Annotated in this window: 48 protein-coding genes, 3 tRNA genes and 1 pseudogene (2 of these 52 running past the window's edge); 23 read left to right on the plus strand and 29 right to left on the minus strand. The window is 59.2% G+C overall.

Annotation, left to right across the window (positions count from 1 at the left end; genetic code table 11):
• The 7 genes from HQ912_RS15745 to HQ912_RS15775 all read left to right on the plus strand — a co-directional run.
• A protein-coding gene (locus HQ912_RS15745) for a malto-oligosyltrehalose synthase (protein WP_173407004.1) crosses the window boundary here: on the plus strand, positions 1-2439 show its 3' portion. Its footprint begins 348 nt before the window's first position; the window shows 2439 of its 2787 coding nt (coding positions 349-2787); its start codon lies beyond the left edge, outside the window; it ends in the stop codon at positions 2437-2439.
• Positions 2440-2459: 20 nt separating this feature from the next.
• Entirely contained in the window at positions 2460-2786 is a 327-nt protein-coding gene (locus tag HQ912_RS15750) for a DUF2934 domain-containing protein (RefSeq protein WP_107322529.1), read from the plus strand.
• A 209-nt stretch (positions 2787-2995) separates the two neighbouring features.
• Positions 2996-5155: a glycogen debranching protein GlgX gene (glgX, locus tag HQ912_RS15755; RefSeq protein ID WP_047226577.1), complete on the plus strand. Its 2160-nt coding sequence runs from the start codon at positions 2996-2998 to the stop codon at positions 5153-5155.
• Between the two features lie 249 nt (positions 5156-5404).
• Positions 5405-6169 (plus strand): PIG-L deacetylase family protein, encoded by a 765-nt coding sequence (locus tag HQ912_RS15760; RefSeq protein ID WP_047226578.1) that lies wholly within the window; start codon positions 5405-5407, stop codon positions 6167-6169.
• A 182-nt stretch (positions 6170-6351) separates the two neighbouring features.
• On the plus strand, positions 6352-7152 hold the full coding sequence (locus tag HQ912_RS15765) for an endonuclease/exonuclease/phosphatase family protein (RefSeq protein ID WP_047226579.1): 801 nt from the start codon (positions 6352-6354) through the stop codon (positions 7150-7152).
• A gap of 347 nt (positions 7153-7499) precedes the next feature.
• Positions 7500-8414 (plus strand): autotransporter outer membrane beta-barrel domain-containing protein, encoded by a 915-nt coding sequence (locus HQ912_RS15770; protein ID WP_160892616.1) that lies wholly within the window; start codon positions 7500-7502, stop codon positions 8412-8414.
• A gap of 221 nt (positions 8415-8635) precedes the next feature.
• Positions 8636-10261, plus strand: a complete 1626-nt coding sequence (locus HQ912_RS15775) for an NADP-dependent glyceraldehyde-3-phosphate dehydrogenase (RefSeq protein WP_047226581.1) — start codon at positions 8636-8638, stop codon at positions 10259-10261.
• Between the two features lie 18 nt (positions 10262-10279).
• Here the strand turns inward: HQ912_RS15775 and HQ912_RS15780 are convergent, their stop codons facing one another.
• Positions 10280-11173 carry a DMT family transporter gene (locus tag HQ912_RS15780; RefSeq protein ID WP_173407005.1) on the minus strand — a complete coding sequence of 298 codons (894 nt, stop codon included), beginning with the start codon at positions 11171-11173 and terminating at the stop codon, positions 10280-10282.
• Positions 11174-11307: 134 nt separating this feature from the next.
• Between HQ912_RS15780 and HQ912_RS15785 the strand changes: the two genes are divergently transcribed.
• Entirely contained in the window at positions 11308-11745 is a 438-nt protein-coding gene (locus tag HQ912_RS15785) for an Lrp/AsnC family transcriptional regulator (protein ID WP_076385016.1), read from the plus strand.
• Positions 11746-11786: 41 nt separating this feature from the next.
• Here HQ912_RS15785 and HQ912_RS15790 read toward each other — a convergent pair whose 3' ends face one another.
• A complete protein-coding gene (locus HQ912_RS15790) occupies positions 11787-13130 on the minus strand; it encodes a hypothetical protein (protein ID WP_173407006.1) in 1344 nt (447 codons plus the stop codon).
• Positions 13131-13533: 403 nt separating this feature from the next.
• Positions 13534-14205 carry a Bax inhibitor-1/YccA family protein gene (locus HQ912_RS15795; protein WP_039588756.1) on the minus strand — a complete coding sequence of 224 codons (672 nt, stop codon included), beginning with the start codon at positions 14203-14205 and terminating at the stop codon, positions 13534-13536.
• Between the two features lie 124 nt (positions 14206-14329).
• On the opposite strand from HQ912_RS15795, the gene HQ912_RS15800 reads away from it, so the two are divergent.
• The 3 genes from HQ912_RS15800 (at position 14330) to HQ912_RS15810 (ending at position 16009) form a co-directional block, all read left to right on the plus strand.
• Positions 14330-14417, plus strand: a tRNA-Ser gene (locus HQ912_RS15800).
• A 266-nt stretch (positions 14418-14683) separates the two neighbouring features.
• The gene (locus HQ912_RS27835) at positions 14684-14788 is read left to right on the plus strand and encodes a hypothetical protein (RefSeq protein WP_260990092.1); all 105 of its coding nucleotides are present in this window, start codon (positions 14684-14686) and stop codon (positions 14786-14788) included.
• A 237-nt stretch (positions 14789-15025) separates the two neighbouring features.
• Complete coding sequence (locus tag HQ912_RS15810) at positions 15026-16009, plus strand: LLM class oxidoreductase (protein WP_173407007.1); 984 nt, start codon at positions 15026-15028, stop codon at positions 16007-16009.
• A 55-nt stretch (positions 16010-16064) separates the two neighbouring features.
• Here HQ912_RS15810 and HQ912_RS15815 read toward each other — a convergent pair whose 3' ends face one another.
• Positions 16065-16373, minus strand: coding sequence for a putative quinol monooxygenase (locus tag HQ912_RS15815; protein WP_076385024.1), 309 nt, complete (start codon positions 16371-16373; stop codon positions 16065-16067).
• Positions 16374-16458: 85 nt separating this feature from the next.
• Positions 16459-17466: a zinc-binding alcohol dehydrogenase family protein gene (locus HQ912_RS15820; RefSeq protein ID WP_076385026.1), complete on the minus strand. Its 1008-nt coding sequence runs from the start codon at positions 17464-17466 to the stop codon at positions 16459-16461.
• 110 nt (positions 17467-17576) lie between these two features.
• Between HQ912_RS15820 and HQ912_RS15825 the strand changes: the two genes are divergently transcribed.
• Positions 17577-18476 carry a LysR family transcriptional regulator gene (locus HQ912_RS15825; protein WP_173407008.1) on the plus strand — a complete coding sequence of 300 codons (900 nt, stop codon included), beginning with the start codon at positions 17577-17579 and terminating at the stop codon, positions 18474-18476.
• A 6-nt stretch (positions 18477-18482) separates the two neighbouring features.
• Here HQ912_RS15825 and HQ912_RS15830 read toward each other — a convergent pair whose 3' ends face one another.
• Positions 18483-20261 carry a monovalent cation:proton antiporter-2 (CPA2) family protein gene (locus HQ912_RS15830; RefSeq protein WP_083714434.1) on the minus strand — a complete coding sequence of 593 codons (1779 nt, stop codon included), beginning with the start codon at positions 20259-20261 and terminating at the stop codon, positions 18483-18485.
• 613 nt (positions 20262-20874) lie between these two features.
• Here HQ912_RS15830 and HQ912_RS15835 point away from each other — a divergent pair.
• Entirely contained in the window at positions 20875-21591 is a 717-nt protein-coding gene (locus tag HQ912_RS15835; protein WP_231990585.1) for an SPOR domain-containing protein, read from the plus strand.
• Positions 21592-21661: 70 nt separating this feature from the next.
• Complete coding sequence (locus tag HQ912_RS15840; protein WP_076385030.1) at positions 21662-21952, plus strand: DUF6388 family protein; 291 nt, start codon at positions 21662-21664, stop codon at positions 21950-21952.
• Positions 21953-22050: 98 nt separating this feature from the next.
• On the opposite strand, the gene HQ912_RS15845 is transcribed toward HQ912_RS15840, so the two are convergent.
• Positions 22051-22905: a helix-turn-helix transcriptional regulator gene (locus HQ912_RS15845; RefSeq protein WP_076385032.1), complete on the minus strand. Its 855-nt coding sequence runs from the start codon at positions 22903-22905 to the stop codon at positions 22051-22053.
• 188 nt (positions 22906-23093) lie between these two features.
• A complete protein-coding gene (locus tag HQ912_RS15850; RefSeq protein WP_173407009.1) occupies positions 23094-24065 on the minus strand; it encodes an XdhC family protein in 972 nt (323 codons plus the stop codon).
• Between the two features lie 23 nt (positions 24066-24088).
• Between HQ912_RS15850 and HQ912_RS15855 the strand changes: the two are divergent.
• Positions 24089-24294, plus strand: a pseudogene (locus tag HQ912_RS15855) (alpha/beta fold hydrolase); the annotation flags it as partial.
• Here the strand turns inward: HQ912_RS15855 and HQ912_RS15860 are convergent.
• From HQ912_RS15860 to HQ912_RS15890, 7 genes are all read right to left on the minus strand, one after another.
• Positions 24287-25639 (minus strand): MFS transporter, encoded by a 1353-nt coding sequence (locus tag HQ912_RS15860; RefSeq protein ID WP_173407010.1) that lies wholly within the window; start codon positions 25637-25639, stop codon positions 24287-24289. The pseudogene HQ912_RS15855 and the gene HQ912_RS15860 sit on opposite strands and share 8 nt — an antisense overlap.
• 183 nt (positions 25640-25822) lie before the next feature.
• Positions 25823-26626, minus strand: coding sequence for an enoyl-CoA hydratase/isomerase family protein (locus tag HQ912_RS15865; RefSeq protein WP_076385038.1), 804 nt, complete (start codon positions 26624-26626; stop codon positions 25823-25825).
• Positions 26627-26645: 19 nt separating this feature from the next.
• Positions 26646-28184 carry an AMP-binding protein gene (locus HQ912_RS15870; RefSeq protein WP_076385040.1) on the minus strand — a complete coding sequence of 513 codons (1539 nt, stop codon included), beginning with the start codon at positions 28182-28184 and terminating at the stop codon, positions 26646-26648.
• Positions 28185-28189: 5 nt separating this feature from the next.
• Complete coding sequence (locus HQ912_RS15875) at positions 28190-28690, minus strand: (2Fe-2S)-binding protein (RefSeq protein ID WP_173407011.1); 501 nt, start codon at positions 28688-28690, stop codon at positions 28190-28192.
• Between the two features lie 2 nt (positions 28691-28692).
• Complete coding sequence (locus HQ912_RS15880) at positions 28693-29499, minus strand: FAD binding domain-containing protein (protein ID WP_076385044.1); 807 nt, start codon at positions 29497-29499, stop codon at positions 28693-28695.
• Complete coding sequence (locus HQ912_RS15885; RefSeq protein ID WP_173407012.1) at positions 29496-32495, minus strand: xanthine dehydrogenase family protein molybdopterin-binding subunit; 3000 nt, start codon at positions 32493-32495, stop codon at positions 29496-29498. Before HQ912_RS15885 ends, HQ912_RS15880 begins: the two co-directional genes overlap by 4 nt.
• 162 nt (positions 32496-32657) lie before the next feature.
• On the minus strand, positions 32658-34868 hold the full coding sequence (locus HQ912_RS15890; RefSeq protein ID WP_076385048.1) for a putative bifunctional diguanylate cyclase/phosphodiesterase: 2211 nt from the start codon (positions 34866-34868) through the stop codon (positions 32658-32660).
• Positions 34869-35386: 518 nt separating this feature from the next.
• Between HQ912_RS15890 and HQ912_RS15895 the strand changes: the two genes are divergently transcribed.
• On the plus strand, positions 35387-37183 hold the full coding sequence (locus tag HQ912_RS15895; RefSeq protein ID WP_173407013.1) for a DAHL domain-containing protein: 1797 nt from the start codon (positions 35387-35389) through the stop codon (positions 37181-37183).
• Between the two features lie 388 nt (positions 37184-37571).
• On the opposite strand, the gene HQ912_RS15900 is transcribed toward HQ912_RS15895, so the two are convergent.
• Positions 37572-38471 carry a polysaccharide deacetylase family protein gene (locus HQ912_RS15900; RefSeq protein ID WP_173407014.1) on the minus strand — a complete coding sequence of 300 codons (900 nt, stop codon included), beginning with the start codon at positions 38469-38471 and terminating at the stop codon, positions 37572-37574.
• 200 nt (positions 38472-38671) lie between these two features.
• On the opposite strand from HQ912_RS15900, the gene HQ912_RS15905 reads away from it, so the two are divergent.
• The 3 genes from HQ912_RS15905 to HQ912_RS15915 all read left to right on the plus strand — a co-directional run bounded on the left by HQ912_RS15905 (position 38672) and on the right by HQ912_RS15915 (position 39852).
• Positions 38672-38926, plus strand: a complete 255-nt coding sequence (locus HQ912_RS15905; protein ID WP_047226592.1) for a DUF6555 family protein — start codon at positions 38672-38674, stop codon at positions 38924-38926.
• A gap of 148 nt (positions 38927-39074) precedes the next feature.
• The gene (locus tag HQ912_RS15910) at positions 39075-39305 is read left to right on the plus strand and encodes a hypothetical protein (RefSeq protein WP_047226593.1); all 231 of its coding nucleotides are present in this window, start codon (positions 39075-39077) and stop codon (positions 39303-39305) included.
• A 121-nt stretch (positions 39306-39426) separates the two neighbouring features.
• Positions 39427-39852 carry a hypothetical protein gene (locus tag HQ912_RS15915; protein ID WP_047226594.1) on the plus strand — a complete coding sequence of 142 codons (426 nt, stop codon included), beginning with the start codon at positions 39427-39429 and terminating at the stop codon, positions 39850-39852.
• A gap of 7 nt (positions 39853-39859) precedes the next feature.
• Here the strand turns inward: HQ912_RS15915 and HQ912_RS15920 are convergent, their stop codons facing one another.
• Positions 39860-40087: a PLD nuclease N-terminal domain-containing protein gene (locus HQ912_RS15920; protein ID WP_047226595.1), complete on the minus strand. Its 228-nt coding sequence runs from the start codon at positions 40085-40087 to the stop codon at positions 39860-39862.
• Between the two features lie 92 nt (positions 40088-40179).
• A complete protein-coding gene (locus tag HQ912_RS15925; RefSeq protein WP_047226596.1) occupies positions 40180-40365 on the minus strand; it encodes a hypothetical protein in 186 nt (61 codons plus the stop codon).
• Positions 40366-40635: 270 nt separating this feature from the next.
• Between HQ912_RS15925 and HQ912_RS15930 the strand changes: the two genes are divergently transcribed.
• On the plus strand, positions 40636-40998 hold the full coding sequence (locus HQ912_RS15930; RefSeq protein WP_047226597.1) for an NUDIX hydrolase: 363 nt from the start codon (positions 40636-40638) through the stop codon (positions 40996-40998).
• An 84-nt stretch (positions 40999-41082) separates the two neighbouring features.
• Here HQ912_RS15930 and HQ912_RS15935 read toward each other — a convergent pair.
• Both HQ912_RS15935 and HQ912_RS15940 read right to left on the minus strand, forming a co-directional pair.
• Positions 41083-41169, minus strand: a tRNA-Leu gene (locus HQ912_RS15935).
• 194 nt (positions 41170-41363) lie between these two features.
• A tRNA-Cys gene (locus tag HQ912_RS15940) sits at positions 41364-41437 on the minus strand.
• 379 nt (positions 41438-41816) lie between these two features.
• Here HQ912_RS15940 and HQ912_RS15945 point away from each other — a divergent pair.
• Positions 41817-42596: a TSUP family transporter gene (locus tag HQ912_RS15945; protein ID WP_173407015.1), complete on the plus strand. Its 780-nt coding sequence runs from the start codon at positions 41817-41819 to the stop codon at positions 42594-42596.
• Here HQ912_RS15945 and nudC read toward each other — a convergent pair.
• The 9 genes from nudC to HQ912_RS15990 form a co-directional block, all read right to left on the minus strand.
• Positions 42564-43394, minus strand: a complete 831-nt coding sequence (gene nudC / locus HQ912_RS15950) for an NAD(+) diphosphatase (RefSeq protein WP_160892594.1) — start codon at positions 43392-43394, stop codon at positions 42564-42566. The genes HQ912_RS15945 and nudC overlap by 33 nt on opposite strands.
• A 6-nt stretch (positions 43395-43400) precedes the next feature.
• On the minus strand, positions 43401-44213 hold the full coding sequence (locus HQ912_RS15955) for a crotonase/enoyl-CoA hydratase family protein (RefSeq protein WP_047226600.1): 813 nt from the start codon (positions 44211-44213) through the stop codon (positions 43401-43403).
• A 248-nt stretch (positions 44214-44461) separates the two neighbouring features.
• Positions 44462-45937, minus strand: a complete 1476-nt coding sequence (locus HQ912_RS15960) for an efflux transporter outer membrane subunit (protein WP_107322608.1) — start codon at positions 45935-45937, stop codon at positions 44462-44464.
• Positions 45934-49038 carry an efflux RND transporter permease subunit gene (locus HQ912_RS15965; protein WP_047226602.1) on the minus strand — a complete coding sequence of 1035 codons (3105 nt, stop codon included), beginning with the start codon at positions 49036-49038 and terminating at the stop codon, positions 45934-45936. Before HQ912_RS15965 ends, HQ912_RS15960 begins: the two co-directional genes overlap by 4 nt.
• A 226-nt stretch (positions 49039-49264) precedes the next feature.
• Positions 49265-52360 (minus strand): MdtB/MuxB family multidrug efflux RND transporter permease subunit, encoded by a 3096-nt coding sequence (locus HQ912_RS15970; RefSeq protein WP_173407016.1) that lies wholly within the window; start codon positions 52358-52360, stop codon positions 49265-49267.
• On the minus strand, positions 52357-53673 hold the full coding sequence (locus tag HQ912_RS15975) for an MdtA/MuxA family multidrug efflux RND transporter periplasmic adaptor subunit (protein ID WP_047226604.1): 1317 nt from the start codon (positions 53671-53673) through the stop codon (positions 52357-52359). The genes HQ912_RS15970 and HQ912_RS15975 overlap by 4 nt, the downstream gene beginning before the upstream one ends.
• A 177-nt stretch (positions 53674-53850) precedes the next feature.
• Positions 53851-54351, minus strand: coding sequence for a thiol peroxidase (tpx, locus tag HQ912_RS15980; protein WP_047226605.1), 501 nt, complete (start codon positions 54349-54351; stop codon positions 53851-53853).
• A gap of 205 nt (positions 54352-54556) precedes the next feature.
• Positions 54557-55228, minus strand: coding sequence for a DUF3313 domain-containing protein (locus HQ912_RS15985; RefSeq protein ID WP_047226606.1), 672 nt, complete (start codon positions 55226-55228; stop codon positions 54557-54559).
• 121 nt (positions 55229-55349) lie between these two features.
• Positions 55350-55844: a hypothetical protein gene (locus tag HQ912_RS15990; protein ID WP_047226607.1), complete on the minus strand. Its 495-nt coding sequence runs from the start codon at positions 55842-55844 to the stop codon at positions 55350-55352.
• A gap of 293 nt (positions 55845-56137) precedes the next feature.
• Here HQ912_RS15990 and HQ912_RS15995 point away from each other — a divergent pair, with 293 nt between their 5' ends.
• Positions 56138-57523, plus strand: a complete 1386-nt coding sequence (locus HQ912_RS15995) for a hypothetical protein (protein WP_047226608.1) — start codon at positions 56138-56140, stop codon at positions 57521-57523.
• 60 nt (positions 57524-57583) lie between these two features.
• A protein-coding gene (locus HQ912_RS16000; protein WP_052915293.1) for a hypothetical protein crosses the window boundary here: on the plus strand, positions 57584-57671 show its beginning. The gene runs 836 nt beyond the window's last position; the window shows 88 of its 924 coding nt (coding positions 1-88); its start codon is at positions 57584-57586; the stop codon falls past the right edge of the window.

Below are 57671 nucleotides of genomic sequence, written 5' to 3' on the forward strand. Positions count from 1 at the left end.
TTGAGCCCCTTCGGCGAGTTTTTCGATATCCAGTGGCATTCTCCCGACCCCTTGATGGAGGGCCAACTGTTGCTGCCGTTTTTAGGCAGCGACTACGGAGTGGCCTTGCAGGAAGGCACCCTGAAGTTACGCTTCGATGCCACACAAGGCAGCTTCCTGGCCGAGCATTACGAGCATCACTTCCCTATCTGCCCCATGCAGTACGGCGAATTACTCAAACCTGCCGAAACGCTGCCATCCGAACAGGCCGAATCCCTCAAGGCGTTGGCCGAGCGTTTTACCACGCTGAACTACCAGACCGACGCCCATACCCTGGCCCGACCGCTGCAGCAGCAATTGCAAGAGCTGGCCAGCCAGCCAGGTATCCAGGCCACCATCGAAGAGAACTTGCGCGCCTACGACTCCCGGCAACCCGAGGGGTTCGAGCGTCTGCATCAATTGCTGGAGCGCCAGAGCTACCGGCTCGCCAGTTGGCGCACGGCGGCGGACGACATCAACTGGCGGCGCTTTTTCGACGTCAATGAGCTGGGTGGCCTGCGGGTCGAGCGCCCCGCGGTGTTCGAAGCCACCCACGCCAAAATTTTCGAATTGATATCCGAAGGATTGGTGGACGGCTTGCGGATCGACCACATCGACGGTCTTGCCGATCCTCGCGGCTACTGCCGCAAATTGCGCAGGCGTCTTGATTCGCTCTCGCCCTCGCGGCACCTGCCCATTTTCATTGAGAAAATCCTCGGCGATGGCGAGAGCCTGCGTCGGGACTGGAACATCGACGGCAGTACCGGTTACGAGTTCATGAACCAGATCTCGTTGCTGCAGCATGACCCGGCCGGTGCCGAACCCCTTGCCGAGTTCTGGAGTCGCCACAGCGAGCGACCGGCGCACTTCATCGAAGAAGCGCGTCTGGCCCGTCAACAGATTCTCAATGGTTCCCTGGCCGGAGACTTCGAAAGCGTCGCCCAGGCCCTGTTGCAAGTCGCGCGGGACGACGTGATGACCCGTGACCTGACCCTCGGCGCCATTCGCCGCGCGTTGCAGGAACTGATCGTGCACTTCCCGGTGTACCGCACCTACATCAACCCGCTCGGCCGCTCCAACGAAGACGATGTGTTTTTTCGTCAGGCCCTGGAAGACGCCCGACAGACCCTCAGCGAAGCCGACTGGCCGGTGCTCGACTACCTGGCCGACTGGCTCGGCGGGATGCCCTGGCGGGATCGCCCACGGGGTGGTCAGCGCAAACGGCTGCGCCATGCTTGCGTGCGCTTCCAGCAACTGACCTCGCCAGCCGCCGCCAAGGCCGTGGAAGACACGGCGCTTTATCGTTCGGCAGTACTGCTGTCGCGCAATGACGTGGGCTACAACACCGAACGGTTCAGCGCCCCGCCGCAAGCGTTTCATGACGCCTGCCTCGAACGGCTGGAGCATTTCCCTGACAACCTGATGACCACCGCCACCCATGACCATAAGCGCGGCGAAGACACCAGGGCGCGGCTGGCGGTCATCAGCGAACGAGCTGATTGGTACATGGCGTGCGTGGACCAGTGGCGCATTCTTGCGCCATCGCTGCACAGCGACCCCGCCGCTCCTTCAGCCGGTGATGAACTAATTCTGTACCAGGCGCTACTGGGAAGTTGGCCGCTAGACCTGGATGTGCACGACCACACGGCACTGGCCGACTACAACGAGCGCATGTGGCAATGGCAACGCAAGGCTTTGCGCGAAGCCAAGTTGCAAAGCAGTTGGTCGGCCGTCAACGACGCTTATGAGCAGGCGACCCAACTGTTCCTGGAGCGGCTGTTGCTCGGTGATGAGGGGCTGCCTCTGCGCAACGCCCTCGCCGAAGCGGTCCAGGTCATCGCCCCGGCGGGCGCCCTCAACAGTTTGGCGCAAACCTTGCTGCGCATGACTGTGCCTGGTGTACCGGACCTGTACCAGGGTAATGAGTTCTGGGATTTCAGCCTGGTGGATCCGGACAACCGCCGCCCGGTGGATTTCCTGGCGCGCCGCGAGGCAATGCAAACACCAGGCACCCCAGCGCAACTGGTAAGCACTTGGCGCGATGGCAGGGTCAAGCAAGCGTTGATCGCCAGGACACTGGCCGTACGCACCGAACACTTGCAGCTGTTCCAGCAAGGCCGCTATCAGCCATTGCAAGTGGTTGGCGCGCAGGCCGAACGGGTCCTGGCCTTTATGCGTGAGCATGAGCAACAACGGGCAATCATAGTGGTACCGATCCATGCAGCTCGCCTGCTGGAAAACGGTGCCGTGCCGCTGGTGGCTGCATCGGACTGGGGCGACACCCGCGTATCACTACCGTTTGCCCGTGGGGATGAAAAACTGAAGGGACTTTTTTCCAGCGCGGCAGTCACACCCCAAAGGGAGCTGATGGTCAGCGACGCGCTGGGGGATTTCCCGGTCAATGTCTTTATCCAATCTTGAGTTCAGTCAGGAGCACTGCGATGAGTACCGACGATAAACGCATTCGTGAATTCGCCTATCAGATCTGGGAATCCGAGGGTAAGCCTGCCGGGCAGGAAAAACGCCACTGGGAGATGGCTCGCAAACTTGCCGAGGCCGAAGCCCTGGCACCGAGCAAACCCGCCAAGGCCGCCGGTAAACCAGCGGCGAGCAAGCCTGCCGCGACCAAGAGCACCGCAGCCAAGCCTGCCACGAAAAGCACTACGCCCAAGGCCAAGCCTGCAGCCAAACCTGCCGCTGTCAGCACCGCGGCGGAAAAACCTGTGGAGAAAAAGCCACGAGCGCCGCGCAAGCCGCCGGCTAACTGATCCATACCTGACATCCGCCTCAAGGGCATGCGCCCCCGTGCTGACAAGGGCGCGTGCTGACGCCACACCAGGCCGACGCCTGGATGCGCGGTGTCCATCAATGGTGCCGCTAGGCGGCACAGCGGGAGCAAGCTGCCTCGCCACAGTGAAAAGAATAGATTTTAAGTGAACAGCATTGCCGTATCTGTCTGTCTTTTGCAGGAGCAACTATGACCCATCCAAAAAACACTACGCCGCCGCCCGTTATCGAGGCTTCGCGGATTCGTGAAGGGCTGCCTTTCCCGCTGGGTGCGACGTGGGATGGCCTGGGGGTCAATTTCGCGCTGTTCTCAGCGAACGCCACCAAGGTTGAACTGTGCATTTTCGATGATACCGGCGAAGTCGAGCTCGAGCGTATCGAGCTGCCGGAGTACACCGACGAGATTTACCACGGCTATCTGCCTGACGCCCATCCGGGGATGATCTATGGCTACCGGGTCTATGGCGCTTACGACCCGGAGAATGGCCACCGCTTCAACCCCAACAAACTGCTGATCGACCCCTACGCCAAGCAATTGGTCGGCGAGCTGAAGTGGTCCGAGGCACTGTTTGGCTACACCATCGGCCACCCGGACGGCGACCTGAGTTTCGATGAACGCGACAGCGCGCCCTTCGTACCCAAATGCAAAGTCATCGACCCGGCCCACACCTGGGGCAACGACCAGCGTGTCAGTGTGCCGTGGGACAAGACCATCCTGTATGAAACCCATGTTCGCGGTATCAGCATGCGTCACCCCTCGGTACCGGAAAACCTGCGAGGCACCTTCGCCGGATTGATGGTGGACGATGTGCTCGAGCACATCCGCAAGCTGGGTGTTTCATCGGTGGAGCTGCTGCCCGTCCACGCGTTCGTCAATGACCAGCACCTGCTGCACAAGGGCATGACCAACTACTGGGGCTACAACAGCATTGCCTTCTTCGCCCCGGACCCGCGTTACCTGGCCAGCGGCAAAATCGCCGAATTCAAGGAGATGGTTGCGCACCTGCACGAGGCCAACCTGGAAGTCATCCTCGACGTGGTCTACAACCACACCGCTGAAGGCAACGAGCAAGGCCCTACCCTGTCCATGCGCGGCATCGACAATGCCTCGTACTACCGGCTGATGCCGGATGACAAACGCTACTACATCAACGATTCCGGCACCGGCAACACCCTGGACCTGAGTCACCCGTGCGTGCTGCAGATGGTCACCGACTCCCTGCGCTACTGGGCCACGGAAATGCACGTCGACGGCTTCCGTTTCGACCTGGCGACTATTCTGGGTCGATACCACGATGGCTTCGACGAGCGCCACAGTTTCCTCGTCGCCTGTCGCCAGGACCCAGTGTTGCGCCAGGTGAAAATGATCGCCGAGCCGTGGGATTGCGGCCCTGGTGGTTATCAGGTGGGTGGGTTCCCGCCAGGCTGGGTGGAGTGGAACGACAAATTCCGCGACACGGTGCGCGCATTCTGGAAAGGCGACGACGGCCAACTCGCCGACTTTGCCAGCCGCATGACGGCCTCCGGCGAGATGTTCAACCAGCGCGGTCGTCGTCCATACGCCTCGGTGAACTTCGTAACCGCCCATGACGGTTTTACCCTGCACGACCTAGTGTCGTACAACGACAAACACAATGAAGCCAACGACGAAAACAATCAGGACGGCAGCAACAACAACCTGTCCTGGAACCATGGCGTCGAAGGCCCGACAGACGATCCTGAGATCAATGAACTGCGTCAGCGGCAGATGCGCAACTTCTTTGCGACCTTGCTGCTGGCCCAGGGCACGCCGATGATCGTCGCTGGCGATGAGTTCGCTCGGACCCAGCACGGCAACAACAATGCCTATTGCCAGGACAGCGAAATCGGCTGGGTCAATTGGGACCTCAGTGAGGATGGCGAGGCGCTGCTCAAGTTCGTCAAGCGCCTGATCAAACTGCGCCTGACCTACCCGATCCTGCGGCGCGGGCGGTTCCTGGTGGGCAATTACAACGAAGACCTGGGCGTCAAGGATGTCACCTGGCTGGCCCCCGATGGCAGCGAGATGACCACCGAGCAATGGCACGACGGCCACGGTCGGTGCCTGGGCATGCTGATGGACGGGCGCGCCCAGGAAACCGGTATTCGTCGCAAGGGTGGCAACGCGACCCTGCTTCTGGTGGTCAATGCCCATCACGACATCGTCAACTTCCGCCTGCCGGAAGTGCCCGAAGGCAGTTTCTGGACATGCATGGTCGACACTAACCAGCCGAAGGTGCGTGGCCAGGAGCGTTTCGATTTTGACTACGAATACTCCGTCACCGGCCGCTCGCTGTTGTTGTTCGAGTTGCAACGTGAGGAGGAGGAATAAACCTTCGATAAACGGGTGAAAAAACACAACCGCAGGGACGCGGTTTGTTCACCCGCTCAAGTCCCCGCGCAGAAAAACAGCATTCGCAACAACATGGGGCGCGACGAATCGCCCAACATGATCAATACTTGGCGAGCGGTAGATTCCAGGATCGGAACATCGCCGCTCGCAGTCAGGCCCTGGTGGGCACCACCGGGCAATCGGTCCGGTGCATGGCTGAAAGATTGAATACAAACAGGGACGTCTCTCATGAAACTCGCTTCTCGCTTGCCAGGTCGACAGCATCCGCAAATATGGAACAGCGCCCCCCAGCTGGCCGACATTCCCATCATCAGTACCCAGACCCTCATTCCCGCTGGCGCACGCGCCGTCATCCTTGCTCCGCATCCGGGTGATGAGGTCGGTGCCTGTGGCGGTCTGCTCCAGTTGCTGAGCAATCTGGGTCATCCCATCTTGCTGATCTCGGTCACCGACGGCAGCATCAGCCATCCCGGCTCACCACTGTGGACCGATGAGCGCCAGCATGCCTACCGCCCCCATCCCCAGGAAAGCGTGGACGCCCTGCATCGCCTGGGGGTACCGGCCCGTGGCATGCAGTGGGTGCGCGGTGGTTTCCCGGAAAAAACCCTCGCCGACCATGAGGCTCAACTGAGCGCTTTCATCGCTCGGTACTTGAAGCCGGGCGACGTTGTGTTCAGTACCTGGCGCAAGGATGGTGACAGCGACCATGATGCCGTTGGCCGCGCCGGGGCCCTGGCCGCCGAAAGCATCGAGGCAGTGTTCATTGAGCTGCCGGTGTGGGCCTGGCACTGGCCGGTCCGTGAGCAAAACAAGATCCCTTGGCACCGGGCCCGCAAGCTGCGCCTGGATATCTGGACCACCGCCCGCAAACGGCACGCCATGCATGCCTACGCCAGCCAGCTCAACGGCGAGCCCGCCAGCGGCATCGCACCGTTGGTGCCACGGGTCATTCTTGATCGCATGGGGTTGCCCTATGAAATTGTGTTCATCTGACCACCGCCAATCCAGTGTGAGGGATGTCACAAAAGCGATGCCCCCTACCCTGTGGGAGCGAGCCTGCTCACGATAACGGTGGCTCAGCGGGTGACGTGATTGACCTGGCAACGGGGAAAAATCCGGAACTGCGGCAGCCACCATAAGTCGCATGAACAGGTACGTCTGATTCAGGAGTGAACGTGACTGGCGATCCCAACCGGCAAGCCGCCGAATCAACGCCTTTGGACACGCCCGCAGCGGTCCATCGGCTACGGGTTCTGACGGTCAATACCCACAAGGGTTTTACCGCCCTCAACCGTCGTTTCATCCTGCCCGAGCTGCGTGAAGCGGTACGCAGCACCGGTGCCGACCTGGTGTTCCTGCAGGAAGTGCTGGGGGAACACGACCGCCACGCTTCGCGCTACGAGAACTGGCCGCCAATGTCCCAGTACGAGTTCCTCGCCGACAGCATGTGGAGCGATTTTGCCTACGGTCGTAACGCGGTGTATCCCGATGGCCATCATGGCAATGCCTTGCTGTCCAAATACCCGATCCGCGAGTTTCGTAACCTCGACGTTTCCATCACCGGTCCCGAGCGGCGCGGACTGCTGCATTGCGTGCTGGACGTACCCGGTCATGCCGAGGTCCACGGAATCTGCGTGCACCTGAGCCTTCTGGAAAGCCATCGCCAGTTGCAGCTCAAATTGCTCTGCCAATTGCTGGATTCGTTGCCCGAAGACGCCCCGGTGATCATCGCCGGTGATTTCAACGATTGGCAGTTGCGCGGCAATACCGCCCTCGCTCGTCGCCAATACCTGCACGAAGCCTTCGAGCACCACCACGGTCGTCCGGCGAGGACCTACCCGGCGCGTTTCCCCCTGCTGCGTCTGGACCGCATTTACCTGCGCAACGCCACCAGCCATGCCCCGCAAATCCTGGGCAGCAAACCCTGGACACACCTGAGCGATCACCTGCCGCTTTGCGTGGAAGTGCATTTGTGAGGCCAAACACTGCGCGACACCCGGCGTACGAATCAAATGGTGAGTCGATGAACCAGAGGGGTTGAAACGGTTGATTGACGTCAATTCACCGATCTAGATAACCGAAAAAAATCAGTTATTTATTGGCGCTGATTTCAGTTTGCCATTCATCGTTCATTTTCTTGACGCGACGGCACCGGTCTTCTTGACTACAACGTACTACCCCCGGAAATACAGTCAGGGGCAAGCCTCGGAACCCCGCTACAGCGGACGGCCCGAGGTTTGCCTCAATCCATTCGGTCGCCCCTCGTTCGGGGTAGGAGAGACGCCATAAGCGAGAAACGCATGCGATTGCAAGGCAGGCCCCCATGAAAACTTCCCTCCGTCCACAAGAGATCACTACCACTTTCTACACAATCTCGACTTCGTTGTTACTGTGTTCGTCCATGGAGGTATGGGCCTGGCCCGCCGAGCAGACGTCGCAACCCTGGTATGACCGAACACAGTCCGACAGCCAGGGCGCCGCCTCCACTGACACTGACCCCACCTCCAGCAAGAGTCCCGCCCTCTTCACCTTGCGAAACGACAGCGGCCATACCCAACGCGTGGGCCTGATCAGTGGACAGAACCAGGTCATCACCCGCGTCAATGGCACGCTGGTGACTCCGGCCATGGCCGAGCCCGGCAAAGAAGCACTGAACCTGCAAGGCACCCATCTGGGCGCGTACTGGAGCCTGACCGGTCCGGCAGGCTGGCATGTGGATCTGAGTGCCAGCGGCGGGCGCGTCAACGGTTACAGCCGCACCGAGCAAGGCCAGCGTCAGGCCGCTGAAGGCAATGCCGTCACGTTGTCGGTCGAAGGCGGTTTTCCCATCGGTATCAGCGACCATTGGGTGGTTGAACCCCAGGCGCAACTGATCAACCAGCGCATCACCCTTGACAACCCCAATGCCGAGAACGGCTCCGGCAACGAACTGAGCACCTGGAGCGGGCGCGTCGGGGCACGCCTCAAAGGGACGTATCAGGTCAACGGCCTGGGCGTGGAACCCTACGTGCGCACCAACCTTTGGCACACGGTCCAGAGTGCCGACACCTTGACCCTGGACAAAGTCGACAAGATCAGCAGCAGCCGCAAATCTTCCACCGTCGAGGTAGGGCTGGGGTTGGTGGCGCGGGTTACACCGGTGGTGAGCCTCTACATCAGCGCTGACTACAGCAGCGACGTCGACGACAACGACCTCAACGGGCTGATCGGCAGCCTGGGGGTACGGATGCGTTGGTAAACCAGCGCTTCAGGGCGGGTCGCAGCCATGTGTTGGCGACTCGCCATGCCAACCGACAATGAGTCCAGCCTGCCCGCCTCCACACCTGCCTGACGCCGATAAAATCCTGTCCCTCGCCCCCCGGCACTTAAAACGCACCGCCATTTGGGCGTATAACCCTAAAAGCGATTTACGCCTGAAAGCCGTCAGCCCATGGCTCATTTCATTGATGGAGTAACGACATGACCCAAGCCAACCTCTTCGCCAACCTGTTTCCCAGCGCTGCCGATATTCCGCAGGCCTACCGCCTCGAGGGACAGATCGAGCAGCGCGAATACCTGATCGATGGCGTGCTGCAAACCTGGCAAGGGCCGCTGGCAGTTGTTCGCAGCCCGGTGTACCTGGCAGGCCCGCAGGGGGACGAACAAGTGATACTGGGCAGCACGCCGCTGCTGGATGCACAGACCGCGCTCACCGCCCTGGACGCGGCCGTCCGCGCGTATGACCGCGGCCAGGGCCAGTGGCCAACGATGCGCGTTGCAGAACGCATCCGCCATGTGGAGGCGTTCCTGGCGCGCATGCGCGAACAACGCGAGGCGGTGGTCAAGTTGCTGATGTGGGAAATCGGCAAGAACCTCAAGGACTCCCAAAAAGAATTCGACCGCACCTGCGATTACATCGTTGACACCATCAACGCCCTCAAGGAACTGGACCGCCGCTCCAGCCGTTTCGAGCTGGAACAGGATACGCTCGGGCAGATCCGCCGCGTGCCGCTGGGCGTGGCCTTGTGCATGGGCCCCTACAACTATCCGCTGAACGAAACCTTCACCACGTTGATTCCGGCATTGATCATGGGCAATACCGTGGTGTTCAAGCCGGCCAAGCTCGGCGTACTGCTGGTGCGGCCGCTGCTGGAAGCATTTCGCGACAGCTTCCCGGCCGGTGTGATCAATGTGATCTACGGCAGTGGCCGGGAAACCGTCAGCGCGCTGATGGCCAGCGGCAAGATCGACATCTTTGCCTTCATCGGCACCAACAAGGCTGCAAGCGATCTGAAAAAACTCCATCCGCGCCCGCACCGTTTGCGTGCCGCCCTGGGCCTGGACGCAAAGAACCCGGGCCTGGTGCTGCCGGATGTGGATCTGGACAACGCCGTCAGCGAGGCGCTGACCGGCTCGCTGTCTTTCAATGGCCAGCGCTGCACCGCATTGAAGATCCTGTTTGTCCACGAAGACCTGGCACCGGCATTCATCGAGAAGTTCAACGCCGGGCTGGCTGCCCTGAAACCTGGCATGCCGTGGGAAGATGGCGTGGCACTGACACCGCTGCCCGAAGCGGGCAAGGTCGATTATCTGCAGGCGCTGGTGGCCGATGCCGCCGCCAAAGGTGCGCAGGTGACGAATGAACACGGTGGCGAATCCCGCGGTTCGTTCTTCTATCCGGCCGTGCTCTATCCGGTGAACACTGCAATGCGGGTCTACCACGAAGAACAGTTCGGCCCGGTCGTCCCCATCGTGCCGTACCGCGACCTCAATACCGTGGTCGATTACGTGCTCGAGTCCGATTTCGGCCAACAGTTGAGCATCTTCGGCAACAACCCGGCCGAAGTCGGCAAACTGGTGGACATCTTCGCCAACCAGGTCGGACGCATCAACATCAACGCCCAATGTCAGCGTGGCCCGGACACGTTCCCATTCAACGGCCGGAAAAACTCGGCCGAGGGCACGTTGTCGGTCCACGATGCGCTGCGCACCTTTTCGATCCGCACGTTGGTGGCGACCAAGTTCCAGGACAGCAACAAGGCGCTGATCAGCGACATCATCCGCGGGCGGGACTCTAACTTCCTAACCACCGACTACATCTTCTGACCCGCGCCGAACGATGGGTTATGGCAGGGCTGGACGGCGCACCTTGATGCCCCAGCCCTGCTGCATGCCGGCTGCCGCCAGCAGGATCGCTACCACACCCAGCCACTGCAGCAACTCGAGGCGATGACCGAAGGCGAACCAGTCGACGAAAATCGCCGCGATCGGATAGATGAACGACAACGCGCCGGTCACTGCGGTGGGTAGCCGTTGAATCGCGCTGTATAACAACACGTACATCACGCCGGTATGAACCATGCCCAGGGTTACCAGGCTAGCCCAGGCCTCGGGCTGCTGCGGCAACGCTGAAAAGTTCGCCCAGGGTGCCAACAGCAACACACCGGTGCTGACCTGAATCAGCGCGATCAAGTGCGGCGGTGTCCCGGTCAGATGCTTGATGATCAACGCCGCAATGGCGTACAGCAAGGCAGCGCCCAACGCCAGGGCGATACCCGTCAGATAGTCGCCGCCACCCTGCCCTTGCTCACCGTGGGCGCTGACGATGGCCAACATGCCGAGAAACGACACCGCCAGCCAGAACAGCTTTTGGGCGGTGATTTTTTCCCCCAGCAACAACGCCGCCAATCCCACCAGCATGAACGGCTGAACGTTGTACACCGCCGTACCGATGGCAATCGACGCGCGGGAGTACGAAGCAAACAGCAGCACCCAGTTGCCCACGATCGCCACGCCACTGAGCACCGCCAGCAAGAAGGTGGTACGCGTCAGGAGACCCGGACGCAAGAATCCGAAACCGGCGCAAATCAGCAGCAAGGTCGCAGCACCGAACACGCAGCGCCAGAACACCACGTCCAGCACCGGCACACCGGAAACCAGCACGAACCAGCCGATGGTTCCGGAAATCAACATGGCGGCGGTCATTTCCAGCGAACCGCGACGTAAGGTCTTGTCCATCTTCAGGCTCCTTCAGCAAGTGGGCACAGTATGCCGAGCCAAAGGGGCGCTCCTCCATGGCACGAGAAAGGCTAAACTGGCTTTCGACCTTTTTTATCAAGGCAACTTCGAGCATTGGCCTAACGGAGTGAAAAATGACTGACGACATCGACCAGATCCTCATCAGCGCGCTGATGGAAGACTCCAGGCGTTCCCTCAAGGCCCTGGCAAACGTGAGCGGCCTGTCTTCCCCCAGCGTCGCCGAGCGCCTTCGAAGGCTCGAAGAGCGTGGCGTGCTCAGGGCGTACACCGTTGAAGTGGACCCCAAGTGCTTCGGCTACCAGCTCCAGGCGATTGTGCGTATTCGCCCGTTACCGGGGCAGTTGCAGGAAGTGGAACGGCAGATCCAGGCCATCGCTGAATTTACCGAATGTGACAAGGTCACCGGCGATGACTGCTTCATCGCTCGGCTGCATGTGCGTTCGATGGAGCAACTGGACACGTTGCTGGACAAGCTCAATGTTCTGGCAGAAACCAACACCGCCATCGTCAAGAAGACTCCGGTCAAGCGGCGACTGCCACCCATGGCATGAACCTGACCCGGCCTCGGTGTCATCCGAGGCCGGGATTTATGTTACTCGAGGTCTTCCAGCTCAGGACTGCGCTGCACTTTTTGCACCTCATCCTGAGGCGCATTGCTTGCTTTCATCAATTTTAGCGGCACGATTTTTTCACAAGCATTCTTGCCATCGGCATAGACGCCACTGTGGTTACATTTCCAGTCATAGAAGTTGGCCAAGGCCGCGGACAATTGCAGGCTGTAGTCCGTGCTTTGGGTGCCCGGCGTAAAGGGTTGGCCGGCGGGGATGTTCTGGAACCATTTCATCCACTCTTCAGTACCCGGCACTGGTGGGTTGGCCTGGAAAGTCGGGTTCATGATCGCCAGCTGCTGGTATTCAGCGGTCATGTGACAGCTCAGGCATGAAGCCTGCGGGTTGTCCACCGGCCCATTGAGGCGTCCGTTCCAACCCAGGTGGGTCGGCGGCAGTTCTTTGGTATTGGCATTGATTGCGGTCTGCTTCAACGCAGGGTTGATTTTGGTTTCTGTCGGGGTCGGATTGGTGAACTCGCTGCTGGTCACTTCAGGGTCGTTACCCCACATGATTCCGACAGGCACCAGGTTTTCCCAGTCGCCTTTGCTTTTATCGATGCCATTGTACTGAAAGGTCCCGAAGAGCCATCCGGTCTCGCTGACACGCGAGTCACGCACGGCAATGTCCATCTGGATCAATGCGACTTTTTTCACGACGCGATCAGTGGATGTAAACGTGACGGCGGTGTAGGCATCCAGCAGCAAGGGATTGGCCAACGACGGCACCGAATTGACATCGATGTCGGCATACAACGCCTTACACACCACGGTGCCGTTGGGGAAGCTCTTGGGCTTTGAAGTGAAGCTCGGGTCAGGGTTCTGCGGATCTTTCCAGACCTGGCCGATGGTAAAGGCACCGATATCGTTATAGATCCCCACCGCATAAGTCTGACCGGACTCCAACTGTGTGTGAGCGAGCTGTTTAGGCTGAATCGGCGCCTCTCGAGTCAGCCCGTGGATGCCTTCACGCCCGCTCGGCCCGTAATGCTGCCAGGGCATGTGGTACCACTGGCGGACGGTGTTTTTCTGCACATTCCAGTTGGTCTCGGCGTTGCCCTCCAGACAGTATTGCTTGACGCCCTCCATATAGGCTCGCCAGGTTTCAAAATCATTGCTGCGTGTTGTTGGCAGAATCTTGAAGAACGCTGGCATCGACGCGGCGCCAGGGGCAGTGGTGGGATAGTTCTGGCTGAGCTGGAACGCAGGGCCGGAATATTCACTCTTGGGAGGGGCGAAGCCGAAATCAGGGAAGGTGCCGGCATTGGCCATGGACGACCCGCCGGCCAAGGTCATGAGTACAAGGATCTTTGCGTGGGACTTAATCATCGGTATCTCCTTATAGGGGCAACGCCTGCCAAATCATCGATCTCCTGATTGATGCGCAGGGCTTCCTTTGTTATTGGGCCAGGGCGCGTTGCCCCCGCCGGCTCACGGTTAACGCTCAGTGACGTGCGTACACCTCCTTGGCGCCTGAAAAACGGGCGCAATCAGACCTGGCTCGGATAGCCGAATGCGAACGATATTGGGGGGGAACGTGGCGAAGATTTCGCGCGGTGGTTGACCGGTTTACCTCATGCCGCCCCTGGCAATGCAATCCCTTGTCATAGTTGTAGATCAATTATTCAAAGGCGCCATCATGATTCGGCTTTTTTGCGGGCAATTGGCCATAACGAAAAATCGAGGACGAAAAAAAGCCCGCCGAAGCGGGCTTTCCATATCACGCATGCAATCAGTCGTCGCGACCCATCAGGCCGAACAGCTGCAACAGGCTGACGAACAGGTTGTAGATCGATACATACAGGCTGATGGTCGCCATGATGTAGTTGCGCTCGCCGCCGTGGATGATGGCGCTGGTCTGATACAGGATGCAGACCGACGAGAACAGCACGAAGCCGGCGCTGATTGCCAGTTGCAGGCCGCTGATCTGGAAGAAGAAGCTGGCAACTACCGCACCGAGCAACACGAAGAAGCCTGCGGTGATGAAACCGCTCAGGAAGCTCATGTCCTTGCGGGAGATCAGCACGTAGGCCGACAGACCACCGAACACCAGCGCGGTCATGGCGAATGCCGAGCTGACCACTTCGGCGCCACCCTGCATTCCCAGGTAACGGTTGAGGATCGGGCCGAGCAGAAAGCCCATGAAGCCGGTCAGGGCGAAGGCCGAAACCAGGCCCCAGGCCGAATCGCGGAGCTTGTTGGTGAGGAAGAAAAGGCCGTAGAAACCGATCAGCACCACGAAGATGTTCGGGTAGCCGACGCGCATCTGTTGTGCAACGAAGGCCATCACACCGCTGAAAGCGAGCGTGAGTGCCAGCAGGCCATAAGTGTTGCGCAGGACGCGGCTAACCTCTAGCTGCTCAGCCTGCACGCTGTTGTTCACTGCGTAATCCTGTTCGCGCATGGCGACACTCCTCCGGTTTTGAAACATTCAGTGGCAAGGATGATAACAGACGCTCTGTAACAAGCTACGTAGAGAGTTTGACAGTGTGTTTCATTCGGGTATTATGGCGCCCGCAACGCAATACGGAGGTGTGGCCGAGTGGTTTAAGGCAACGGTCTTGAAAACCGTCGACTGTAACAGGTCCATGAGTTCGAATCCCATCGCCTCCGCCATCTTTATACGACAAAGCCCTGATTAATCAGGGCTTTGTCGTTTCTTGGGTTCGCAGTTTCTGTTGGGCCATCTCCAGGTCGTTTCCGCATCTTTCAGTTATGTTCGCAACCCCACCCCTGCGATATCACTTTCCCGGCCAAACCAAATAGCTCGACCAAAATTTGAAGAATGAGCCACCTTGGGGCGTTCAAGCCAAAAGCATGAACTGGATTGCAAATGCCGGGATCGAGGCGGTGTCGAACTGCACTGCACGAACGGCTTTCTCTTGACCCCGTTCATCTGCGCCCATGCCAATCGTCGTGACAACAAATATGGTGGTTCACTGCAAAACCGCCTACGCTTGTTGAATGATCCCCATACCCTTGTTTAGATAATGGACCGGACTGGAGCGATCTGATTTCCTTCGACCGTCCGCTCATCGCCAAGTCCGGACCTGCCCACGCGTATCGCCAACAACTGGCCTCTCAAGTCGGTCGACCCGACCAGCATATACGGCGCAACGAGAAGGCTACACGCACTACCCCACCTGTCGCTCCCAAGCGGCCGATGCCGCAGCACCTCTGGAAATGGGGGCGCTGTTCACGTTCTCCCATTGAGGAAGATGAGTATGTATCGGCCGAGCACGATTCCTTATCAGCAGCATAGAGGGTTCAGCCGAACCTTCACTCCGGGCCATTTGAGCTTGGGATTGTTCTTTCCTTTGGAGGCCTTCGATGGGGACACTCCGAGCATGCTCAACCAGGTCGCATTGGCCAAACGAGCAGAGGCGCTGGGCTTCTGCGCGCTCTGGTTTCGCGACGTGCCCCTTCGGGACCCTGGTTTCGGCGATGTCGGCCAAGTCTTCGACCCCTGGGTTTACCTGGGCTATATGGCCGCTCATACGTCGGAGATAGCGCTTGGCACCGCATCCATTGCCATCCCTTTACATCATCCTCTGCACACGGCCAAGGCGTCAGCCAGCGTCGATCAGTTGAGCACCGGTCGCTTGATCCTGGGGGTAGCTTCCGGCGATCGCCCGGTGGAGTTTTCAGCTTTTGGCGTCGATCCCGAAAGGCGCGCAGAAATCTTTCGAGAGCACTACGAGGTGATTCGCCAAGCCCACAGCACCAGCTTTGAACCCATCCGCTGGAGCGGTGGCGAGATGCGGGGCGCAGACCTCATTCCGAAACCCACCACCCAAGTCATTCCAATGCTCGTGACCGGCAATAGCCGCCAGTCACTGGATTGGATCGCGCGCGAAAGTACCGGATGGATCAACTATCCACGCATACCGAACATGCAGCGACTGATCGTGGAAGATTGGCGGCTGGAGGTCATGAAGCAATGTGGTCCCGTCTATAAGCCCTTCACTCAGTCGCTTTACATCGACCTCGATGAGACCCCGTCCACGCAGCCCTCTCGCATTCATTTGGGGTTCAGACTTGGACGCGACCATCTCCGGTATTTGCTGGAGTCGCTTGAGGAAATCGGAGTGGACCACGTTATCCTGAATCTCAAATATGGAAAGCGCCCTGCTGAGGAAGTCATTGAGGAACTGGGTACTCACATCGTTCCGCAATTCGGAGTACAGCCGCGTCCCGAAGCGAATTGATACGCCGGCCGCTTCCACGCTAGGCCAAGGTGGTGCGGTTCAACAGGTTGAATGATCAGGCCGATACCTGCTCAAGGAATATCAGTTGCAATGGCTCTTCCAGCAGGTCATCTGCCGTGGCGGCAAATCGCTGAAAGTAAGGCATCGAAAAATGCGCATCCAGCGCCGCCTGATCCCTGAAAGCCTCGCGCATGTAAAACGTTCCCTGCTCGTCACGCAGCTTGAACAACACATAATCGATATTTCCCGGCTCTGCGCGGGTCGGCTCGACCAGCGCCAGCAGTTCTTGTTTCAATGCCAACTCTTTGCCTGCCTTGGCCTTGAGCACGGCAATAGATACCAACACGTTACTGGACGTATTCATCGTCAACTCTCCAACATTAAACTTGGCTAATGATGCCGCAGGCGGTACAGCGGGCCCCGCAACCGCGCTCACCTGAAGAGCGAAATCAGAACCCCTCGAGAACGATCTTGCCCCGGGCTTTGCCGCTCTCGACCAGTGCATGGGCACGACGCATGTTTGCCGCATTGATCGCACCGAAGTGCTCCCCCACGGTGGTTTGCAGAACACCTTGGTCAATCAGAGCGCTGACCCGATCGAGCAGATGATGCTGGTTGATCATGTCCGGGGTTTCGTACAGCGAGCGGGTGAACATCAGTTCCCAATGCAACGACAGCGACTTGCGCTTGAGCGGCATCACATCGAGGCTTTCGGGATCGTCAATCACACCCAGACGCCCCTGCGGCTTGAGCACGTCGATCAGTTGTGCAAAGTGCTGTTCGGTGTGGGTCAGGCTGGCGACATAATCGATCTCCGGCACGCCGAGCGCTTGCAACTGTGCGAGCAGTGGCTGGCTGTGATCGATCACGTGATGTGCTCCCAACTGCCGCACCCAATCAGCGGTTTGCTGCCGTGAGGCGGTACCGATGACGGTAAGGCGGGTCAACTGTCGGGCCAGTTGCACCAGCATCGAACCAACGCCGCCAGCCGCTCCAGTGATCAACAGGTACTTGCCCTCCCCCGCTCCTTCGACGACACCGAGCCGGTCGAACAACAATTCCCAGGCAGTGATCGAGGTCAACGGCAACGCTGCCGCATCGGCAGGACTCAGTGAACGAGGCTTGTGCCCGACGATACGCTCATCGACCAAATGGAATTCGCTGTAGCTGCCGGTGCGGGCAATCGAGCCGGCATAGAACACTTCATCGCCCGGCTGAAACAGCGTCACTTCAGAGCCGACCTCCCGGACAATGCCTGCGGCATCCCAACCGAGGATTTTCGGTTCTTTAGTGAAAGTACCGGCACGCACTTTGGTATCGACCGGATTCACTGATACCGCGCGAACTTCAACCAATAGATCCCGTGGGCCAGCTGTGGGCTCCGGGAGGCTGATGTCAATCAATGCTTGTGGATTGTCGATGGGCAAGGCGTGTTGGGTAAAGGTGATGGCTTTCATGGAAACTCGCTGTCTGAAGGAATGATGCGCTCACTTGCAGCCATCTTCGACTTCCCATGTACAAAGAAAAACAAGCAGAATGCGCCAACACTTTCACTGCAGGAGTGAAAATGATCCGCATCGATGATCTTGGTTTATTCCTCCGCAGCGCCGCGCTGGGCAGTTTCACTGCAGCGGCGCTGGAGGCTGATCTACTGCCTGGTCAGGTCGCCGCCGCAATCAAACGTCTGGAGCGCGAGCTGGACGTGCGCCTGTTCGCCCGCACCACTCGCAGCCTGCGATTGACTGCCGAGGGCGAGCAGTATCTGCCCACCGCTCACTCAGTGCTTGAGACCCTGAAGCAAGGCAAGGAAAGCCTGCGTGGTGAGAACGCCACGTTGCGGGGCGTACTGCAAGTGACAGCGCCGTCCGATCTGGGGCGCAATATACTGCTACCGTGGTTGACGCTGTTCCGCCGTCAGCATCCAGAATTGACGTTGCGTTTTTTCCTGTCGGACCAGATGGCCAATCTGTTTCGCGACCCGGTGGACGTGGCGATTCGATACGGCCCGAATGAAGACGCCAACTACGTGGCACTGCCGCTTGCACCGTGGAACCATCGGGTGCTGGTTGCCTCGCCGGAGTATGTGCAACGCTGTGGTTCTCCCCAAACGCCAGCTGACTTGAGCAAGCATTCCTGCCTGCTCTATCTGCAAAATGGCCGGGTCTACGACAAGTGGAACCTGGGCGGGCAAACCGTGCAGGTTTCAGGTCCATTGTTCAGCGATGACGCCGATGTCGTAAGACGCTGGTCGTTGGAGGGTGAAGGTATCGCCTACAAATCCTGGCTGGATGTCAGTGCAGATATCGCCGCAGGGCGACTGCTTGTGCTGTTGCCAGATCATCCTGGAGAAGTTTCACCGTTAAGCCTGGTGTGCCCACATCGCAAGCAGATCAGCCCTGCGGTTTCTCAGCTTTATACATGGTTGAGTGGTCAGTTTGCGGCTCTGGAGCGCAATGACTGCGATTGATGTCCGCTAAGCATCCCGCGCTTCATGGCTCGGCGGATCAATGTGTTCAATATTCCCCAGTACCAACGCTCGTCCGGCAAACAGGCCGCCCGAGGTTTCCAAGGCAAAACGTTCAGCATCGCGTTTGCGCACTTCGTCGATTACCGCGTCGGCTTCATGCTCAGACGCCCCCAGAGTCAGCACGGCCTGACGGCCGAGCAGCAGAGCGGCCTCAAAGGTTTCCCGCACGATGTAGTCGGCGTCGTGTTTGACCAATTCCAGCGCGTGTTCGCGGTCAAAAGCGCGCACCACCAATTTCACCTGCGGGCAGTAGCGCCGCGTACTTTCGACAATGCGTGTCGCGGCTTTTTTATCATCCACACAAATAATGATGGCGCGGGCGTGATGGGCGCCAGCAGCATCCAATATCTCATGGCGGGCGCCATCGCCATAATAGACCTTGAAACCATAGGGTGACACGGCGCGGATGACCTCGGGATTTATATCGATGATAGAAATTTTCGCTCCCTGAGCGAGCGGCGCCTGGCAGGCAATCTGCCCGACACGGCCAAAACCGATGATCAGTACATTGCATTTCAGATTCTGTGCGGCTTCCACACCGTCCATGGAAACGGTCCGCGCGCGAGCAAACCGTTTGTACAGCAATAAAGTCACCGGCGTAATGACCATGGAGAGCACCACAATAGCCGTCATATTGGCGTTGACTTCAGGACTGATGGCCCTGAGTTTGAGCGCTTCGGCAAACAGCACAAAAGCAAATTCGCCACCCTGCGCCATAAGCAAGGCGCGATCCAGTGCGTCGTCATGAGCGCTTTTCGCGAGGCGCGCGACCCCATAAATACACAGCGCCTTGACCAGCATCAGTGCCAGTACACCGGAGATGATGAGCTTCCAGGCCTCGGCCACCAATTGCAGATCCAACGACATGCCGACTCCGAGGAAAAACAGCCCCAGTAGCAGGCCGCGAAACGGCTCAATGTCGGCCTCTAACTGGTGGCGGAAGGTGGATTCGGACAGCAGCACACCAGCCGCGAAAGCACCCATCGCCATTGAAAGGCCGCCGAGCTCCATCAGCAACGCTGCGCCCAACACAACCAGCAACGCAGCGGCAGTCATTACCTCACGCGCTTTGACTTGGGCCAATACCCGAAACAGGGGATTGAGCAGCCACAATCCGATGGCCACCAATGCGCCCAGGGACAGTGCTGCGATACCTATGCGTTGCCAAAGGGGAGACGTGGGTCCATTCGCCAACTCAGTGGGCGCCAGAAATGCCACCACCGCCAGCAAAGGGGCTATCAACAGGTCCTCAAACAGCAAAATGGACACGACGTACTGCCCTCTCGGCTCGGTTATGTCGCCGCGTTCCGAGAGAACTTGCATAACCAGGGCCGTGGAGGTGAGTACAAAACCCGCTGCGCAGACAAATGACACCTGCCAAGGGAATCCAAAAGCCATGCCGACAAAAGTGAGCAGACAAGCACAAACCACCACCTGCAGGCTGCCCAGCCCAAAGATCTGCCTGCGCAGATCCCACAGGTGCGAGGGCTTCATCTCCAGTCCAATCACAAAAAGAAACATGACCACACCCAACTCGGCCACATCGAGGATGGTATGAGGGTCATTGAACAGTTGCAGACCGAAGGGGCCAATGATCAGGCCAGCCGCCAGGTAACCGACCACTGAGCCGAGCCCGATGCGTTTGAACAGCGGCACTACCAGCACGGCTGCGGCAAGCAAAATGACGACACCCACTAATTGTCCTGCATTGCCTTCAACGGCCATAGCATTGACCCTCATCCCACATCAGGACCGGTAATGCTTCCACGGCCAGGCGTGTTGAGCAGAGCTTTCAAGCTGAGCGCTCAGGCCCGCAAATTCTTCAGGACCAAGCACAGTATCTGGAGCGTTCACCAAGAAAGCTCCAGGGTAGGAATGCCATCTGAAGTGTAGTGCAGGACACCGGCATCGTTTGAAGGGGGCACAAAAAAATCAGTAGCGTTTCCCCCTCCTTACCGTAAAGGGCTGACGAACAATCCTTTCATTTAACTGATCGCGTAGGCCTGGCCTTGAATTTTGGACAACGAACTTTGGCCACGACACCCACCTTAAATACAAGTGGTTTATGGATCACTCTGCAAGCCATCTGATACGGTTTGTTTTCTATCACCTGAGCCTTTTTCGTCAACCAACACGCTGTAAAGTGCAAGCCGATATTCTTTAAAACAACAATAAAGTAGCCAACTAGCGCTGGCGTTTGGGCACACTGACGCACTCAAAAATTTAGAACACTCCAGGATCAACAATAGAATCCTGCTTATCCGAAATAACTGCAAAAAAATAACGACTCACTTGACGTGGAGATAGTGCCGTGCAAAGGCTTGGCTTGAGTTTCCTGATGACTGGCGTTTTTGGGCAACTATCAGTACTACTATTGACCTACACGTCCATAGGACCGTCCTGTCAAAATAACGTCGAAAATTCATACATCCAGAAAAAAGTGACAACGCTCGAACAACTGCTCGATGACACCGTTAATAAAATTTCGGCTGAACTCAGTACAAAACATTCCGACGGGCTCGCGCACCTTGCCAAAAACGAATCCCGCATATCCGGCTCGACGGAGGCTGACGCCGTACAGTTTTTGCTCGAAAAACCCGACGAAACAGCAGTGCTTACACTGCCTTCATTGCCCACACAGGCAAACAAATGGACATCTATTCTAAGCGGTCTGCTTGCTTGCGCCGGCCTGCTCTTGGCACTCTTCGCTCGCAAAAAAACCATTGCTGCGCAATGGCACGTCTTTCGCACCGTGCCAGGCTCGATAATCACGCTGGAACGCCCGTGTTTGACGTGCAGCGGTTTCATTTCACACGCTGCAAAACCTGCTTCAGCCACGCCTTCATCCGGCCTATGGGTGATCGAAGTTGCGTTGAACACACCAAGCCGTCATCGCGCCACAAAAGCCATTAAGCAGTTGGAGTTGCCGGTAGCGCGTAAAGAAAACAACTTTGTCGTCATCGGACCGTATAAACAAAAGCAGGACGCGGCTCGAGTCGTGAAAGAGCTGAATGAAAGTCATGGCATTCGGGGATGGTTGATGGCAGGAAATTGACATAGTCCGATTGAACGCCGGGCTGGCCTCGAACAACCTACTACTTATTGCACGCCGCAAGAGAGCATTCATGATCACAAAAGAACTTAGAGCCGAACTCGCCCTGAAGAAATTCCTGGACGCAAACTTACGGATCCAACTTGAACTTCGCGAGCTAAACTACAGCCTCGCTGAGAACTGCGGGCTCTCGCCAGAAGAGTATCGCCTTCAATTTCTGCAAGAAGCATTTGAAGCAGAGGCGGATGCTCACGACTGTGATTACTGGGACTTCATCCTGCAGTGGGTAGCCGAAAATAAGGAGGAACTTGAGTTAATGCGCGAAGAACGCATGAAAGAGGTTTATGACTTTCTGGGAAATTAATAAATCCTACACATTTCACAGCCTATAAAACCGCAGCTTAAAATGAAAGACTCACTTCATCGGCGGGAATATGCCCAATACCCCCGCCCTCCTCTCGTTCAAACCGTCGCATAACAATCCACGACACGCCGATATTGGCTGGGGGAAGCTCCGATATGCTGACGGAAAAACCGTGTGAAATGACCTTGCTCGGAGAACCCGAGTTTCTCCGACAACAGGCCCAACGTTCCACTGCGCTCACGCTCAAGCCAGGCAAAAGCCCGGCGCATGCGCGCGTCGTTAAGCAGCAGGGTCGGCGTCATGCCGGTATCTTTTTTGAACAGCGCAAAGAAGTGCGCCCGCGATAGACCACAAGCCCGCGCGGCGTTGTCGATCGGGTTCGGATCATCGAGGTGCTCAAGCAACCAGGCGGTGCCGCGGCGCACGCGCGCATCCCGGAACTCACCTGAGTTGGGCGCCCCCAGTAGCGACAAATGCCGCCAGCTGGAAAAGTCCTCGATCAGTTCGATCAGGAAGTCGAACAGCATGAACTCCAAGCGCTCTTTCGGCACGATCCCACAACCATGCGCTTCGGCGACCAGGATATCGGCCAGGGTGCGATTTCGACTCGACAACTCGATGCACGACTGGGCAAAAAAGTCCGGCCGACCGCTGAGCGCCAGCGACTGCTGGGCAGTGGCCAGCCAGGCGGGCTCGATGTAGAGCGCCAGGATGACGGTGGCACCGGCACCGGGCTGCGGATCATAGAAGTGCGGTTCCCAGGCGTTGACCAGCACCGCCGTGCGATCACTGAGCGGAACCCGCCGACCGTTAACGTTGAAGTAAGTGTCCTCGCCGGACACTTTGACCAGCACATGGCATTCGGAATGGGTATGGGTGACCAGCGAATGATCCATATTCAGCAAGGCGACCCGGCCAAACCTGCCGTGGAAAACCCGTTGGGCAATCGACATCAGATTCCTCCGCTCGCTTGAAGCGATATCGTTATCGGCCTCAATGCATATCATCGGGGCGCCTATCTATTTCTCAAGCCCGGCGATCGCTCTATGGTTCAGCAACACTTGGCAGGCCACTATCGCGCGCGAATGTCCGAGCGTCTACCTCGACTTTCGCAGCCCCCACGTTCGTCGGAGAAACCGCCTTACAAGGCATGGCGTTCTTTGCCGTGATAAACACGCAGGATGTCGGCCACCACCGCCAGAGCGATTTCCGCCGGGGCTTTGCTGCCCAGATCAAGGCCGATGGGCATGTGTAAACGGGCGATCTGTTCATCCGTCAGACCACCGATGCGCTTGAGCCGTTCGGCGCGCTTGGCCGAGGTTGCCTGAGACCCCATGGCGCCGATGTAGAATGCCGGGGTGTGCACCGCTTCCATCAGCGCCAGATCATCGATTCGCGGATCGTGAGTCAGCGCCACCACCGCGGTAGCCGCGTGGCAGCCTCCGGCGGCAATGAACATCGAAGGCAGCACACGTTGCATCTCCACGCCTTCGAGATTTACATGCAGCATCTCTTCCCGGGGGTCGCAAGCAATGACTTCGCAGCCGATAGCGCGGGCGAAACTGGCGCAGACTTCAGCGACCGGCGAAAGCCCCGCCAGAATCAGTCGTAACGCCGGACCAACGCTGATGCGCACCTTTTCGTCGACGACTTGCACACGCTCGCTGCCGTGTCCGGTGTCCGGGTCTAGGCGCAAGACACCGCTGCTCAGCTCGACATGCCGCAGCAGACGGCGCTGGCCGAGTAACGCCGCTTGCAGACTCTCCAGGTGCATGAGCCATTCGTGACTGGCAGCGCGGTGCTCGACCAGCACGATCAGCACGCCACCACAGGGCAATCGCAGACGGTGGCGTTGCTCGACGCTGTCGCCATAACTGACGATCTGCGCCGGCTCGCGTAACTCACCCCGTGCCAGACTTTCGAGAAACTCCTCTTCGACGCAGCCACCCGACAGGGAGCCGACGTGTTCGCCCGAGCCATTGGTCACCAGCATCGCACCCGGCGCGCGCGGCGCCGAGCCATAAGTGGAGAGCACCGTGCATAGCCACTGCTCCTGCCCGGCGCGAGCCCATTGCAGTGCCTGGTCGATCACCTGAACATCGAGATGGCGCATGTTTTCTATACCTCAAGCAAAGCGTGGTAAAGCCGCTGCTGGTGATCCAGGGTCGCGAAGACCACTACGCCACGCCCGAGCAACTGGTGGTCATCCAGCGACAGGTGCCTGGGCCGTGCAGCTATGTGTTGCTGGATAACTGCCGCACTTTCCCCAGACCGAAGCAACCGAACGGACCTTGCAGCTGATCTGCGAACTCCTGGAGCGCCTCCCCGCCCTTTTTATTTGAAGTTTCCTTGGGTTTCCGCAATCACCACGCTGCCGATCAGATAGATAACCGACAGACCGGCGGCGAAAATCGCCAGTACCACGGGGATCTGCGCCGGGCTGCTGCTGACCAGGGACACAAACGTCGGCATGGTTCCGCCGAGGGCGAAACCGATGTTCCAAGACAACCCAGTGCCGCTGGCGCGCAACTCGGTGGCAAAGCGTTCGTTGAGGAAGATCAGGATCGGCGCGATGATCGCCCCGCCCATAAAGGCAATGCCCACGCAATACAGCGCAGTGCGGGTCAGCGAACCCGCCTCGGCGACACCAAGGAACATCATCGGCAGGCTCACCAGGTTGATCACACCCAGCAGCATGAAGGTCTTCTTGCGACCGATCAGGTCACTCAGGTAACCGAAGGCCAGTGCGCCGACAATCGTCGCTACCGACCCGTACATGAGCATCTGCGAAGTCTGGGTATGAGGAACTTTGGCGACCACGTTGAGCAATGTCGGCAGATAACCGCAGGCCAGGTAATACGTGGCTCCGCCGCCGAACGTAATCAGCAGATTGACCAGCATATCGCTGCGGTACTCGCGACCAAACAGACGCTTGAGTGGCGACACGACCACTATTGCCGGCCCCTTGGTCTTGCGGGCTTGTTGCAGTTGCTGCCACACCGGGGTTTCTTCCAGGTAACGGAACATCACCAGGCCAAAAACCGTGCTGAGCAGGCCGCAGAAGAACATGAAGCGCCAGCCCCAGACGTCAAATTCATCCCCCGGGAATATCTCCGACAACACCAGATAAGTGAATGACGCCAACAGCGCGCCCATGCCGGCACCGGCGCCACCGATCAACCCGGACATCAAACCGCGATAGCGCGGCGAGATGGATTCGGTGCCGATGGTGTGAGTGGAGGCGACGATGCCGCCAACGAAAACGCCCTGAATCACCCGCAAAACTAAAAACAGTATCGGCGCCATTATCCCGACCTGGTGAATGGTCGGTAACACGCCAAACAGTGCCGTGGAAATACCGACGCCGACCATCGACACCATCAACGCACGCTTGCGCCCGTGTTTGTCGGCATACGCACCGAAGATCGCCGAGCCCAGGGGACGCACCAGCAAGGCCACGGCGAACGAGGCATATACCGCGGCCAACGACAATGTCGGGGTGTCCGAGGGGAAGAACAGGCGGCCGATGATCGGCGCCACGTAGAGCAGAATGAACAGGTCGAACAAATCCAGCGCCCAGCCGAATGTCGAGGCAAATGCCGCGAGCAAAGCCTTGCCCGGTGGAATCTGCGGTGTATCGATAGCGGCGTCGGTGGGTGATGCAGTTATTGTTGTTGTCGTAGTCATGGTTGCCTCACACAAACGGTGAATCGAAACGTTCTGCATCCCGGTGCGCGGGTTGCGGGTAATCAGCAGGTCAGCGGTGTTACCTTGATGTGCCCTTTTAGTTGCATTGAAGGGGCGGCAGGCCCCGCTCCGTAAGGTGTACGCCGTTACCAACATACCCCCGGGCCTGTTCGCCGGTACGATTTACTCGCCGATAAACACGGCCGCACGCTTGCTGTGAAACGCTTCAACGCCTTCCTTGAAGTCCTTGGAGCTACGCAGACGGCTGTAGCAGTGACCTTCCATTTCGATCGCGACGGTCAGCGGTGCATCTTCGTTGTCGTTGATCAGTTTTTTCGCCGTGCGTTGGGCCAGCGGCGAGAAGCGACGCAGTTCGTCGACCAACGCATCGACGGTGCTTTCCAATTCGGTGTCTGGCACGACCTCGGTCGCGATACCCCAGGCATAGGCCTGGTCGCCCGTGATGCGTTTGGCGCGCATCACCATGTGCTTGGTGCGGGTGATGCCGATGATTTTCTGCAGACGCGCGGAGCCACCCGAGCCCGGGATCTGGCCCAGGTTCTGCTCAGGCAGGGCGTAGCGAGTGGTTTGCGAAGCGATGCGGAAATCGCAGGCCAGGGACAGTTCGAAGCCGACGCCGAAGGTGTAACCACGGTTGGCAACGATCACCGGTTTTTCGCAACGTGCCGGTGCCGCCACGTTCCAGGCCAGCTTTGAAACGTGCTCTGGCGAAGCCTCGAGGAAACCCTTGATGTCGCCGCCGCTGGAGAAATGTTCACCCACCGAGCGCAGCACGATGACGCGCACATCGTTGTGTGCATCGAGGGCTTCGAAGACCAGGCGCAGTTGATCGCGCTGCCCCATTGAAATGACGTTCAACGGCGCCCGGTTGAGGATGATGTCAGCGCGCTCGCGAGACACATCAACGTCAACCTGGAAGCCATCGAACTGGGTGTCGAGAAATTGCTGGATCGCTTGTTGTTGCATGGGAGTGTCCTCTGGATGATTAGCTGATGGCCTTCAAGGCCTGTTCCTGAAATTGGGCCAGCAGCACGCGCCGCAGCACCTTGCCCACTGGAGATTTGGGAATCTGGTCGATGAACTGGTAACGCCGTGGCCGCTTGAATTTGGCCAGGCCCGAAGCGATGCAATGGGCATCGAGGTCGCCTTCCGAGACCTCAGCGCGCAGCTTGATAAACGCGGCAATAATCTTGCCCCATTGCTCGTCGGGCAGACCGACCACCACCACCTCTTCCACCGCCGGGTGCAGAGAGAGCATGTTTTCTATTTCTGCCGGGCTGACGTTTTCGCCGCCGGTGATGATCAAGTCATCGACACGACCCGTGACGAACAGATCGCCCTCCAGATCGAAGTAGCCGATGTCACCGGTGAAATACCATCCGTCACGCAACGCCTTGGCGGTCGCTTCAGGGCGGTTCAGGTAGCCTTCGAACGCCTCGTCACTCGCCAGGTCGGCGATGATCTGGCCCTCCTCCAATGGGTTGACCTGCACGTCGGCTGTTTCAGCATCGATCGGCACCACGCGCACGCGCTGGTTCATTGCACTGCGCCCTGACGAACCGGGTTTGCGGCTGGCTTGCTGGTCGATGGTGAAGGTGTAGATCTCCGAGCTGCCGTAATGATTGACGAACAATTGCGGCTGGAACGCCTGCTCGACGCGACGCATCAAACCGTCGCTCATCGGCGCACCGGCAAAGCCGATCTTCTCCACACTGGCTACTCGCTCGCGGGCAAAGGCCGGGTGTTCGATGAGCATGTGGTAGAGCGTCGGCACCAAGTACAGATTGCTGACCTTTTCCCGCTCGATGGCCTGCAGCGTGGCTTCCACGTCAAACTTCGGCACACAGACGAAATGTCCGTCGATCAGCGCCATGGACAGCAGCGATCGAACGCCCATGGTGTGGTAAAGCGGCATGACACCTAGCGTGCACTCGTTCTGGCGGTAGAGGTTTTGCGCTACGTGGGCAACCGCCGCGGCGCGCTCACAACGGTGCCGACGGGGCACGCCCTTGGGCTTGCTGGTGGTTCCGGAGGTGTACAGCAACAGTGAAATGTCTTCGGCGTCGGCCTGCAAAATGATGCCGGAGGGGGTCTGCGAACACAGTTCCTCGAAACTCAGATCGGTGTTGGCGGCACGGAGTCCGGCGGCGATCCGTGGCAGCCTTGTGGCGGCGCTGCAACCGGCCACGACAGTCACGGTAGCGTCGTCGTAAGCCACCGCACGGATTTGCGCATCTTCGATGCAGTAGCCCAGTTCATCGGCAGTCGAACGCCAGTTCAACGGGGTCATGACGATGCCCGCAAACTGACAGGCCCAATGCAGGGTTGCCATCTGCCAGCGGTTTTGCATCGCTACCAGCAGTCGATCACCGCGTTGCAGCCCGAGGCATTGCAAGCCCCAAGCGGCGCTCTGGATATCAACGAACCAGTCTTCATAGGTTTTCTTCAACGCACCGTCACTGACCGCCACGGCGTGCGGTCGGCGTTCAACGGCAGCGAGGAAACTGCGTCCGAGATCGAACATTTTTGTTATACCCCTTTGTTCGTTTGGCGCTGGGCAGCGACTCCGAGCACGGCCTGGACGATGCCGGTGTAGCCGGTGCAGCGACATAGATGCCCCGAAAGCATGTCGCGTACCTGGGTCTCGTCCGGGTTGGGTACCCGTTCGAGGAAATCCACGCAGGACATGAGAATGCCCGCTGTGCAAAAGCCGCACTGCAAGGCGTGATGACGACGAAAAGCTTGTTGCAGGTCGCTCAGCGTGTCGTCGTCAGCCAGGGACTCGACAGTCTCGATACGCCGCTCGTGCCCCTGTACCGCTAGCATCAGGCAGGAACGCATGGCGACCCCGTCCACCAGCACCGTGCAGGCACCGCAGACGCCGTGTTCACATCCGACATGGACGCCGGTGGCACCGAGGTCGTGGCGCAGGAAGTCGCAGAGTTGGGTCCGCGGTTCAGCCAGGGCTTCACGGGAGCGGCCATTGAGTTCCAGGCGAATCGCAAAGGTTTGGTCGGCAGTTACACGCATGTTCAGACTCCTTCAATCAGCTGATGACCCAGCTCGCGAATCAGTTGGCGGCGATAGGCAGCGCTGGCCTGCACGTCGTCCTGTGCATCAAGCGACCAGGCGGTTTGATTGAGCGCGTCCGGCAATGCCGCACCACGAGGCAGACTGCGACGTTGCGGACGGTCGGCGACCCCGCCGATGCCAAGCTCGACCTGGTCCGCGCCAATGGCCGCAGCCAGGGAGACAATTGCAAAGTCGCCGTGGCGCATGGCGATTTCGCGGAAGCGATAAGTGATGCCTTCGCTCTTGAGCGGAAAACGCACCTCGACAACCAGCTCATCTGCACGCTTGTCGGTGGTGAGAATGCCTTGGAAGAAGTCGGCAGCCTTGACGATGCGCTTGCCTTTTTTCGACTCCAGAACGATCTCACCGCCCAGCGTCACCAGGCACAGCGGCAACTCGGCGCTGGGGTCGGCGTGAGCCACCGAACCGCAGACCGTGCCGCGATTACGCGTCTGGAAGTGGCCGATCCAGGGCATCGCCAGTGCCAGTAAAGGCACCTCGTCCATCAGGGTCGAACGCGCCAGCAGTTGCGCCTGTCGTACCCCGGCGCCTACGGCCAGGCAATCCTTGCGCAGTTCGATATAGGCCAGTTCAGCCACATGATTGATGTCGATCAGCAACTTGGGTTGAGCCAGGCGCATGTTCAGCACCGCCATCAGCGATTGGCCACCGGCGATGATGCGAGCCTCCTGGCCGTACTCGGCGAGCAGTTCAACCACCTGACGACGAGTGTCAGCCCGAACGTAATCGAAAGCAGCCGGTTTCATTGCGCACCTCCCTTGCCAAACAGCGCGCCAAGCGAGGCCCGCATCCGCGCCCACCAGCCGGTGGAGATGGCTCGGCCGCTGACCCGTTGTGACAGGCGAGTAAATATTTGTCCGATGATCACTTTCGAGGCCCCTTGCAACATTCGGCCGCCGACTGCGGCGACTTTGCCGCTGACCGCCACCTGGTATTGGTATTCCAGACGCGTGTGGCCATTTTCCAGTTCGACGAAACGCACCTTGGCCTGCCCCTGGGCCGAACCCATCGAGCTGCTGCCGGAACCGGACAGACGCAATGAATACGGAGGGTCCAGATCACTCAGGGCAACCTTGGCCTCGAAGCGCGCGCGGATCATGCCGACGCCGACGGTGACGTCTGCGCGATAACGGTTTTCACCTTCAAGCACGAGGTCGTGACAACCGGGAATGATCGCTGCCAGCGTTTGCGGGTCGAGCAAGGTATCGAAGACCTGTTGCGGCGAAGCAGGAATCACCACCGCGTCGTTGGCCCGCAGTGCCGGTCCAGCGGCAGGTTCCGCGTCCAGGTTTTCATCGGGCTCCATCCCCGCGGGCCGTGGAGGCTCGTCAATCCCGATGAGCGTGCGTACTTTTGATGGCGTCAGTGGCAGACGAATGTCCGAGCGACCAAGGGCGTCGGCCACCGCGTTGGCGATGCATACCGGCGTGCTCATATTGTTACCCTCGCCCACCCCCTTGGCGCCCAGTGGGGTGAATGGCGATGGCGTTTCCATGTGAAGGATCACCGGTTCGATCGCTTCCGGTGCGGTCGGCACCAGATAATCGGCGAATGTGCCAGAGAGGAAGCTGCCGTCCTCGCCATAGGCGAACTCTTCCATCAGTGCCGCGCCGAGGCCCTGGGTAAAGCCACCACGAATCTGGCCATCGACCAGCGCCGGGTTGAGCAGGCGGCCGGCGTCATGACAGGTGACGTAGCGATCGATGTGGATCTCACCAGTCATGCGGTCGATTTCCAAACCACAGATGTCGAAGACAAAGCCGTAGCACAGCGAGCTATTGACCTGGTCCTGATCGTCCGGTGCCACCAATTGCGGCGGGCTCCAGAAGGCGGTTTCGCGCAGACCGCCGCTTTCACCTTCCGGCAGCAGGCCCGGCGACCAGTGGGTCGCACCGGCAATCCGATGGAATGGCGCCACCGCCCCGCCATTGACCACGAAAATCTTGCCGCCCGCGAAACGAATATCTTCAGGACGGGCCTGAAAATGCTCGGCGGCAATCGCAGCGAGGCGATCGCGGACTTTCAGCGCCGCCTTGTAGACTGCACCTGCCACAGCACCGGCAAAGCGGCTGGAATAGTTGCCCGAGGCAATCGACCAAGCGTCCTTCTGGGTATCCAGTTCGACGTTGACCACGATGGATTCCAGCGCAACCCCAAGCACTTCGGCGACGACCTGCGCCACGGTAGTTTGATGGCCCTGCCCTTGCGGTGCCGAAGACACGTGCACGCTGACATCGCCCAGTGGGCCGACATTAATAGTCGCAGTAGCAACCGCGCCGTTTTTAGGTCCCGCTTTGCGCCGCTCTTCGGGCGTCATCGCGGTGGTGATGTAACCCATGTTGGAAATCGACGGCTCGATGACTGCGGTATAGCCGATGCCGTAGATTCGGCCTTCGGCACGGGCTTGATCACGACGGTTGAGCAACTCGTCGAGCCCCCCATCTGCCACCGCCAAGGCAATGCCTGCCTGGTAATTGCCGGAATCAAGCAATGCACCGGCGGCTGCGCTATAAGGGAAGGCATCGGCCGGCACCAGGTTACGGCGGATCACGTCCAACGGATCAAGCTTCAACTGCACGGCGATGTGTTGCAGCAGCCGCTCAAGGGCGAAATACACCTGCGGGCCACCAAAACCACGGTTCAGGCCGGAAGGGGTTTTGTTGGTCAGCACCACTCGGTTGCGCACTTGCAAATTGCGGATCGCGTAGGCTCCCGTCAGGTTGCCGTGCATGCGGTAAAAAGTCGCCGGTTCAGGTGCTCTCAGGTAGGCACCACAATCGTCGATCTGGTCATAGCGCAAAGCGGTTATACGACCATCTGCTTCTACCGCCGCTTCAATTTCGGTCACCCGATTAGTCGCCGAAGAAGCCCCCTGAAGATGTTCCAGACGGTCCTCGACCCATTTCACCGGTGCACCGACCTTGCGTGACGCCAGGCCCATCATCACCACGTAAGGGAAAACCCCTTGCTTGATGCCAAAGCTGCCGCCGGAATCTTTGGGCGTGCGCAAACGCAGCCGGTTGCCGGGCACATTCAGAGCACGGGCCATGACCGTGTGCAACGCATAGGGGCCCTGGAAATTGGCGAGCACGTCATAAATGCCGGTGGCGCGCTCGTACTGAGCCAGCACCACATAGCATTCGATGGGGGTGCAGGAACTGCGCGGAAACTTCACTTTGAGCGAGACCTTGTGCGGTGCCTGCTCGAAGGCCTGCTCCGGCTCGCCATAACGAAAGCGCCGTTCGTTGACCACGTTGCTGCCGACTGCTTCGTGCAGGATCGGCGCCTGTTCGGCAGTGGCCAGTTCGGGATCGATGATCGGGGGCAGCGGTTCGTATTCAATGCGCACACCTTCGATCGCGTCCTCGGCCAGATAGCGGCTCTCAGCGATAACCACGGCCACCGGCTCTCCGACATAACGCACCTTGTCCACGGCGACGCACCAGTGCTCCATCGGCTGCCGCACACCCACCGGGAACGGCAGCGCCCAGCGTTTGACATCTTCGCCGACCAGCACGCCGTGCACGCCTTTCATCAGCAGCGCACTGGAAAAATCCACCGAGGTGATTCGCGCATGAGCGTGGGGGGAACGGATGATCGCCGCATGTAACGTACCCGGAGGGATCGCAGCGTCATCGGCATAGCAGCCGAGGCCGCGCAACAATGCGGCATCCTCGACACGAGTCTGACGGGCGCCGATGTGGCCAGTCGGGCTTTCGGTAGCAGGCTGGAAACTAGTCATTTTTTCGCGGCTCTTGTTGTTGTGCAGCGCGATAGCGTTAGAGCCGAGTGTGTGAGAAAGGCGCAGGGAGCGCCTTGCCTGGGGAGAGGGAGTTCTGCGCTGGTGTCTGAAAATTTGCCTTGGCGTCTGATTTTCAGGTGTGGGACCAGACAGAATTGGCGGTCAGGGATGGGACGCGAGCTGGCTCAGGAAAGCTTCGATTTCTGTAGAGGGCATCGGTTTGGCAAAGTAATACCCCTGAAAAATATCGCAGCGGCTGCCCTTCAGAAAAGCCACCTGAGACGCAGTTTCCACGCCTTCTGCAACCACCGTCAGGCTGAGGTGATGGGCCATGGAAATAATGCCTTGGGTGATCGCTGCATCGTGATGGTCGGTGGCGATTTCCTGGATGAACGAGCGGTCAATCTTGATTTTGTCGATGGGCAAACGCTTGAGGTAGCTGAGGCTGGAAAAACCGGTGCCGAAATCATCGAGCGCAATTCGCACCCCCAAGGCCTTGACCTGGTGCAACGTATCGATCGCCTGTTCAACGTTATGCAGCAAGAGCGACTCGGTAATCTCCAGCTCCAACTGCCCCGCGCTAAGTCCGTGCTTGCTCAGCACTGTCTGGATACACTCGACGAACTGGCCACGCTGGAAATGCATCGGCGAAATATTTACGGCCATCGAGATTCCTGTGACGCCCTGCTCGCCTAGCTGGCGCAGCTGCGCGCAGGCTGTATCGAGAACCCAAAGGCTCAGTGGGATGATCTGACCACTATCCTCCGCCACCGGCACAAACACCGCTGGTGAGATGAATCCTTTTTCCAGATGCTCCCAGCGCAGCAACGCTTCGATCCCGACCACCCGCCCCGTGCGCGCGTCTATCTGCGGTTGATAGTGCAGCCTGAACGACTGAGTTTCGATAGCCTTTTGCAGGTCATTGCGCAGGCTCGCGTGCTCGCAAACGCGCTGATTAAGATCGCTGGTGTACCATTGGAAGTTGTTGCGGCCTTGCTGCTTGGCTTTGTACATGGCCATGTCAGCCTGCTGGATCAGCTGCATCGGCTGCTCGATGTGACCATCGCTCAGGGTGATACCGACACTTGCACTCACGTGCAGGTCCATGCCCTGGATGCAGTAGGGTTTGGCAATGCTGGCCATCAAGCGCTCGGCCACCGGTACAACGTCCTCATCACGAAGCAGGTCCGGCAGCAGCACGATAAATTCATCACCGCCCATGCGCACGATGGTATCACCAGGACGAACCTGCTGGGTCATACGCTGCGCCACCTCAATCAGCACCTGATCGCCGAAGTAGTGCCCGATCGAATCGTTGATGGATTTGAATCCGTCCAGATCAATGCACATCACCGCCAGACGACGCTTACGCCGACGACTGATGTGACAGTCCAGAATGAGCTGGTCTTCAAGCGAAACACGGTTAAGCAAACCAGTCAGCCGATCATGGCTGGCGTTAAAGCTCAATTGGCGCTCGAAATGCTTCTGCTCGCTGATGTCCCGGGCAATGCCAAATACCCCAACGATCTCTCCATTGACCATGATCGGCAGGTTAGAGATGTCCATGGTCAACAGCTTCTCTCCCTCGTCGCGAACCCGTGCCTCGAAGCGTTGAGGCGTTCCGGCGCGGGCTGCGGAAAAATGCTGACTGACCCGCTGCAGGTCTTCTTCGAGCACCAGATGGGAAAAGTGATGGCCAATAAAATCGGTTGCGGTGTGCGGCTTTAGCTTAAGGCCTGCTGGATTCACACTCTGGATGTTGCCGGCCAGATCGAGGGCGAACACCGGGTTGGGGTTGTAAGTGAACAATGAACGAAAACGTTGTTCGCTTTCCTCCAGACGTTGGCCGTCACGCTCATGGCGGATCGCAATGACTGCCAGTTGGGCCGCGCGGCCCAGTCGTTGAATCTGCGCCTCATTCGGAAAGTGGGTCCGGTTCTGGTACAGGGCAAATGTACCCAACACGCTTCCTTGATGGGAGAGCAAAGGCACCGACCAGCAGGAACGCAGGTTATGCCCCAGCGCCAGGCTGCGAAAACGCTCCCAGTTTGGGTCCCGGGCGATGTCTTCGGTGACCACCAGCTCGCGCCGGAACGCTGCGGCGCCGCAGGTTCCTTCCTGTGGACCAATGGCCATTCCATGAATCGCCTCGCTGTACTCGGCCGGCAGGCTGGGCGCCGCGCCGTTCAGCAGGTGTTTACCCTCGGCATCAGTGAGCAGGATAGAGCAGAAGGTTTCGGGGGCCTGTGCGTCGTGCATCTGGCAGATGGCGCAGAGTATTTCGCCCAGATGATGATCGGTCGCGATCATACCGAGAATGTCACGTTGCGACTCGGGGAAGGTCTTGCTGTGAAAGCTGGGACGAGTATTCATGGTGATTCCTGAAGACTCTCGAGGTCGTCCGGTCTTCAGAGAGCCAGAAATAGTGGCGGCCGATCACTGTCCACTAGTGCGTCGGACGGGCACTCTATAGAGCACCGACTCACTAAAAAAAGCCTCAGATCCAACATAAAAAACAGTATCAGACTGCAGCCGTTTGGCTGATTTCGCTTTCTCGACTCACCGCAATTTCTCGGCCATACAGGGTTCTCCCGCGAGAAAACTACGCGCCTGAGTGGGAGCTAAAAGTCGGCCGCCACTGTGGCGGCTGACTTAATCTACGCCCGCCGCCAGCCTCCCACATCGCCCCGCCTCCTTAGCGCTACACTCACGTCATTGACGTACCACGCCACCGTTAGCAGGGAGCTCAACGTGCACCCAGGCAAAAGCAGACCCACGCCACCTATACAACACCAAACAAACACTCCACCCATCGTCCCAAGCGCCGCAATCCTGCCTTGTCTTGGCAACTCACCGATCTGCCCGATCAAGAGCCTTGACGGGAGGACCGTGTGACCACTCTCATTAAAAAATATAAATGGCCCGCCTTATTGGCTGTCGCGCTTGCTGTGTTTTCGGCCTTGATATTCTTTTTAGTCAAGTCCTACACCTACGACGCCTCCACCTATTTCGAATCCCGGGATTTCATCCGCCAACTCAAACAATCCGACGCTAACTGGAACGTCAAAATCCTGCGAAAAAAGATCGGCATCAATAACAACCTGTCGCTGACCCCGCCACCTGAAGCGGCCAGTCGATGGGCGCAGTTGGAGCAGCTCAATAATTCTGGCCCTTTGGCGGCCCTTTGGGCGTCCAGGCGCCAGGGCTATGTGGAGGCGGTGAAGAACAAAAGCCTGCTGGTGGAGCAGTTCCAGCAACACAACACCCGCTTACGCACCGCTCTGGATGCGCTGCCACTTGCCGAGGACGACATCCAGACACGGCTCAGGGAGATGGTCTCGGACATTCCGATAAACCGTTTAGAGGTTGCCTCCAGTGTCCTTGACCTCACTCTGACAACGCTTGAGTACGCCCTTTATGTCACCTCGGACAAGGCCGAAGAAGTAAGGAGCCAGCTCAATGCGCTGGAGCAATACATCGCCCAACTGCCCCCTTCCTACCAGCCGTCCTTTAGCACGCTGACACAACATGTCGAATCCATTATCCAGGAACAACCGATCGTCAATGACCTCATTGACCGCATCAGTGTGATCCCGGTCGCCCAAGAGCTCGACAGTATTAACGAGCTGTTGAACGAAACCCAACGCAGGACCGCCGAGACCGAACGCCAATATCACATCTATCTGGCTGTATGCGCCGGCCTCATGGCCATTTTGATGATCTACCTTGCCGCGCGGTTGGTTCGCAGTTCCGCGCTCATCACTCAGATTAACCAGGAACTGCAATCCTCCAATGAACGGCTGGAAGAACGGGTGGAAGATCGCACTCGCGAGTTGATGCAGGCCGAACGTGAGCTGGTGGAGGCGGCGCGAATGGCGGGAATGGCCGAGATCGCGACCAACGTGTTGCATAACGTAGGGAACGTTCTCAACAGCGTGAATATTTCGGCGGACCTGGTGACCCGCAAGTTGAAAAACAGCAAGACGCTCGGTCTGGGCAAAGCGGTAAAAATGATGAATGAGCATGCCGAGGATTTGGGCCGTTTCATTACCCTGGATGAAAAAGGCAAATTGTTGCCTCGTTATTTCAATGAGCTGGTCGAGTCCATCAATGCCGAACAGGGACTGCTCATTGACGAGCTGGCACAACTGACCAAGAGCATTGACCACATCAAGGAAATCGTCGCCACCCAACAAACCTATGCTGGCGCCGCGAGATTGATCGAGCCGCTCAATGTCAGGGATCTGTTTGAAGATGCGTTACGCATGAACGCAGGCGCGCTGAGCCGCCACCATGTCACGGTCATCAAGGATTTTCAGGACATCCCCACCATCCTGGGAGACAAGCACAGGTTGCTGTTGATCCTGATCAACCTGATCAGCAACGCCAAATTCGCAATGTCGAATGTTTCCGGGCATCCGCGGGAAATGACGCTAGGGATCCAGATCGTCGCTGAGAGTACGTTACGCCTCAGCGTCAAGGATCGAGGCGAGGGTATTGCGCCGCAGAACCAGGCTCGAATCTTTAACCACGGGTTCACGACCCGCAAGGACGGCCATGGATTTGGCTTGCACAGCTGTGCTCTGGCCGCGGTTGAAATGAATGGCCGTCTCTACGCCCAGAGCGATGGGCCTGGTCAAGGGGCCTTGTTCACTCTGGAGATCCCGCTGGAACTGGCCAATACCTGAACCACTGGGGCGAGTTGGCTGCGTGCGCAGCATCCTTCGGGGTTGCGCGCGTGCAGCCAACTCTGACCTGCGAACACGACCTTCTAGCGCTGCTATTTAGTGTTAGCCGATCGCTCGCTTCGGTTTCTGCGTACCGGCAACGCCGCCGCGTAAGCCAGCGCTTCCTCACGGGAAGCAAAGGAGCCAAGCCGGTCCACTTGGGTGCAGACCCGCCATGGGCCGCTGTTCACACTGAGTACGTCATAACCGTTGATGTGCACTTTCGTTAGCATCGCAGCACTCATAGTTACCTCCTGCTAGATAAACCTAAGGTACGCCCCTTACCTTACACTCAGTTGGCATCAGGGCATCAACCGGGCGTCGCAATTTCCCGGGTGCGACATGCCCATCAGGGTGAGCCCGATCCCCACAGTCTGTTCCACAACCCAGGCAATTGCACCGGCTCGGTGCCGTCTTTGACGGTGCGAGCCAGCGCTGCTCGCTCAAGCGCCTGACGGTCGTCATAAAATGGCTTGGTGTCGGTCTTCACCCCAGTCGCCTGGGCAGCGTCGATCAGAATCTGCAGGTACTCCCGGGCGTGTCGTGCGGTGTAGCGATTGAGATCATGAAAGGTCACCACCACCGGAATGACGCCATCAACGGCAGGTATCTGCCCGCCGGCGATACGTTCACGCACTTCGCTGAGCTGACGTATTAGGTTGATTCGCCGTCTCGGACTCGCCGTGATGCCCCAGACTTTGCCGTCGCTGGCACTCAGATCAGTGAGCAACATGTGCAGGCCATGGCGCCGGTAGGCCGCGAAGGTGCGGGTGTCGAAGCTCCAGAACGGCGGCCTCACCAGCCTGGGAGCCGCCCCCGTGATGGCGGCAATGTCGGCGCTCCCATTGAGCAGCGACTGTTCCAGTTCATCTGGGCTGAGGAACCGGTGGTTGCTGTGCCCGGAGGTCGCGGTATGAAAGCCCAGCACATGCCCTTCCTGCTGTTCACGACGCATCACCGAACGCCCGATATCACTGCCACCGGCCCGCGACGCTCGAGTCTGCACAAAAAATACCGCCTTGATCCCCGGCTGCACCGGGTTTTGCGCCAGGGCATCGAGCACGCCCATGCTCGGGTTCCAGAAAGATGATGCGCTGGGCCCGTCATCGAACGTCAGCAGAAAGCGGATCGGCGGTTGCGTGCGAAGGCGTTGTTCGGTCTGCGCAGTCAGCTCGATGGGAGCGCCAATGCACCCCAGCAAAGCGCTGGCAAGGGCTACGAGAGACAACACCCTGGCGAAGATTTTCATTGTGTGCCTTTTATGGTGATCGCACTGACTCGCCTTCGATCCATGGCCCTTGGTGCCCAAGCCCAGCTTGGAGAAGGTTAACCGGGTTTGGTTCCCGGCCGCGAGCCTCGCCGCGCCCCCGATTTTGACCGTCTGGAGATCCGATGGAATTTTCCGCCCGCCTCTGCATCCATCCGTATAGAACTAATTAGGGAGGATTTATGGGCGGGCCATCGCTTTACATCATCGACTACATGCTCCATGGCGAGCCCAAGTCATTCATCATTCGTGCAGAAGTGATGAACAATTCCGAAGCCTGGCATTGGGCCAGTTGCGACGCGGGTGTCGGGCGCATCCCCAAATTCGGGAGGGAAAAGGTCAAGCGGGTGTCAAAACCACTGGCAGAAAAATACGGTATTACCGACGTGCGCTGGCGAGCCAGTGTCGCGCCGGCCTGGGTAAAAGAGTCAGGCTGAGTCCGCAACCCTCTTTGGCGCACCGGCCGTCCGGCCGTGCGCCGTTTTCTTCGCCAGACCCGAAATAACTCAACTACGCTTAATTATCGGTACAACCCGCTGCTGGCGGGTTTTGTGCTGCCCTATACACACTCAATGGAGGTGCGACATGTCTGAAAAAGAGTCCATCACCACCGTGCTCACCTTGCTGGAATCGCGTCAGGCGCGATTGGCGGCAGCCTGCAAAGAAATCGCTGACTGGGTCGACCATCAGGGCGGGCACCCTACCGCCGTGCGCATCCGGGATCGTCTCAATGACATCGAAAAAGACGCCCCCTCTATCCAGAGCGCGCTGACGTCCCTCAAGCCCGCCGAGCGACCATTGCCCAAGTTCCGCTAACGCATTGCGCTGCACAGATTCTTCCCCACGCTCTACCGGTTGGAAAACCGATGGAACGCGGGCGTTCTTTGCGCCTCGATATGGATATGTATCGGAGCAAAGCCGCTAGAGGGAGAACACCATGTACGCCAGAATCCTGCTGTTGATCGCCTGTGCCTGCCCTGCCGTCGCCATGGCGCAAGGCTGCGATGTAATCACTCGGTCCCAGAGCCAGGCGATACCGAAGATCGAAACCCATAGTTGTTACGAATACAAAGGCGTGCCAGCCGAGGCGATTGGCTGGTCGTGCAGCAACGAAAGCAAAGGTGCACTGAGCACTGAAAAGAACCAGGTCGAACGTTGCGCCCAAGGCTATGTAGCGACGTGCCAGGCCCGGCTGACTCAGGAATCCCTGGCCAATCCGCACTCAACCAGCAAGGACCGTGGCGGCGAGTCAGCCAACATCCCTGACGATGCGCAAGTCACCCGGTACTACTACAACACCGAGCAACTGGCGCAAGCACAGAAAGATTGCGAAACCACCGGTGGGCGCTGGAAAAACCAATGAAGGGTCCCTAACCTTTGCTGTGCTCTGGCGACGACGGGCCTTCCTTCACACCGCGAGGGCCGGCAACGCCCCAGATGACCAGGCCCACCACAGGCAAGATGATCAACACCAGCGCCCATCCCGCCTTGGTCCCGACAGTCTTGTCACTGCGAAAGACACTGATGATCGCCCACAGATCCACAAGCAGCAAAAGCACCACAACGCCGATCCAGAAATAGCTGGCTAGTTCAGACATGGTCCAATCCTCTTAAGGTCTATGGTTTAGGCACACCCCCTGACGGTCCGTTCAAAGAATCTGCCATCGCGTCCCCCCGCCCGAACTTGCGTCTATCCACGCTCATTCAGATAGGCGACCCACCGTTCATAAGCGTCATGCTGGCGTTGGACGGCCTGCTCCCAAATCACCCCGCTCGTTTGATGTGCGTCGACGAGCGCCATCATTTCTGAGGTGGCCGCGTCCAGTTCCACGAGAAGCTCGTGGGATTTGATTTTGAAGTCTTCAACCGTGGTCATGTCTTCTCACTTCCCCTCTACCCGAGGTTGGCTATCCACCCAACATGGATACGTTTTTTCCAAGCTGATTCAGTCGAGGCGATGATCGGTTTAATGCCCAGTCCTGACAGATAGCGAGTGCAGGCTTGAAATGAAGTTCAGTCTTTCGCCGATTGCCGCGGTCGTACAGAGAGGCCCCGGTAAAAACTGTAGTGGACAGTCCGTATGACATCGGGCTCAAATATTGCAGTTATATTTCAATTTAATGACAGTCACGGATTGAGCAAGGCCATGAAAATTCGAGCGACCGTCATCTGCGAGGAAGATCGCCACATCTTGCTCGTGCGCAAGGCCAACAGCCGCTGGACATTGCCTGGTGGAACCGTTGAGCGCGGCGAAACCCATGCTGGGGCGGCACTACGCGAGTTGGCAGAAGAGACCGGGCTGGACGCGCACAACCTGCTTTATCTGATGCGCATCAGCGACGGTGAAACCGAACACCACGTGTTCGAAGCCGCGGTCACCGATTCAAAGACCGCCCGGCCACAGAATGAAATCAGCGACTGCCTCTGGCATCCGCTGGACGCTATCGCGCAACTGCAAATGAAAAAGGGCACCCGGGAGATTCTCGAGGCATTTCGGCGCAGGTTGTGAGCGCAGCTTGGATAAGGTGGTTTCACGGAGCAGAAACAAACAAGGGTTTGCTTCAGCTTTCGCTCGCAAACCCTTGATTTTAGATGGTGCCCGAAGCCGGAATCGAACCGGCACGCCCTTACGAGCGGGGGATTTTAAGTCCCATGCGTCTACCAGTTTCGCCATTCGGGCGGTAGCGCGGTCAACCTTATGGACATCAGCGTGGAGCAGATATGCCAGTCGAGGCTGGTGCAGCAAGAGGGGGGAATATATACATCCCTTCCCGGCGAAGCAAGGTTGCTTCTGTCCTTTTCAAGACAAAACCTGTCGTTGCTCCGAAAATAAAAAAGCTCCGTAAATCATGGATCTACGGAGCTGTTTTAAAGTGGAGGCCGAAGTCGGAATCGAACCGGCGTAGGTGGATTTGCAATCCACTGCATAACCATTTTGCTATTCGGCCTCAAGACGCTTGATGCAAGAAAGCTACATCAACCGTGTACAAACCTGATCAGGAAACAAGACGCTTACGAAGCTCTATCTCCTTGAAAACATTGAGATTTTTTACGTCCCAGTGCGTTCGATGGGCGCAATTATGTACTCATTTGCCTAGGCTGACAACCCCTTGATTTCAAAAAAAATTCGTCCAAAGGCCAGCTTCCGCCCGACAACCACATAGGTGTGCGAAGGCTTCTGGGCCTGCGTCGCAACCCAGCGGAGCCAGCTCCCTCGCCACGGAGAACTTCAGGGACCCATGGAGGCAGTCGCAGCCCTGCCCCATTTATGGGTAACATACCGGCCTTCCCCGCAGCCACCTGCGCCCTGCCAAATAAGCCCATTTCATGCCTTTCGAACTCAGCGTTGACCTTACCACCCTCGCTATCCTGATCGTCGTTGCCTTCATTGCCGGGTTCATCGATGCCATTGCCGGTGGAGGTGGCCTGTTGACCACCCCGGCCCTGCTAACCGCCGGCTTGCCTCCCCATCTGGTCCTGGGCACCAACAAACTCAGCTCGACCTTTGGTTCGGCCACGGCCAGTTTCACGTTCTACAAGCGCAAGCTGTTCCATCCAAGGCAGTGGACCCATGCCCTCGTCGGCACGCTGGTCGGTGCCTTGGCCGGCGCCATCGTCGCCCATTACCTGCCCGCCGAGTGGCTGAACAAGATGCTGCCGGTGATCGTCTTCGCCTGTGGCCTGTACCTGTTGTTCGGTGGCACGCCCAAGGCGCCGCTGGACAGCGATGCGCCGATCAAGAAGACCTGGCAAGCGCCCCAGGGTTTCAGCCTGGGCTTCTACGACGGCGTGGCCGGTCCTGGGACGGGTGCATTCTGGACTGTCAGCAGCCTGCTGCTCTATCCCATCGATCTGGTCAAGGCCAGTGGTGTGGCCCGCAGCATGAATTTCGTCAGCAACATCGCGGCGCTGTCGGTGTTCATTTTTTCGGGGCAAATGGATTGGATCATCGGCCTGAGCATGGGGCTGTCGGTGATGGTAGGGGCATTCTTCGGCGCGCGCACCGCCATCAGCGGCGGCGCGAAATTCATCCGACCTGTATTTATCACCGTGGTACTGGGCTTGACCGTGCGTCTAGCCTGGCAGCACTGGTTCAGCGTGGCCTAAGCGCCGCGCCACATAGAGGTCGATCAGGTAGCGGGCGATGGAGCGCGAGGCTGGCAGCGGCGGCAGATTGTGCACGTTGAACCACTGGGCATCTTCGATTTCATCTTCCTGCCTGATGATGTCGCCACCGGCATATTCGGCATGGAAACCGAGCATCATCGAATGGGGAAACGGCCAGCATTGACTGCCGACATACTGAATGTTCTTCACCTCGATGCTGACTTCTTCGCGCACCTCACGAACCAGGCAATCCTCGGCGGACTCACCTGGCTCGGCGAACCCGGCCAGCGTGCTGTAGACCCCCGTGACGAAGCGAGGCGAACGGGCCAGCAGGACTTCATCGCCACGGGTGATCAGCACGATCATGCTTGGTGAGATTCGCGGGTAATGCCGCAAATCACAGGCATCGCAATACATCGCCCGTTCCCGGGCAATCTGGCCCATGCGTTTGCCACAGCTGCCACAGAAACGGCACTCCCGAGCCCAGGTGCCGATCTGCGCGGCATAGCCCAGGACCTTGTACAGCGTGTGGTCATCCTCGAGCATGAAGGCCCGCAGCCCCTTCCAGCTGCAGCCGGGGATGTCCTGTGCGCTGTGCAGCTCCAGCAGATAGACCGGCTCGCCATCCAGGTGGCCAATGCCATGCTCGGCGAGGATCGACAGGTCCTGGCGCTTGAGCCAGTCGCGGGGAAACAGCGCGCCGTTGTCATCGAACAGAAAGCCTTCCGGGCTGCGGGCCACGGCCCAGCCCCCCGGGAGATCGGTATCGAGTACTGCGGTGGTCCAGCGTGAAATCATGATCAATCAATCCTGAAATTCAGGTTTCTGTTTGCTCATATGGGCGGCCATGGCCACGCGCAGGTCGGTCGATTGCAGCATGGCGGCGTTCCAGGTGGCGACGTATTCCAGCCCGTCGTCGATGCGGTGGTCGCGCATGTAGCTGATCATTTCCTTGGTACCGGTCACGGCGATCGGCGACTTGGCGGCGATTTCCCGAGCGATGCCCATGACACCGTCAAGCAGGCTGGCGGTATCACTGTAGACACGATTGACCAGGCCGATGCTGCGCGCTTCGTCGGCACCAAAGGTACGCCCCGTATAAGCGAGTTCACGCAGCATGCCGTCCCCGATGATCCGGGGCAAGCGTTGCAATGTGCCAACATCGGCCGCCATGCCGATATCGATTTCCTTGATGGAGAACTGCGCATCCTCGGCGGCATATCGCATGTCGCAGGCTGAAATCAGGTCGATGGCGCCGCCCAGGCAATAACCCTGGATAGCGGCAAGCACCGGTTTGCGGCAATTGTCCACGGCGTTGAACGAGGCTTGCAGTTGCAGGATCTTGCGGCGCAACAGGCGTGCGTTGCGGCCCACGTCCTTGCCCAGCTCATTGGCGACGGCGGCCAGCATCATCAGGTCGATGCCCGAGGAGAAGTGTTTGCCGGCCCCGCTCAATACCACCACGCGCGCTTCGTCGGTGTCGTCGATCCATTGGAAGATTTCGACGATCTCGCTCCAGAACGCGGCGTTCATTGCATTGATCTTGTCCGGTCGATTGATCTGCACATGGGCGATATTGTCTGCAAGTTCGACGGTGAACGCTTGGTATTGCGACATGGCAGTGATCCTTTACCGGCTGAAAAAGAGGCCTGAACTATAACAAGTCAACGCACCGGGTCGTAGACAGTGCATCGGCCAAAAGCGGGACCTGGCGACCGGTCAGGTAAAGATGTCTCTGTGGCGAGGGGATTTATCCCCGTTGGGGCGCGAAGCGGCCCCTGCATCCCGACAGAGGTATTTGGGGTCTGCTGCGCAGCCCAGCGGGGATAAATCCCCTCGCCACAGGGATCACCTTCAATCACGGATTATTCACTCACCTGCATCTGCCCATCCCACCCACCACCCAATGCGGCGATCAGTTGCACACTCGCGATCAACCGGCTCTGCTGCAAGGTCAGCACACTGCGTTCATTACTCAGCGCGGTGGCCTGGACCGTGACGACATCCAGGTAGGCGATCAGCCCTGCCCTGTACTGGTTCTGGGTCAGGCGCAAGGATTCGCGGGCGGCATCCAGGGCCTCCTGGCGCACGCGGGCTTCGTCTTCCAGGACTTTGAGCTGGATCATGTAATTTTCCACTTCGCGAAAACCGTCGAGCACCGTCTGACGATAGGTGGCGACCGTCTGGTCGTAGGCCGCGACGGTGCGGTCGACTTCCGCCGAACGCTGGCCGCCATCGAACAACGTCATCGCCAGCTGCGGTCCCACCGACCAGAAGCGATTCGGCACACTCACCCAGTTATCGTAGGTACTGCTGCTGTAACCGCCGCTCAAGCTCAGGGTCAGGTCCGGGTAATAGGCGGCCTTGGCCACGCCGATGTTGGCGTTGGCGGCCATCACCGAACGCTCCGCCGAGGCAATGTCCGGCCGGCGCTCAAGCAACTGCGAGGGCAGCGCCACGGGGATTTGCGGAAGGGTCGGGATGTCCTGGGTTTCTGCCAGGCTGAATTCGGCCGGCGGCAGGCCGATCAGCACGGCGATGGCGTTTTCAAATTGAGCGCGTTGCCAGATCAGGTCGATCAACTCGGCCTGGGTAGTCTTGAGCTGAGTCTGCGCCTGAGCCACCGCGTCCCTGCCGGATACGCCCGCGCGGTATTGGTTTTCGGTCATCTTCAACGAACGCTGATAGTTGTCCACGGTGGTCTGCAACAAGCGCTTCTGCTCGTCGATCACCCGCAATTGCAGGTAGTTTTGCACCAGTTCCGATTGCTGGCTCAGGCGCATGGCGGCCAGATCGGCGAAGCTGGCTTCGGCGCTGGCTTCATTGGCTTGCAGAGTGCGACGCAACTTGCCCCAGACGTCCGCCTCCCAACTGACACCGGCCTGGGCGCTGTAGGTGTCGCGGATGCCACTGGCCGAACTGCTCAGGCTCGAATTACTGCTGCCGGTGCCCTGGCTGGAGCGGTTCTTGCCGACGGTCAGGTCAACAGAGGGGAAGAACGCGCCCCGGGCACTGCGAACCAAGGCCTGGGCCTGACGGTACTGGGCTTCGGCCTGGGCCACGGTCTGGTTGGAGGTGTTGAGTTTCTCCACCAGGCCATTGAGCCGGGCATCGCCGTACAACTCCCACCAGGCACCCCGAGCCAAGGCGTCGCTAGGATTGGCCTGGCGCCAACCCTCAGCCTCCTTGTACTGCACGGGCGCCGCGGCCACCGGGCGCTGGTAATCCGGGCCGATGGCGCAGGCGCTGAGCATCGCCACGCACAGCGTCAGGCTCAGCAGCCGCGAGCCACGGGCGGTCGCCAGCGGTGCGACAAGATTGAAAAGCGAACGGTCGGTCATAGCGGAGTTTCCAGGGCAGCATCAGTGCGCACGCCGCGCCAGCGGTTGAAGCGATGGCGCAGTTTGTCGAGATAAAGGTAAACCACAGGCGTGGTATAGAGGGTCAGGATCTGGCTGAACACCAGTCCGCCGATGATGGTCAGGCCCAGCGGCTGGCGCATCTCAGAGCCTTCGGCACCGCCAAGCAATAGCGGCAAGGCACCGAGAATCGCCGCCAGCGTAGTCATCAGAATCGGCCGCAAGCGCAGCAGGCAGGCGTTGCGGATCGAGTCCTGCGGCGACTGCCCGCCGCGCTCCAGTTGCAACGCCAGGTCGATCATCAGGATCGCGTTTTTCTTCACCACGCCAATCAGCAGGAACAACCCCAACAACGAGATCAGGCTGAACTCGCCGCCCAACAAATAAATCGACAGCAGTGCGCCGACACCGGCCGACGGTAAGGTGGACAGGATGGTCAGCGGGTGAATGTAGCTCTCGTACAACACACCCAGCACCAGGTACACCGCCAGCAATGCACCCAGGATCATGAACGGCTGGCTTTTCTGGGTTGCCGCGAACGCATCGGCGGTGCCGGCCATTTTTGCGATGATGTCTTCGGGCATCCCGAGCCTGGCAATTGCCCGCTCGATGGCGGCCGTGCCCTGCTCCACCGTCACCCCCTCGGCCAAATCGAACGATATGTCCTCGGAGGCGAACTGACCCTCATGGCTGACCCGATCATCCTCCAGGCTGCTCTCATAATGCGCGATGGTCGACAGGGGCACCCGCGCGCCGTCAGCGGTAATGACCTGGACCTGATCGAGGGTGCTCGGGTCCTGGGCGTACTTGGGGTTGACCTCCATCACCACCTGATACTGGTTGAGGCTGTCATAGATGGTGGATATCTGCCGCTGGCTGTAGGCGTTGTTCAACACCGAGGTGACCATGTCCATGTCGATGCCCAGGCGCTTGGCCTGGTCACGGTCCACCACGAGCGTGATCTGCTGGGCGCCGCCGCCGTCACGAGCGTCGATAGCGGTCAGCTCCGGCAAGGCCCTGAAGGCCGCCGCGACTTTGGGGTACCACTGACGTAGCGACGCCAGGTCACCGCTCTGCAGGATGTAGGAATACTGCGAGGTGGTCTGCTCACGTCCACCACCAAACTGCAGATCCTGGTCGGCCATCAGCATCAAGCGGCCACCCGGCACCAGGGGCATCTCCTTGCGCAAGCGCTCGATGACTTTCTGCGCGGAGATACCACGCTCGTTGATCGGTTTGAGGCGTACCAGCATGAAGGCATTGTTGGTGCCGTTGTTGCCGCCGATGAACCCCGCCACGCTTTCTACGGCTTCATCCTTCAGCACGGCGCGACGAAAGATTTCCATCTTCGGCTGCATGACGTTGAACGAGAGTCCGTCGTCGCCGCGCACGAAACCGATCAACTGGCCGGTGTCCTGCTGAGGCATGAAGGTTTTCGGCACCACCACGTAGAGTGCGATGTTCACCCCTATGGTCACCAGCAGGCTCAGCAAGGTCAGGCGCCGATGGCGCAGCACCCAGTCCAGGCTGCGCGCGTAACCACGGACCATCCGCTCGTTGAGGCGCCGGCTCCAGCGCTGCAAGCGATTCTCCTGCCCCGGCACGTGGGGCTTGAGCCAGCGAGCGCAGAGCATCGGCGTGAGGGTCAGCGACACCACCAGCGAGACCACGATGGCCGCCGCCAGGGTGATGGAGAACTCGCGAAACAGGCTCTCGATAATCCCGCCCATGAACAGGATCGAGAGAAACACCGCCACCAGTGAGACGTTCATCGATAGCAGCGTAAAGCCCACCTCTTCGGCGCCCAGGTAGGCCGCCTTCATGGGCGGTACGCCTTCGTCGATGTGCCGGGAAATGTTCTCCAGCACCACGATGGCGTCGTCCACCACCAGGCCGGTGGCGAGGATCAACGCCATCAACGACAGGTTGTTCAGGGAGAAGCCGTAGAGGTACATCACCGCAAACGTGCCCACCAGGGACACCGGCACCGCCAGGGTCGGGATCAGTGAGGCGCGAAAGTTGCCCAGGAACAGGAACACCACCAGCACCACCAGGGCCACGGCAATCAGCAGGGTCATTTCCGCCTCGTGCAGCGTGGCCTTGATCACCGGTGAGCGGTCCATGGCCAGGTTCAGCTTGACGCTGGCCGGCAGCACGGCCTGCAACGCCGGCAGCTGGTTCTTGATCTCATTGACCGTCTCGATGATGTTGGCGCCAGCCTGACGGTTGATCACCAGCAGCACGGCTGCGTCATCGTTGAAGAAACCGCTGTTGTAGCGGTCTTCGACGCCGTCGGTGACTTTTGCTACGTCCTTGAGGCGCAGCACCGAGCCGTCCTGGTAACGGATGATCAGCGTTTCGTAGTCCTTGGCCTTCTCCAACTGATCGTTGGCCTGGATTTGCCACATGCGCTGTGCGTCCTCGACCGAACCCTTGGGCCGGCGAACGTTGCTGTCGGCAATGGCGCTGCGCACATCATCCAGGGCTACGCCGTACTGGTTGAGCAGTTGCGGCTCCAGTTCGATGCGCACCGCCGGCAAGGAACTGCCGCCAATCTGCACCTCGCCCACGCCCGACACTTGGGACAGGCTCTGGGAAAGGATGGTTGAAGCCAGGTCGTAGAGCTGGCCCTTCTCCAGCACATCCGAAGTCAGCGACAGCACCATGATCGGCGCCTGAGACGGGTTGACCTTCTTGTACGTGGGCATGCTGCGCATGCCGCTGGGCAACAGGTTGCGCGAGGCATTGATGGCCGCCTGCACTTCCCGCGCCGCACCGTTGATGTCGCGGTCCAGGTCAAATTGCAGGATCACCCGGGTAGAGCCCTGGCTGGACCGGCTGCTCATGGTGTTGACCCCGGCGATGGCGCCAAAGGAACGCTCAAGCGGCGTTGCCACCGTCGACGCCATCACCTCGGGGCTGGCCCCCGGCAAGTTGGCCTGGACCACGATCACCGGAAAATCCATCTGCGGCAACGGCGCGACCGGCAGCAGGCCAAAGCTCACGCCACCGAGCAGCATGATTGCAAAGCTCAGCAGCATGGTCGCTACGGGGCGACGGATGAAAGGGCCGGAGAGGTTCATGGGTGACCGCTCCAGGCTTCAGACGATATGCCGTGAGGGATGGTCGGGCTCTTGTGGCGAGGGGATATATCCCCGCCCTGTGGGAGCAAGGCTTGCCCGCGATGAGGGCGATGCGGTCCTGCAGAATCGAGACGCCTGTTTCGCGAGCAAGCTTTGCTCCCACATAGCGGGAGCAAGCTCCCTCGCCACACAAAGCCCTCAAGCTCCGGGATGCCGGGTGCTGCCGTCATACCCGCACCTCTTCCCCATCAGGCTTGGCAAAGCGGCGCCCCAGGCGGTCGAAATACAGGTAAATCACCGGCGTGGTGAACAACGTCAGCACCTGGCTCACCAACAACCCACCCACCATCACCAGCCCCAAAGGCTGGCGCAGTTCGGCGCCGGAGCCAGTGGCGAGCATCAGTGGCACCGCACCGAACAGGGCCGCCAGTGTGGTCATCAGGATCGGCCTGAAACGCAGCAACGCGGCCTGGTAGATGGCCGTCTGCGGATCCATGCCCTGGTTGCGTTCGGCGTCGAGGGCGAAGTCGATCATCATGATCGCGTTTTTCTTGACGATGCCGATCAGCAGGATGATGCCGATGATCGCGATCATGCCCAGGTCATTGCCGCTGATGATCAGCGCCAGCAAGGCGCCGATGGCCGCCGAGGGCAATGTGGAGAGAATCGTGATCGGGTGGATGTAGCTCTCGTACAGAACACCGAGCACGATGTACATGGTCACCACCGCCGCCAGGATCAGCAGCAAGGTACTCGACAGCGAGGCCTGGAACGCCTGGGCCGCGCCCTGGAATTCGGTCTGCACCCCGACCGGCATGCCAATGTCCTGCTGGACCTTCTCGATCACGTCCACCGCGTGCCCCAGGGCTACGTCGGGCGCCAGGTTGAACGACATCATCACCGCCGGGAACTGGCCGATGTGAGCAATGGCCAACTGGGCCTGACGCTCCTCGACGCGAGCCAGACTCGACAGCCGCACCTGGCCACCATCGGTGGTCTTGACGTGAATCTGATCCAGCGCCTGCGGCCCGAGGCGCTCCCCGGCCTGGGCCTGCAACACCACCCGATACTGGCTGGCCTGGGTGTAGATGGTGGAAATCTGCCGCTGGCCGAAAGCGTCATACAGTGCATCGGTGATGTCCGACACCGATACGCCCAGGCGAGACGCGGCGTCGCGGTCGATCACCAGGTAGACCTGCAGACCTTTGTCCTGCAAGTCGCTGGCGACGTCGGTCAACTCCGGCTGCCGGGCCAAGGCTTCGACAAGGCGATCGCTCCAGAGGCTGAGCAACTCGGCATCCGGCGAAGACAGGCTGAACTGGTACTGGGTGCGGCTGACCCGGTCTTCGATGGTCAGGTCCTGCACCGGTTGCATGAACAGACGGATGCCCACCAGCCGATCCAGTTGTGGCTGCAAGCGGGCAATGATTTCGGTGGCGCTGTCATCCCGTTCGCTGTGGGGCTTGAGATTGATCAGCAAGCGACCACTGTTGAGCGTGGCGTTGTCACCGTCCACGCCGATGTAGGAAGACAGGCTCTGCACCGCTGGATCGGCCAGGATCACCTTGGCCAGCTGCTGTTGGCGCTCGCTCATGGCGGCGAAGGAAATCGACTGTGGCGCCTGGGAAATACCCTGGATCACTCCGGTGTCCTGCACCGGGAAAAACCCCTTGGGCACGGCCAGGTACAACACCACCGTCAGCACCAGGCTGCCCACGGCAACCAGCAGGGTCAGCGGCTGATGCTTGAGCACCCACTGCAACTTGCGACCGTAGGCGGCGATCATCCAGTCGATCCAGGCGCCGCTGGCACGGTAGAAACGCCCCTGCTCTTGCTCCTTGGGCTCGCGCTTGAGCAACCGGGCACACATCATCGGCGTCAGGGTCAGCGACACCACCAGGGAGATCAGGATCGCCACCGCCAGGGTGATGGCGAACTCGCGAAACAAGCGTCCGACCACGTCGGCCATGAACAGCAACGGGATCAGCACCGCGATCAGCGAAAGCGTCAGGGAAATCAGGGTGAAGCCAATCTGCTTCGCGCCCTTGAGCGCGGCCTGCATGGGGCTTTCGCCCTCCTCGATGTAGCGGGCAATGTTTTCCAGCATGACGATGGCATCGTCCACCACAAAACCGGTGGCAATGGTCAGGGCCATCAGCGTCAGGTTGTTGATGGAAAAACCCGCCAGGTACATCACGCCGAACGTGCCGATCAGCGACAACGGTACAGCCACCGACGGAATGATCGTGGCACTGACCCGACGCAGGAACAGGAACGTCACCATGACCACCAAGGCGATGGCAATCAGCAGCTCATGCTGTACGTCGGTGACCGAAGCGCGAATGGTCTGGGTGCGGTCAGTCAGCACCGTAACGTCCAGGCCGGCCGGCAGGTTGTCGGTAATGCTCGGCAGCAAGGCCTTGATCCGGTCTACCACCTCGATGACGTTGGCCCCCGGCTGGCGCTGGATGTTCAACAACACGGCCTGATTTTCGTTGGCCCAGGCGGCAAGGCGTTCATTCTCGGCGCCATCGACGATCTGCGCGACATCCTTGAGGCGCAACGGAGCGCCGTTGGCATAGGCGAGGATCAGCTCGGCGTAGTCCTTGGGTGAGGTCAACTGATCGTTGGCATCGAGCATCGAGACCCGGGTCGGTCCGTCGAAGTTGCCCTTGGGCTGGTTGACGTTGGAGGCGCCGACCAGGGTACGCACATCCGCCAGGTTCAGACCTGCGGCTGCCAGGGCCTCGGGGTTGACCTTGATCCTCACGGCCTGGCGCTGGCCGCCGGCGATCGAAACCATGCCGACCCCGCTGATCTGGGCGATTTTCTGCGCCATGCGGGTGTCAACCAAGTCATTGAGCTTGGGCAGCAACATGGTCTTGGAGGTGATCGCCAGGGTCAGCACCGGGGTGTCGGCCGGGTTGACCTTGTTGTACACCGGCGGGGCTGGCAGATCGTTGGGCAGCAGGTTGGTGGCCGCGTTGATCGCCGCCTGCACCTGTTGCTCGGCGACATCCATGTTGATGTCGAGGCTGAAACGCAGGGTAATCACCGACGCGCCGCCGGAGCTGGTGGACGCCATTTGCGTCAGGCCCGGCATCTGCCCGAACTGCCGTTCCAGAGGGGCGGTCACGGCGCTGGTCATCACGTCGGGACTGGCGCCCGGGTACAGGGTCATCACGCGGATGGTCGGGTAATCGACCTGGGGCAATGCCGACACCGGCAGCAACCGATAGGCGATCAGACCGGCCAGCACGATGGCCAGCATGCTCAGGGTGGTGGCGACCGGGCGAAGGATGAACAGACGCGAGAGGTTCATGCGCCGCCCTTTTTCGCCTTGTCGGCCACGGCCGGTTCAGCCGGGGCCGCCGCCGTTTTGCCCTGCAGGTGTTCGGTCGGCGTGGTGGGCACGTCCTGGCTGTCGTTGACCACATCCACCTCACTGCCTTCCTTCAGGCGATCGGTGCCTTCTAGCACTACTCGATCACCTGCGGCCAGGCCTTCGGTGACTACGGTGTGTTCGCCGTCGCTGGCGCCGATCTTCAGCTTTCTGATGGTGACTTTTTTATCGCCATCCAGGGCGTAGACGAAGGTGCCGTTGGTGCCGAACTGAATCGCAGCGGTCGGCGCCAGGACTACATTTTTGAGGGTGTCGGCCAACAGGTGCACATTGACGAACTGGTTGGGGAACAGCGACTGGTCGCGGTTATCGTAGCGAGCCTTGAACTTCAGGGTGCCGGTGGTGATATCGATCTGGTTGTCCAGGCTTTGCAGTACACCGCTGGCCTGCAGCTTCAGGTCACTACGGTCCCAGGCTTCCACTGGCAGCTTCGCCCCGCTGCGATAGCGGGCAAGCACGGTATCCAGGTTGGTTTCCGGCAGCGTAAACACGACGCTGATGGGTTGCGTCTGAGTGATGACCGCCAGCGCGGTAGTGTCGTTGGCGGCCACCAGATTGCCAACGTCCAGTTGCCGCAAACCGACCCGGCCGGAGATCGGCGCCCGGATCCTGGTGAACTCCAGATTGAGCTTGGCGTCGTTGACTGCCGCCTGGTTGGTCTTGACCGTGCCCTGGTACTGGCCCACCAAGGCGGCGGCGGTATCGAGGGTCTGTTTGGCGATGCTGTCCTCGGCATACAGGCCACGATAACGCTCGAGGTCTACCTGGGCATTTTTCAGTTGGGCCTGATTCTGCAGCAGCGTGCCTTCGGCCTGGAGCAAGGCGTTCTGGTATGGCCGCGGATCGATTTCAGCCAGCAGGTCTCCAGCCTTGACCATTTGCCCTTCTTCAAAGGCGATCTTGACCAGCTCGCCACCCACCCGGCTGCGCACGTTGATGGTATTGAGGGCCGTGACGGTGCCCAACGCCTTGTAGTAAAGCGGAAAATCACCGGTGACTGCCGGCGCTACCCGAACCGGTACCGGCCCTGTCGCCCCCCCAAACCCTGGCCGCATCCCGCCCGACCGCCCCGCCTGTTCAGCAGGCGCTTTTTGCCCTGCTCCGGGCTTTTGGTCCGTGCCGGCGGGCCAGAACTTCCAGGCCAGCGCCGCGACGATCAATACGACGACCAGGCCAAACAGCCAGCGACGGGATTTGTGGGAAACAGAGGATTGCATGGAATGATCAACCATTGGGCGCGTGGGCTTCTTTTACGGGAGGCTGAACGATAAGCACTGGCGGGTATTTAGCAAAGCGCCTTTACCGGCAATTTACCTTGGGCTTACCTATCGCGTAGTTGGCTAAGGTCTTGAAGCACAAATGAAAACGGCCTGGACAAGGCCAGGCCGTTAACAATTGTAATAAATACTTTATTTCAGTACAGCTAGAGCAGCGTCGTAGTTGGGCTCTTCAGCGATTTCCTTGACCAGCTCGCTGTGCAGCACGTTGTCGTTTTCGTCGAGCACCACCACCGCACGGGCGGTCAAGCCTTTGAGCGGGCCATCAGCAATCGCCACGCCATAATTCTCGATGAACTCACTGCCGCGCAGGGTGGACAGGTTCTGGACATTTTCCAGGCCTTCGGCACCGCAGAAACGCGCCTGGGCGAACGGCAGGTCAGCCGAGATGCACAGCACCACGGTGTTGCTCAGTTCGTTGGCCTGGGCGTTGAACTTGCGCACGGAGGTGGCGCAGGTCGGGGTATCGACGCTTGGGAAAATGTTCAGCACTTTGCGCTTGCCGGCGAAATCCTTCAGGGAAACGTCGGACAGATTGCCGGCTACCAGGGAAAAGGCTGGCGCCTTGGAACCGGCTTGTGGCAATTGGCCGTTGACTTGAACCGGGTTGCCTTTGAGGGTGACTTGAGCCATGAACGGATTCCTTCTGACAGGTTTGAAAATGGTGAGGCCGGAGTTAACCATGAAATGGTTCTGCGACCTATGGTTGGACATAAAAAGTCATGGCTTGGCGGTGTAGGAGCTATCGAGTGCAACGAGTCTGCGATCTTTGCCCTGCTAATTGAGTCTAGAGCGAAAGATCGCAGGCTTCGCCAGCGCCTACAGCGACGCCTGTGGGCTATTTAGCCTTGAGCTTCAGGAACGACTGATGCAAGTCCGCCGCCCAACCATCGATCACACCTTTGACATCATCGGGCTTCATCACCTGGGCTTCGTTGGACAACGGCTTACCCGTGCCCTTGCGCACCACCTGGGCGACCACTGCATTGTTGCCGCCGTCGAGAAATACCGCTTCAGTGCCCAAGGTGGTTTCCTGGTCGCGAATACCGCTGGCGGTACTGACCGCGGCCGCCACCAGCGCGATCGGAATCACTTCATAAGGCTTCAGGCCCTCGGTCTTGCTGCTGACGGCGGTGATGGCCGCGCGCATCACCAGTACTCCGGGCCCAGGGCCGGTCGCCAGGGGCAGGGATTTGCCCGCTTCCCGCTTTAGCGCCTGATCGTAGTAACCGGTAATGCCGGACAAGGTGGCCTGGGGGATCTTCACGGTCGGCTGCGGCTTGGGGTAAAGCTGTGTCGGCTCGACGTAAAGGCTGGTGTATTTGCTCAGGTCTGCCGTGGGATCAACCCAGCGCATCACTTCGGCCCCCGACGGCGACTTCTCCTCCTTGAGCCGGCTGTAATCACCCAGAAAGCCGGAGTACTCATCCGGTTGGGTGATCTTGCTGGAGCAACCCGCCAGGGCAAGCGAGGCCATGCACACGGTGCCAATCATTGACGCAAACTTCATGCTGTCACTCCTGTAAGCCACACGAAACGGGGCCGGGAATTACAGGTATAGCCAATGGGCGCGGTTTTGCCTGCTCCGACAGGAACAAGTCACTGGGCAAGCCCTTTGCTCGCCACCGCCTTCAGCCGCGCTCGCGGGGTATCAGGCTCTGCAATTGCTGCGCGAGGAAGTCCGCGTCGAAGGTAAAAGTATCCGGATCCTTCAACCCGTTGGTTCGACGCCATTGCCACTGCAACGAAGGCGGCAGGCAAACCAGCGAGATGCTGCCGTAACGCGTTGCAGTCAGCCCCATGATCGCCAGGGAAATCTGCCCGCCGGCCCCCATTACATCGGGTATGAATTCCACCGGCTTGCCAGTGATGGACAGTGTCAGCTTTTCTGTCTTGAAGCCGGAGGTTTCTGCCGGAACACTCGGCCCGTGGGCCACATACGCCTCACGGGTCAGCGTCAGAAGCCCGGGGGCCAGGACCGGCGCCAGCCATTGCTCGATCTGCCCGTACAACGCCTCGATCTGTGCGGCCCACACCGCCGCTTGCGCCTCGTGCTGTTGCTTCTTGTGCGCTTCGCTGTCTGCGTAGTGACGAAGCATCTCACCCAATTGCTTTACATCGTCCATGCGCTGTTCCTCGATTCAAGGGGTGCTGCCAAGCTGGATGATGACAGGTTCAAGACGCAGGCGTACGCAAAACCCGCCTGGCCCGTCACGCGCGGCATACATAGTCGTGCGTCAGCACCTTTGCCGCAGATAAGGAATACCTCCGGGAAATCCGATGAGTGGAGAGGTTTTTCTCTGGTTTTTTCGCCTCACCTGTCAGGAATGACAGTAGTCAAAGCCGCGGGCGGGAGGTTTGATGAAGCGAACCGCCAAGACGATAACTCCGACGACGCTTGGCAAGAGGAGGACGCGCCATGACCAGCCTGAGCCCGGACAATGAAATCGAAGTCATCAACCGTGTCATCATCATCGGGATGGTGACGGTTGAACACCCAGCAAACCCGCACGGCGGTATCCCGCTTCGTTTGCTCGCCAATGGATTGCTGCCATTGCTGGTGGAACCCTGGACCCAACAGGCCGAATATGACGACGCCCGCATCTTGCTGAGCAATTCCGACATCCCCGTGCTGAACAAGACCATTATGCCGGGTGAAGTGAATCAGCCATTCACGCTGAACCTGCCGGAAGCCCTGTTGAGCAACGGCATCAACCAGATACGCCTGAGCGTACTGCGTGTAGGTCAGACGATTCCCGAAACATCACAGTCATTGGACGTGCTCTTCCACCGGCCACGGCCGGGGGGCGAAGTCTCAACCCCAGGCGACAATCCCAACCTGACCCTCACCCTGCCCTCCGAGGTCATCACCAAGGGGGTGGATGCGGCAATGGCCAGCCAAGGGGTGATCCTTACCATCCGCTATCCCTACATGAGGGAAAAAGACGTTATCACAGTGGACCGTGACAGCCAGGAAATGACGCGCACCGTAAGCGCTACCGAGGCCGCTGCCGGCAGCGTGGACATCATTCTGCGGACCGCCGACTTCTGGCAAGACAATCCCCGGTTCGCTTTGCGGTTCAGAGTAACTGACCTGCTGGGCAACTCCAGCGGCCCGCAGGCGATATGGTCAAGGGCCACCTACATCGATGTGCACATTCGCCAACCGGCACTCGACCTCACCAAACCCAGGGTCCTGGAGGCCAGGGAGCTCAATGGCGAGCGCCTGAATTTCGAGAGGGATTTCTATGACGCGCAATTCGCCAACGTCGAAGTGAACTACATCGGTTCGGCTCCGGGGCAGGACGTAAAAGTGTATTGGGTTGGGCGTAACTCCACCTGGGGCAGTGAGATCCAGACGGTATCGGTTGCTGGTCAAACGTTGAGATTCCAGGTGCCCAGAAACGAAGTGGTGGATTGCATCGGCACCGGTGCGGAGGTCTATTACACCGTCAGAGCGCCTGGCACCACTACGGATATTCCATCGAGAGACCTGGACATTACGGTCACGCCACAAAAATACACGCTACGGGAACCGACGCTGGACGGCAGCAAAACCAATCTCCGGGCCTATCATCCAGCCCTGCTCACCGCGCATACCGCACGAATGGCGCTGTTTGGCGTGACGGCCCGCTACGGTGAGGAAATTCGGATAACAGCCGGTACCAGCCAAACCGACCTGTCCGTGCCCCCTGCCTGGATAGCGGAAAACCGCGGGAAGCCCATCATGGTCAACTGGACACTCCGGGAAACCGGCACCGGCACGCCGATCATCTTTTCATGGTTTCTGAGATTGATCGCCTGACTCGGTTTTTCAGCTAACCAACGGTTTTGACGCTGCTTTTCCATTGCAGGAGGACGTACCGTGCGTAAATTAATGGGGTTGCTGTTAATCACGTTGATGGTCGGGTGCGCACAAGTCACGACAGCACCGCCTGCCCCCATCACAATCA

The sequence above is a fragment of the Pseudomonas sp. MPDS genome, assembly GCF_013283895.1.
GTDB lineage: Bacteria > Pseudomonadota > Gammaproteobacteria > Pseudomonadales > Pseudomonadaceae > Aquipseudomonas > Aquipseudomonas rhizophila.

Excerpts from the sequence above, each read along its gene's own strand:
- HQ912_RS15750 (WP_107322529.1), top strand. The coding sequence starts at position 2,460 with ATGAGTACCGACGATAAACGCATTCGTGAATTCGCCTATCAGATCTGG.
- glgX (WP_047226577.1), top strand. The coding sequence starts at position 2,996 with ATGACCCATCCAAAAAACACTACGCCGCCGCCCGTTATCGAGGCTTCG.
- HQ912_RS15760 (WP_047226578.1), top strand. The coding sequence starts at position 5,405 with ATGAAACTCGCTTCTCGCTTGCCAGGTCGACAGCATCCGCAAATATGG.
- HQ912_RS15770 (WP_160892616.1), top strand. The coding sequence starts at position 7,500 with ATGAAAACTTCCCTCCGTCCACAAGAGATCACTACCACTTTCTACACA.
- HQ912_RS15775 (WP_047226581.1), top strand. The coding sequence starts at position 8,636 with ATGACCCAAGCCAACCTCTTCGCCAACCTGTTTCCCAGCGCTGCCGAT.
- HQ912_RS15780 (WP_173407005.1), bottom strand. The coding sequence starts at position 11,173 with ATGGACAAGACCTTACGTCGCGGTTCGCTGGAAATGACCGCCGCCATG.
- HQ912_RS15785 (WP_076385016.1), top strand. The coding sequence starts at position 11,308 with ATGACTGACGACATCGACCAGATCCTCATCAGCGCGCTGATGGAAGAC.
- HQ912_RS15790 (WP_173407006.1), bottom strand. The coding sequence starts at position 13,130 with ATGATTAAGTCCCACGCAAAGATCCTTGTACTCATGACCTTGGCCGGC.
- HQ912_RS15795 (WP_039588756.1), bottom strand. The coding sequence starts at position 14,205 with ATGCGCGAACAGGATTACGCAGTGAACAACAGCGTGCAGGCTGAGCAG.
- HQ912_RS15810 (WP_173407007.1), top strand. The coding sequence starts at position 15,026 with ATGTATCGGCCGAGCACGATTCCTTATCAGCAGCATAGAGGGTTCAGC.
- HQ912_RS15815 (WP_076385024.1), bottom strand. The coding sequence starts at position 16,373 with ATGAATACGTCCAGTAACGTGTTGGTATCTATTGCCGTGCTCAAGGCC.
- HQ912_RS15820 (WP_076385026.1), bottom strand. The coding sequence starts at position 17,466 with ATGAAAGCCATCACCTTTACCCAACACGCCTTGCCCATCGACAATCCA.
- HQ912_RS15825 (WP_173407008.1), top strand. The coding sequence starts at position 17,577 with ATGATCCGCATCGATGATCTTGGTTTATTCCTCCGCAGCGCCGCGCTG.
- HQ912_RS15830 (WP_083714434.1), bottom strand. The coding sequence starts at position 20,261 with ATGGCCGTTGAAGGCAATGCAGGACAATTAGTGGGTGTCGTCATTTTG.
- HQ912_RS15835 (WP_231990585.1), top strand. The coding sequence starts at position 20,875 with ATGACTGGCGTTTTTGGGCAACTATCAGTACTACTATTGACCTACACG.
- HQ912_RS15840 (WP_076385030.1), top strand. The coding sequence starts at position 21,662 with ATGATCACAAAAGAACTTAGAGCCGAACTCGCCCTGAAGAAATTCCTG.
- HQ912_RS15845 (WP_076385032.1), bottom strand. The coding sequence starts at position 22,905 with ATGTCGATTGCCCAACGGGTTTTCCACGGCAGGTTTGGCCGGGTCGCC.
- HQ912_RS15850 (WP_173407009.1), bottom strand. The coding sequence starts at position 24,065 with ATGCGCCATCTCGATGTTCAGGTGATCGACCAGGCACTGCAATGGGCT.
- HQ912_RS15860 (WP_173407010.1), bottom strand. The coding sequence starts at position 25,639 with ATGACTACGACAACAACAATAACTGCATCACCCACCGACGCCGCTATC.
- HQ912_RS15865 (WP_076385038.1), bottom strand. The coding sequence starts at position 26,626 with ATGCAACAACAAGCGATCCAGCAATTTCTCGACACCCAGTTCGATGGC.
- HQ912_RS15870 (WP_076385040.1), bottom strand. The coding sequence starts at position 28,184 with ATGTTCGATCTCGGACGCAGTTTCCTCGCTGCCGTTGAACGCCGACCG.
- HQ912_RS15875 (WP_173407011.1), bottom strand. The coding sequence starts at position 28,690 with ATGCGTGTAACTGCCGACCAAACCTTTGCGATTCGCCTGGAACTCAAT.
- HQ912_RS15880 (WP_076385044.1), bottom strand. The coding sequence starts at position 29,499 with ATGAAACCGGCTGCTTTCGATTACGTTCGGGCTGACACTCGTCGTCAG.
- HQ912_RS15885 (WP_173407012.1), bottom strand. The coding sequence starts at position 32,495 with ATGACTAGTTTCCAGCCTGCTACCGAAAGCCCGACTGGCCACATCGGC.
- HQ912_RS15890 (WP_076385048.1), bottom strand. The coding sequence starts at position 34,868 with ATGAATACTCGTCCCAGCTTTCACAGCAAGACCTTCCCCGAGTCGCAA.
- HQ912_RS15900 (WP_173407014.1), bottom strand. The coding sequence starts at position 38,471 with ATGAAAATCTTCGCCAGGGTGTTGTCTCTCGTAGCCCTTGCCAGCGCT.
- HQ912_RS15905 (WP_047226592.1), top strand. The coding sequence starts at position 38,672 with ATGGGCGGGCCATCGCTTTACATCATCGACTACATGCTCCATGGCGAG.
- HQ912_RS15910 (WP_047226593.1), top strand. The coding sequence starts at position 39,075 with ATGTCTGAAAAAGAGTCCATCACCACCGTGCTCACCTTGCTGGAATCG.
- HQ912_RS15915 (WP_047226594.1), top strand. The coding sequence starts at position 39,427 with ATGTACGCCAGAATCCTGCTGTTGATCGCCTGTGCCTGCCCTGCCGTC.
- HQ912_RS15920 (WP_047226595.1), bottom strand. The coding sequence starts at position 40,087 with ATGTCTGAACTAGCCAGCTATTTCTGGATCGGCGTTGTGGTGCTTTTG.
- HQ912_RS15925 (WP_047226596.1), bottom strand. The coding sequence starts at position 40,365 with ATGACCACGGTTGAAGACTTCAAAATCAAATCCCACGAGCTTCTCGTG.
- HQ912_RS15930 (WP_047226597.1), top strand. The coding sequence starts at position 40,636 with ATGAAAATTCGAGCGACCGTCATCTGCGAGGAAGATCGCCACATCTTG.
- HQ912_RS15945 (WP_173407015.1), top strand. The coding sequence starts at position 41,817 with ATGCCTTTCGAACTCAGCGTTGACCTTACCACCCTCGCTATCCTGATC.
- nudC (WP_160892594.1), bottom strand. The coding sequence starts at position 43,394 with ATGATTTCACGCTGGACCACCGCAGTACTCGATACCGATCTCCCGGGG.
- HQ912_RS15955 (WP_047226600.1), bottom strand. The coding sequence starts at position 44,213 with ATGTCGCAATACCAAGCGTTCACCGTCGAACTTGCAGACAATATCGCC.
- HQ912_RS15960 (WP_107322608.1), bottom strand. The coding sequence starts at position 45,937 with ATGACCGACCGTTCGCTTTTCAATCTTGTCGCACCGCTGGCGACCGCC.
- HQ912_RS15965 (WP_047226602.1), bottom strand. The coding sequence starts at position 49,038 with ATGAACCTCTCCGGCCCTTTCATCCGTCGCCCCGTAGCGACCATGCTG.
- HQ912_RS15970 (WP_173407016.1), bottom strand. The coding sequence starts at position 52,360 with ATGAACCTCTCGCGTCTGTTCATCCTTCGCCCGGTCGCCACCACCCTG.
- HQ912_RS15975 (WP_047226604.1), bottom strand. The coding sequence starts at position 53,673 with ATGGTTGATCATTCCATGCAATCCTCTGTTTCCCACAAATCCCGTCGC.
- tpx (WP_047226605.1), bottom strand. The coding sequence starts at position 54,351 with ATGGCTCAAGTCACCCTCAAAGGCAACCCGGTTCAAGTCAACGGCCAA.
- HQ912_RS15985 (WP_047226606.1), bottom strand. The coding sequence starts at position 55,228 with ATGAAGTTTGCGTCAATGATTGGCACCGTGTGCATGGCCTCGCTTGCC.
- HQ912_RS15990 (WP_047226607.1), bottom strand. The coding sequence starts at position 55,844 with ATGGACGATGTAAAGCAATTGGGTGAGATGCTTCGTCACTACGCAGAC.
- HQ912_RS15995 (WP_047226608.1), top strand. The coding sequence starts at position 56,138 with ATGACCAGCCTGAGCCCGGACAATGAAATCGAAGTCATCAACCGTGTC.